Annotated in this window: 51 protein-coding genes (2 of these 51 running past the window's edge); 23 read left to right on the forward strand and 28 right to left on the reverse strand. The window is 59.7% G+C overall.

Annotated features, from left to right (window positions below; all coding sequences use genetic code 11):
* The 4 genes from AC24GY_RS23155 to AC24GY_RS23170 all read left to right on the forward strand — a co-directional run.
* Positions 1-347: the 3' portion of a pyruvate carboxylase gene (locus tag AC24GY_RS23155; RefSeq protein WP_487687717.1), read on the forward strand. 3,169 nt of this gene lie to the left of the window's left edge; 347 of the gene's 3,516 nt are visible here — the last part of the coding sequence; the start codon falls outside the window, past its left edge; it ends in the stop codon at positions 345-347.
* A 34-nt stretch (positions 348-381) separates the two neighbouring features.
* Positions 382-3,138: an ATP-binding protein gene (locus AC24GY_RS23160; protein ID WP_487687719.1), complete on the forward strand. Its 2,757-nt coding sequence runs from the start codon at positions 382-384 to the stop codon at positions 3,136-3,138.
* Positions 3,139-3,289: 151 nt separating this feature from the next.
* Positions 3,290-3,895: a fatty acid desaturase CarF family protein gene (locus AC24GY_RS23165; RefSeq protein ID WP_487687721.1), complete on the forward strand. Its 606-nt coding sequence runs from the start codon at positions 3,290-3,292 to the stop codon at positions 3,893-3,895.
* A gap of 44 nt (positions 3,896-3,939) precedes the next feature.
* The gene (locus AC24GY_RS23170) at positions 3,940-4,989 is read left to right on the forward strand and encodes a DUF5685 family protein (RefSeq protein WP_487687723.1); all 1,050 of its coding nucleotides are present in this window, start codon (positions 3,940-3,942) and stop codon (positions 4,987-4,989) included.
* 6 nt (positions 4,990-4,995) lie between these two features.
* Here AC24GY_RS23170 and AC24GY_RS23175 read toward each other — a convergent pair whose 3' ends face one another.
* Positions 4,996-5,466: a transcription elongation factor GreAB gene (locus AC24GY_RS23175; RefSeq protein WP_487687726.1), complete on the reverse strand. Its 471-nt coding sequence runs from the start codon at positions 5,464-5,466 to the stop codon at positions 4,996-4,998.
* 92 nt (positions 5,467-5,558) lie between these two features.
* Between AC24GY_RS23175 and AC24GY_RS23180 the strand changes: the two genes are divergently transcribed.
* The gene (locus AC24GY_RS23180) at positions 5,559-6,179 is read left to right on the forward strand and encodes a prepilin-type N-terminal cleavage/methylation domain-containing protein (RefSeq protein ID WP_487687728.1); all 621 of its coding nucleotides are present in this window, start codon (positions 5,559-5,561) and stop codon (positions 6,177-6,179) included.
* A gap of 401 nt (positions 6,180-6,580) precedes the next feature.
* Here the strand turns inward: AC24GY_RS23180 and AC24GY_RS23185 are convergent, their stop codons facing one another.
* The 5 genes from AC24GY_RS23185 to AC24GY_RS23205 are packed head-to-tail and all read right to left on the reverse strand — an operon-like array spanning position 6,581 to position 12,631.
* Positions 6,581-7,441, reverse strand: coding sequence for a hypothetical protein (locus AC24GY_RS23185; RefSeq protein ID WP_487687730.1), 861 nt, complete (start codon positions 7,439-7,441; stop codon positions 6,581-6,583).
* A 10-nt stretch (positions 7,442-7,451) separates the two neighbouring features.
* Positions 7,452-7,985 carry a hypothetical protein gene (locus AC24GY_RS23190; protein ID WP_487687732.1) on the reverse strand — a complete coding sequence of 178 codons (534 nt, stop codon included), beginning with the start codon at positions 7,983-7,985 and terminating at the stop codon, positions 7,452-7,454.
* A gap of 16 nt (positions 7,986-8,001) precedes the next feature.
* On the reverse strand, positions 8,002-8,955 hold the full coding sequence (locus AC24GY_RS23195; RefSeq protein ID WP_487687734.1) for a substrate-binding domain-containing protein: 954 nt from the start codon (positions 8,953-8,955) through the stop codon (positions 8,002-8,004).
* A 30-nt stretch (positions 8,956-8,985) separates the two neighbouring features.
* Positions 8,986-11,232, reverse strand: coding sequence for an exo-beta-N-acetylmuramidase NamZ domain-containing protein (locus tag AC24GY_RS23200; RefSeq protein ID WP_487687737.1), 2,247 nt, complete (start codon positions 11,230-11,232; stop codon positions 8,986-8,988).
* A gap of 37 nt (positions 11,233-11,269) precedes the next feature.
* Entirely contained in the window at positions 11,270-12,631 is a 1,362-nt protein-coding gene (locus AC24GY_RS23205) for a sulfatase (protein ID WP_487687739.1), read from the reverse strand.
* Positions 12,632-12,714: 83 nt separating this feature from the next.
* Here AC24GY_RS23205 and AC24GY_RS23210 point away from each other — a divergent pair, with 83 nt between their 5' ends.
* Together AC24GY_RS23210 and AC24GY_RS23215 are read left to right on the forward strand one after the other, a co-directional pair.
* Positions 12,715-13,629: a leucine-rich repeat domain-containing protein gene (locus AC24GY_RS23210; RefSeq protein WP_487687742.1), complete on the forward strand. Its 915-nt coding sequence runs from the start codon at positions 12,715-12,717 to the stop codon at positions 13,627-13,629.
* Between the two features lie 54 nt (positions 13,630-13,683).
* Complete coding sequence (locus tag AC24GY_RS23215) at positions 13,684-14,289, forward strand: cyclic nucleotide-binding domain-containing protein (RefSeq protein WP_487687744.1); 606 nt, start codon at positions 13,684-13,686, stop codon at positions 14,287-14,289.
* A 9-nt stretch (positions 14,290-14,298) separates the two neighbouring features.
* On the opposite strand, the gene rlmN is transcribed toward AC24GY_RS23215, so the two are convergent.
* On the reverse strand, positions 14,299-15,426 hold the full coding sequence (gene rlmN / locus AC24GY_RS23220) for a dual-specificity RNA methyltransferase RlmN (RefSeq protein WP_487687747.1): 1,128 nt from the start codon (positions 15,424-15,426) through the stop codon (positions 14,299-14,301).
* Positions 15,427-15,489: 63 nt separating this feature from the next.
* Between rlmN and AC24GY_RS23225 the strand changes: the two genes are divergently transcribed.
* On the forward strand, positions 15,490-15,891 hold the full coding sequence (locus AC24GY_RS23225) for a hypothetical protein (protein WP_487687750.1): 402 nt from the start codon (positions 15,490-15,492) through the stop codon (positions 15,889-15,891).
* On the opposite strand, the gene AC24GY_RS23230 is transcribed toward AC24GY_RS23225, so the two are convergent.
* Positions 15,888-16,748 carry a helix-turn-helix transcriptional regulator gene (locus AC24GY_RS23230; protein WP_487687752.1) on the reverse strand — a complete coding sequence of 287 codons (861 nt, stop codon included), beginning with the start codon at positions 16,746-16,748 and terminating at the stop codon, positions 15,888-15,890. The genes AC24GY_RS23225 and AC24GY_RS23230 overlap by 4 nt on opposite strands.
* Positions 16,749-16,909: 161 nt before the next feature.
* Between AC24GY_RS23230 and AC24GY_RS23235 the strand changes: the two genes are divergently transcribed.
* The 3 genes from AC24GY_RS23235 to AC24GY_RS23245 are packed head-to-tail and all read left to right on the forward strand — an operon-like array spanning position 16,910 to position 20,654.
* On the forward strand, positions 16,910-17,200 hold the full coding sequence (locus AC24GY_RS23235) for an FmdB family zinc ribbon protein (RefSeq protein WP_422318841.1): 291 nt from the start codon (positions 16,910-16,912) through the stop codon (positions 17,198-17,200).
* Positions 17,201-17,244: 44 nt separating this feature from the next.
* On the forward strand, positions 17,245-17,817 hold the full coding sequence (locus AC24GY_RS23240; RefSeq protein WP_487687755.1) for a hypothetical protein: 573 nt from the start codon (positions 17,245-17,247) through the stop codon (positions 17,815-17,817).
* Positions 17,814-20,654: a hypothetical protein gene (locus AC24GY_RS23245; protein WP_487687757.1), complete on the forward strand. Its 2,841-nt coding sequence runs from the start codon at positions 17,814-17,816 to the stop codon at positions 20,652-20,654. Before AC24GY_RS23240 ends, AC24GY_RS23245 begins: the two co-directional genes overlap by 4 nt.
* 1 nt (position 20,655) lies before the next feature.
* On the opposite strand, the gene AC24GY_RS23250 is transcribed toward AC24GY_RS23245, so the two are convergent.
* From AC24GY_RS23250 to recD2, 12 genes are all read right to left on the reverse strand, one after another.
* The gene (locus AC24GY_RS23250; protein ID WP_461527618.1) at positions 20,656-21,219 is read right to left on the reverse strand and encodes a YqgE/AlgH family protein; all 564 of its coding nucleotides are present in this window, start codon (positions 21,217-21,219) and stop codon (positions 20,656-20,658) included.
* Between the two features lie 109 nt (positions 21,220-21,328).
* The gene (locus AC24GY_RS23255) at positions 21,329-22,690 is read right to left on the reverse strand and encodes a Gfo/Idh/MocA family protein (protein ID WP_487687759.1); all 1,362 of its coding nucleotides are present in this window, start codon (positions 22,688-22,690) and stop codon (positions 21,329-21,331) included.
* 151 nt (positions 22,691-22,841) lie between these two features.
* A complete protein-coding gene (locus AC24GY_RS23260; RefSeq protein ID WP_487687762.1) occupies positions 22,842-25,556 on the reverse strand; it encodes a VWA domain-containing protein in 2,715 nt (904 codons plus the stop codon).
* A gap of 130 nt (positions 25,557-25,686) precedes the next feature.
* Entirely contained in the window at positions 25,687-27,456 is a 1,770-nt protein-coding gene (locus AC24GY_RS23265) for a BatA domain-containing protein (RefSeq protein WP_487687764.1), read from the reverse strand.
* The gene (locus AC24GY_RS23270) at positions 27,453-28,166 is read right to left on the reverse strand and encodes a DUF58 domain-containing protein (protein ID WP_487687932.1); all 714 of its coding nucleotides are present in this window, start codon (positions 28,164-28,166) and stop codon (positions 27,453-27,455) included. The genes AC24GY_RS23265 and AC24GY_RS23270 overlap by 4 nt, the downstream gene beginning before the upstream one ends.
* Positions 28,167-28,323: 157 nt before the next feature.
* A complete protein-coding gene (locus tag AC24GY_RS23275) occupies positions 28,324-29,802 on the reverse strand; it encodes a hypothetical protein (protein WP_487687766.1) in 1,479 nt (492 codons plus the stop codon).
* Position 29,803: 1 nt separating this feature from the next.
* The gene (locus tag AC24GY_RS23280) at positions 29,804-31,249 is read right to left on the reverse strand and encodes a hypothetical protein (protein WP_487687768.1); all 1,446 of its coding nucleotides are present in this window, start codon (positions 31,247-31,249) and stop codon (positions 29,804-29,806) included.
* 61 nt (positions 31,250-31,310) lie between these two features.
* On the reverse strand, positions 31,311-32,363 hold the full coding sequence (locus tag AC24GY_RS23285) for an ABC transporter ATP-binding protein (protein ID WP_487687770.1): 1,053 nt from the start codon (positions 32,361-32,363) through the stop codon (positions 31,311-31,313).
* 20 nt (positions 32,364-32,383) lie between these two features.
* Entirely contained in the window at positions 32,384-34,177 is a 1,794-nt protein-coding gene (locus AC24GY_RS23290) for a hypothetical protein (RefSeq protein WP_487687772.1), read from the reverse strand.
* Positions 34,174-35,190, reverse strand: a complete 1,017-nt coding sequence (locus tag AC24GY_RS23295; protein ID WP_487687775.1) for an AAA family ATPase — start codon at positions 35,188-35,190, stop codon at positions 34,174-34,176. The genes AC24GY_RS23290 and AC24GY_RS23295 overlap by 4 nt, the downstream gene beginning before the upstream one ends.
* A 102-nt stretch (positions 35,191-35,292) precedes the next feature.
* On the reverse strand, positions 35,293-36,645 hold the full coding sequence (locus AC24GY_RS23300; RefSeq protein ID WP_487687777.1) for a hypothetical protein: 1,353 nt from the start codon (positions 36,643-36,645) through the stop codon (positions 35,293-35,295).
* Positions 36,646-36,663: 18 nt separating this feature from the next.
* Positions 36,664-38,841 carry an SF1B family DNA helicase RecD2 gene (gene recD2 / locus AC24GY_RS23305; protein WP_487687780.1) on the reverse strand — a complete coding sequence of 726 codons (2,178 nt, stop codon included), beginning with the start codon at positions 38,839-38,841 and terminating at the stop codon, positions 36,664-36,666.
* A 49-nt stretch (positions 38,842-38,890) separates the two neighbouring features.
* Between recD2 and AC24GY_RS23310 the strand changes: the two genes are divergently transcribed.
* Together AC24GY_RS23310 and AC24GY_RS23315 are read left to right on the forward strand one after the other, a co-directional pair.
* Positions 38,891-39,412, forward strand: coding sequence for a hypothetical protein (locus AC24GY_RS23310; protein ID WP_487687783.1), 522 nt, complete (start codon positions 38,891-38,893; stop codon positions 39,410-39,412).
* A 169-nt stretch (positions 39,413-39,581) separates the two neighbouring features.
* A complete protein-coding gene (locus AC24GY_RS23315; RefSeq protein WP_487687786.1) occupies positions 39,582-40,175 on the forward strand; it encodes an N-acetyltransferase family protein in 594 nt (197 codons plus the stop codon).
* A 9-nt stretch (positions 40,176-40,184) separates the two neighbouring features.
* Here the strand turns inward: AC24GY_RS23315 and AC24GY_RS23320 are convergent, their stop codons facing one another.
* A complete protein-coding gene (locus AC24GY_RS23320) occupies positions 40,185-40,925 on the reverse strand; it encodes an AraC family transcriptional regulator (RefSeq protein ID WP_487687789.1) in 741 nt (246 codons plus the stop codon).
* Positions 40,926-41,017: 92 nt separating this feature from the next.
* Between AC24GY_RS23320 and AC24GY_RS23325 the strand changes: the two genes are divergently transcribed.
* Genes AC24GY_RS23325 through AC24GY_RS23340 form a run of 4 tightly spaced genes read left to right on the forward strand, consistent with a single transcriptional unit; the run spans position 41,018 to position 46,670 of the window.
* Positions 41,018-43,588, forward strand: a complete 2,571-nt coding sequence (locus AC24GY_RS23325) for a DUF7133 domain-containing protein (protein ID WP_487687791.1) — start codon at positions 41,018-41,020, stop codon at positions 43,586-43,588.
* Positions 43,589-43,648: 60 nt separating this feature from the next.
* A complete protein-coding gene (locus AC24GY_RS23330; protein ID WP_487687793.1) occupies positions 43,649-44,608 on the forward strand; it encodes an HlyD family secretion protein in 960 nt (319 codons plus the stop codon).
* A 2-nt stretch (positions 44,609-44,610) separates the two neighbouring features.
* Entirely contained in the window at positions 44,611-45,537 is a 927-nt protein-coding gene (locus AC24GY_RS23335; RefSeq protein ID WP_422320171.1) for an ABC transporter ATP-binding protein, read from the forward strand.
* Positions 45,534-46,670 (forward strand): ABC transporter permease, encoded by a 1,137-nt coding sequence (locus tag AC24GY_RS23340; protein WP_487687796.1) that lies wholly within the window; start codon positions 45,534-45,536, stop codon positions 46,668-46,670. Before AC24GY_RS23335 ends, AC24GY_RS23340 begins: the two co-directional genes overlap by 4 nt.
* 406 nt (positions 46,671-47,076) lie before the next feature.
* Here AC24GY_RS23340 and AC24GY_RS23345 read toward each other — a convergent pair whose 3' ends face one another.
* The 4 genes from AC24GY_RS23345 to lpdA form a co-directional block, all read right to left on the reverse strand.
* Complete coding sequence (locus AC24GY_RS23345) at positions 47,077-48,048, reverse strand: amidohydrolase family protein (RefSeq protein WP_487687799.1); 972 nt, start codon at positions 48,046-48,048, stop codon at positions 47,077-47,079.
* 101 nt (positions 48,049-48,149) lie between these two features.
* A complete protein-coding gene (locus tag AC24GY_RS23350) occupies positions 48,150-48,536 on the reverse strand; it encodes a hypothetical protein (protein ID WP_487687802.1) in 387 nt (128 codons plus the stop codon).
* 13 nt (positions 48,537-48,549) lie between these two features.
* Positions 48,550-49,356: an endonuclease/exonuclease/phosphatase family protein gene (locus AC24GY_RS23355; RefSeq protein ID WP_487687805.1), complete on the reverse strand. Its 807-nt coding sequence runs from the start codon at positions 49,354-49,356 to the stop codon at positions 48,550-48,552.
* Positions 49,357-49,384: 28 nt separating this feature from the next.
* Positions 49,385-50,761, reverse strand: a complete 1,377-nt coding sequence (gene lpdA / locus AC24GY_RS23360) for a dihydrolipoyl dehydrogenase (protein ID WP_487687809.1) — start codon at positions 50,759-50,761, stop codon at positions 49,385-49,387.
* A 95-nt stretch (positions 50,762-50,856) separates the two neighbouring features.
* Here lpdA and AC24GY_RS23365 point away from each other — a divergent pair, with 95 nt between their 5' ends.
* From AC24GY_RS23365 to AC24GY_RS23375, 3 genes are all read left to right on the forward strand, one after another.
* Positions 50,857-51,663, forward strand: a complete 807-nt coding sequence (locus AC24GY_RS23365; RefSeq protein ID WP_487687811.1) for a putative polyvalent protein kinase domain-containing protein — start codon at positions 50,857-50,859, stop codon at positions 51,661-51,663.
* A gap of 72 nt (positions 51,664-51,735) precedes the next feature.
* Positions 51,736-52,725: a S1C family serine protease gene (locus AC24GY_RS23370; protein ID WP_487687814.1), complete on the forward strand. Its 990-nt coding sequence runs from the start codon at positions 51,736-51,738 to the stop codon at positions 52,723-52,725.
* 4 nt (positions 52,726-52,729) lie between these two features.
* Positions 52,730-53,833 carry a PDZ domain-containing protein gene (locus tag AC24GY_RS23375; RefSeq protein ID WP_487687817.1) on the forward strand — a complete coding sequence of 368 codons (1,104 nt, stop codon included), beginning with the start codon at positions 52,730-52,732 and terminating at the stop codon, positions 53,831-53,833.
* 6 nt (positions 53,834-53,839) lie between these two features.
* Here AC24GY_RS23375 and AC24GY_RS23380 read toward each other — a convergent pair whose 3' ends face one another.
* Genes AC24GY_RS23380 through AC24GY_RS23390 form a run of 3 tightly spaced genes read right to left on the reverse strand, consistent with a single transcriptional unit; the run spans position 53,840 to position 54,457 of the window.
* Entirely contained in the window at positions 53,840-53,989 is a 150-nt protein-coding gene (locus AC24GY_RS23380) for a type II toxin-antitoxin system VapC family toxin (protein WP_422320179.1), read from the reverse strand.
* A complete protein-coding gene (locus AC24GY_RS23385; RefSeq protein ID WP_422320180.1) occupies positions 53,986-54,261 on the reverse strand; it encodes a hypothetical protein in 276 nt (91 codons plus the stop codon). The genes AC24GY_RS23380 and AC24GY_RS23385 overlap by 4 nt, the downstream gene beginning before the upstream one ends.
* Positions 54,248-54,457, reverse strand: coding sequence for a hypothetical protein (locus tag AC24GY_RS23390; protein ID WP_422320181.1), 210 nt, complete (start codon positions 54,455-54,457; stop codon positions 54,248-54,250). Before AC24GY_RS23390 ends, AC24GY_RS23385 begins: the two co-directional genes overlap by 14 nt.
* A gap of 181 nt (positions 54,458-54,638) precedes the next feature.
* Here AC24GY_RS23390 and AC24GY_RS23395 point away from each other — a divergent pair, with 181 nt between their 5' ends.
* The 3 genes in view from AC24GY_RS23395 to AC24GY_RS23405 are tightly spaced (at most 49 nt apart) and all read left to right on the forward strand, a layout consistent with a single transcriptional unit that may run on beyond the window.
* The gene (locus AC24GY_RS23395) at positions 54,639-55,928 is read left to right on the forward strand and encodes an aminopeptidase P N-terminal domain-containing protein (protein WP_487687820.1); all 1,290 of its coding nucleotides are present in this window, start codon (positions 54,639-54,641) and stop codon (positions 55,926-55,928) included.
* 1 nt (position 55,929) lies between these two features.
* Positions 55,930-56,655: a 16S rRNA (uracil(1498)-N(3))-methyltransferase gene (locus AC24GY_RS23400; RefSeq protein ID WP_487687822.1), complete on the forward strand. Its 726-nt coding sequence runs from the start codon at positions 55,930-55,932 to the stop codon at positions 56,653-56,655.
* A 49-nt stretch (positions 56,656-56,704) separates the two neighbouring features.
* On the forward strand, positions 56,705-56,808 hold the beginning of the coding sequence (locus AC24GY_RS23405) for a DUF5329 family protein (RefSeq protein WP_487687825.1). Its footprint extends 247 nt past the window's final position; only the first 104 of its 351 coding nucleotides appear in the window; its start codon is at positions 56,705-56,707; the stop codon falls past the right edge of the window.

Here is a 56,808-nt window from a genome sequence, read left to right on the forward strand (position 1 = left end):
TGACCGAGGCGGATGCTGCTGGTCAGCAGACGGCGATCTTTGAGCTGAACGGCTACCCGCGCCATACGACGGTGACCAACAAGTCCCTGGCGAAGAATGCTGTGACCAAGACCAAGGCGGATCCTGCGGACCCGACTCAGGTGGGTGCGCCGATGCCGGGGATGGTGGCGAGCATTGCGGTGAGCGTGGGGCAGAAGGTGAAGGAAGGGGAGACCCTTCTGACGCTGGAGGCGATGAAGATGTTTGCGGCGGTTTCGTCACCGATTGCGGGGACGGTGAAGGAGATCTGCGTGAAGATCAGTGAGAGTGTGGAGAGCAAGGATTTGATGGTGAGGCTGGTGAAGTAACGTTTAATAAACCTCAAGAAAAGTACTCAGACCTATGGGAGAACCTGAATCAAACCATCTTTTGAGGCAACGGGCGACGATGGTTATATTTGCCATTGAACAAGGCCTAGGCACACTCATCAAAACCAAGCATGCAGCCGCCCCTGATGCTGACACTAATCCGACTATCTCTGAGATCTTGTCTCGGGGCAGTTCTCCCGCACCTATAAGCCGTAAACAAAGAGTATCGAAGGCAGTTGCGGATAGTTACTTGGATGAGCTATTGAGAATAGCAGTTGGTTTGGCAACTGGGACAGATGCTGAAGCCCCTTTAATTAAACTGAGAGACTTGATTCATTCATTAAGCCTTTTGGAAGTTCGTAACGCAGTGGCTCATCCGAATCGAGAATTTGTTGAAAACTTTTGGTATAGATGTGCTGTTATCGCGACTTCTGCTCCTGTTGCTCAGCTAGGCTTGGTCGATGTCACTCAGGCTTTCCAAGCCGCTTTAGCCGACAAGATTGCATTGCCTCCTGATGAATGGTTTGAGGTGGATTCCACTATTATTCCAACGAATCTTCCAAGCCAATCCGACCATGATATTACAGGCCTTATCGGACGCAATAAAGAGAAGAGCGACCTCCTAAAGATCATACGGAATCGCAGATTCCCTTTTGTTATTCTCACAGGCCCGGGTGGTTTAGGTAAAACCGCGCTAGCCGTTCAATCGCTGCGTGAATATGTTCACGACTATTCTGTAGAGCCAGTTCATGAAGCTGTGGTGTTTTGTTCTCTGAAGCAGGAGAAACTTACCGCTGGCGGCATCGAATTGTTGACCGCCTCTCAATCCATTGCCGAACTACTGGACGAGCTTTTTGAGGAAATGATCGATCTTTTCCCTGAAGTTACGGCAAACAATTTTGAAGAAATTTGTGGAGCATTGGGAGATAAGTCTATTCTGCTTTTCATAGATAATTTGGAAACTCTCCTCCGTGATTCTCCTGATGCATTCTTATCATTTGCAGACGATTTGCCGCGTGACTGGACACTATTGGCCACTTCGCGAGTGACCGTTGATGCATCAAAAGCAATTCCGCTACCAACCTTGTCCAAGGGAGACGCAACAGGACTTGCGTTTCGTTATGCGGACTCAAAAGCAGTCGATCTTGATTCTTCAGGGGCCGAAGCGATTGCTAATGCGAGCCAATGTAACCCGTTAGCACTTCGCCTTGCGATTGATCAAATTTCGAATGGTTCTAGTGTCGCGACTGCAACGCGGCAAGCCCAGAAAGACGTGGTGCAGTTTTCATTTCAAAACCTCATCGAAACACTTCCTTCGCATTCACGGGAAGTTTTAGAATGCTTGTTTGTGAAAAGCCCTCTTACTCGTGGAGAAATTGTGACCACTCTAGGCCTATCGCCTGAAGAAGCGGTGGAATCCGCTAGAAGGCTGGCCCGCACCAGCCTTGTCACCCGTGTCGTCAAGCACGATGACGAATTATTCGAGCTTAGCCCATCAATCAGAGATTTGCTTCGAGATGTGCCGCTCGATTTATCTGCACGACGTAGAATATCTCGCAAACTCGAGGAACAACGTAAAACGCTCCAGCAACATCGAGCGATTCTACAGGGCCAAGGGGTTGGCGAATACTCCGAAGCTTATTTGCCTGCTGACATGCCAACAGCGTTGGGGTCTGCCTTGACAAAAGCAATTAGATTTCTTCGATCACGCGAAACGAGTTACCAACAAGCGAATGCATTGATTAAAGAATTGATGCAGTTTTTGTATGGCAATGCTTCAAATTGGCGTCTTTTCACGCTTTTGGGACGTTTAAGTTCGAAGATTCAAGATGATTTTTCTACAGAAGATTATCTCAAGAAGGCTTGTTCTAGTGATGCGAACGCATTGCCCCCTCGTTTATATCTCGCAGAATTTTACGTTCAGTCTCATAAAGCAGGCGAAGCATTGGCACTGACCACTCAGCTTATCAAAGATGGATGGGGTAATCCAAAAAGGACCGATGAGGTCATGGCCTCCAGAACTTGGCAAATTCATTTCCGAGCTGCGCTTGACGATTCCAAATATGAATTAGTTAACGGTGAGGAAGTCTCGAAGTTGTCTAATGAACGCTTGATGTGTTGCTATCGCCTTTGCAAAGCCGAAGCCGTGATACGTCAAGTTTCTGGATTGCATAGTTCGGACCCTATGAAAGTGACCGCTGGCCTTTCTGATAGCACACAGAAGCTAACTTTAGTCTCGTCAGCGGGTCATTATAAGAGAGCTTTATCGAAAACAGTCAGCTTGCTTTGCCGTGAGTTGAAGCATTTTCACAGCATTGTAGGCATTAGCGGTTCAGAAGCTGCTCTTAAAAAAGCAGAAACGGGGCTGCATGCAATGATCGACGATGATAGTTTGGATGAAGAGTGTTATGATAATATTAACTCATTAGCTACAGCCGTCTCCCCGCCGGGTAAGGGAAATGTTAATAGTTTATTTAGAGATGCGTTCTGGCTGAAATGGCTTGGTCTTTCTGGCTTTGACCCAGCTTTCTCAAAAGCCTTGGAATCGAAGGGGTACCTTCTTGCCAATATTAGCTATATCCCAAATGCGGGATTCGACGGAATCGCCGCTTACTGCTTCGCAGAAGATAGCCATCGCAACAGCTATTTCCTCCACCGCGATAACCTTGAACATAACGACCTCATTGGATGGTCAAAACTTCGCATTGGTAAACCGGTGGCGCTCGCAGATGCTTTGCCACAGACTGGCCGAGGCAAAGCCCCGGCACCTCAACGCATAATTCTGCTCTAAGCTTGCGGTGAATAAATTATAACCACGCGTGCAAGTTTATTTGCATGCGTTCCGAGTCATTGCAGTAGTCGGAGCCATTGATCTCCTCAATCGAAGCTTCAAGAGTATCAATGTCCTGAGGTGTGCTTTTGTGGGCAAGTGATGAGGGGTCATGAATGACCTTATCTCACTCACTCTTCAGGCGGCAGGCGTGGTGCTTGCTGCGGATTTTGCCGCCGGTTTTGTCCATTGGATGGAGGATGCTTACATCCGCGAAGATACGCCGTGGCTGGGCCAGTGGATCGGGCGGCCTAACATTGTGCATCATCATCTGCCGAGACGGATGACGCGGAACACGTGGTGGGAGAGCAACAAGGAGCTGGTGGTGGCGATGGGGGTGCTGATCATCGCGGCGGCATGGCTGGGCTGCCTGACATGGCATGTGTGGCTCTTTGCTGTGGTGGGTGGGAATGCGAACGAGGTGCACAAGTGGTCGCATCGGACCCGGAAGGAAAACGGGCGCTTCATCTCGCGGCTGCAGGATCTCCGAATTTTGCAGACGCCGCAGCACCATACAGCGCACCACACGAATCCGAAGGAGGTGCATTACTGCCCGGTGACGAATGCGCTGAACCCGGTGCTGGATGCGCTGCATTTCTGGGTGGGGCTGGAGTGGCTGCTGGAGCACACGGTGGGGCTGAAGCGGCAGCCGGACAGCTCGGTGCCCGGGCAGGGCATTCCGCCGGAGTGGATCGCGGAGATGCGGCGTGCGGGGTAAGAGAAAATCACTCGTCGCCGGGGGTGTTTGCGCCATCTTCGGCGATGTTCGGCCATCTCCCGGGTCCCACGATGTGCTGCCAGAAGGCGGCGTCTTTGTATCGAGCGCACTTCTGCGGTCTCGGCACGAGTTTGCACCGACACTATGGCGCGTGGGCGCGCTGGCTGGTGAACAGGGACAGCGCTTTTCTGACGCTGCTGGGCTCCGCCCTGGCGGAAGCGCCGCCGGAGCTGTGCAAGACTACCTGCTGCAATGCATTCGCAACGCCGCGTGATCTGGTGGCGGACAGCCCGGTGCTGCAATATGCCGCCGCTGTGACGATTTGCGGCCTGAGCGCGAAGCTGGACGACGAAGCGCAGGATGAGCGGGGGTGGCGACGCCATGCGGCGCGTGCGGGATCGAGTGCGCTCGACAGGCCCATCGGCGATGCGCTGGGCCTGCTGCATGCGATGCGCTTTCCGGTGCAAGATGTTCGCGGCTGGATGGCCGGACAAAGAGACATCGAGCATCCCTCAGCGAGCCTCGAGGCATGCGCCGGGCCGACGTGTTCGGCGTATGGTGAGATCGTGGGGCACCTGGCGCAGGTGTCTGGTGCACCGGGTGCCAAACCGCTGCTGCATCAACTCGGTGAGAGTCTGGGCTTTCTCATCTACGCGCAGGATGCGTGGGAGGATTGGGCGCGTGACAAGAAGCGTGGCCAGTTCAACCCGCTGCATGCGTTTCCTGATCTCGCGGGGCGGCGTGCCGCGTTGCTGCCTGCGCTTGAGCAAGCACTGGCCAGCCTGCGGCGTGCGTTTGATGCCCTGCCGCTGCGGCGACATCGCGATCTGCTGCGGTCGGTGCTGATCGCAGGTGCGGAAGCGCGAGTGGCGCAGGTGGCGGGAGGAAAAGAGAAAGGCACGAAGCATGTGCAGTCACCCATTGAAGGCACCGAGCGCAAACGGTCCTGCTGGGACAAATACGATGGGTGCAATTGCGAATGCTGTGACGTGGTGCGCTGCTGCCGCCCTGGATGGACCAGAGGCGGGAGTTCCATGGTCGACTGCAATCCCTGCGACGGCGACGGATGTGGATGCTGCGGCTGTGACTGCTAGACGTGATCAGGCCACTGCGATCACCTTGGCGGAAAGACCGGGGCGCAGTGCGATGGTGTCCCCTGCCCGCTTGGCGATGAGTTTTTGACCCAAGGCGGATGCGGGGGTGATGACGACGACTTCCTGGCCTGCATGCACAATCTCCGTCCCGCCTGCGAAGGGGCCGAGGAAGTAGTGTGTTTTTTCGCCGGGGGTCTCCAAGGTCACGAGGGCTCCGAGGGTGACGGCGGCACCTGCCTCCAAGGTGTTTCCAGACAAGGCGCCAAAGGCCCTCACGGCCTCCTGCAACTCTGCCACGCGCTGGGCCTGACCACGGGCGACGTAGGAGGCTTCCAGGGTGCGGGTGTCGTACTTGTTTTCTGCCTTGCTGTCCGGGTCCGTGGCGGCGGCAAAGGCTCCCTGCGCGGCGCGGGTGAGGGCGGCGAGTTCGGCATTGAGCACGGAGAGGATTTGATCGAGGACGGCTGGTTTGTTCACGGGGAGGCAAGCCGTGCGCTGTTTCCAGAGGGGGATCAAGGGTGAAAAAAGCAGGATTGACCTGCCACTGGCATTTCAGGTAAAATCTGAATATGAAAACGCACCGGCAATTTGCTACGAGAGCGTTCACCCTGATCGAACTGCTCATTACGATCACCATCATCGCGATCCTCGCGAGCATGACAGCTGCGGGAATCAGCCATGCCATCGACCAAGGCAATCGCCTGAAAGTTCGAACGGTGCTGATGGATCTCAAGAATGGCATCTACAACTACCAGACCGACTACAACCGCTGGCCCATCGACTCCAGTGTCACCGGAGCGAATGGTGAGGACGCACCCGAACTGCTGACCGATGGCACTAATTCGCTGGTGGATACTCTCATGGGCATCCCTCCTGCATCGGGCGGCGCGGTGGATCTGAATCCGAAGCGCACGCCGTTTGCGTCATTTCCCCCTGCGAACAATGGCCGCCACGGTCTGGTAGGAGCCGCACGGCCCTTCAAGCTCGCTGACATGTATGGCCAGCCTTATCATATCCTGCTGGATACGAACGGTGACAATCAGGTGAAGAATCCCGATGTCACCAATACCGACCCCAAGATTTCGACGGGTCAGGCGGCGCATCTGGTCACCAAGGTGGCTGTTTATAGCAGCGGCAAGGATCAGGTCCCACGCACGAGTGATGACGTCACGTCCTGGCGGCCCAAATGAGACGGCCAAGAGGGTGTTTGAATACCTGCTTTGACGTGCCGTTGTCACGTTTGGGCGTCTTGGCGTTTTGTGTCACCGCTACGCGGTTCCACGAGATTTGGAGGGGTGGGTGATGCGTTTCCGTGGGTTGGCACCCACGGCTACTGTTGTGCCAGCCCTCCGGGCTTTCGGAGTGTGGAGCCCGGGGCGTGACGTTTATGCTATAGCGTTTTAATCACTTTTATAGCCCTCTTAACTCATGCCATCGTGGGGCACAAAGGGAGTCCCCTCACCCCAGCCCTCTCCCCCGAAGAAAAGGATTTGATGTCGTCGTGTGCCAGGGGCGGGGAGAGGGAGATTGCTTTGGCTGCCCTGGGTTTATCGGACACTAAATTATTAAAATGCTCTAAGCTGCGCGTGCGCTACTTCCCTGCCGCCTTGAAGACTTCGGGGTGATCCAGAACCATCTTTTTCACGCGTGCTGCCTGAACTGCGGGGCAGTCTGGCGGCAGCCATGAGGATTGTTCGAGAACCTCGCGCCCGCCGATGCTGCCGAGAATGACGTAGGCGCTGAGCAGGGTGCCGAGCAGGTCGGGATGCGTGCCGTCCTCGGCATAGAGCGAGAGGGCGGGATAGAGATCATGCACGCGCCACCAGAAATCTCCCACCGGGCTGACGATGATCTGTGCACCCGGAATTTTTTCCTGGGCCGCCTTCACGGCGTTCGCATTGGCGACGTGGATGCGGGCCAGGGCCTGCTCAGGATCTTTGCCGGTGGCAAGTGCATCGGCGGATTTTTCCTTCCAGAGCTTTTCGTGCCGGGCCCACACCTGAAAGACGACGACCAGCACTTTGGGGTTCAATTCGTGGGCGGATTTGACGAGCTTGGCGAGGCCGTTTTCCATGAGCATTTTGGCATCTGCATCCACGGCTGCTGCGGCGGAGACGACGCTGTGCTCCTGCACGACGACGACATCCCAGGGCTTGCCATCGTCAGCGCCTTTTTTCAGCAATTCCATGCCCTCCGCATTGGTGGTGTGGCGCTCAAGGGTGTAGTTGCCCTGCAGATTGCTGCCGATGTGCGGCGCCAGCATCTGGGAGGAGAGCATCAGCTCGCCCACCATGCCGGGCAGGAGATTGAACGCGGTGTAACTGTTGCCGAGAAAGAGGATGCGAACGTGCGGCAGCTCGTCGGCAGCTTTCGCCGGCCAGCAGCAGCAAGCGGCGAGAGCTGCCAGCAGCAGTGCGCGTCGGGACCAAGGAATGGATGAGCCTGCCTTCATGGGTGTTTGCTCATGGCTTGCAGAGCTTGTCCGCGAGCAGCTCGGCTTTTTCGTTTCCTTCCTTCGCGGGCACATGGCCGACGACGGTTGATTTGTCCTTGTCGAGCTTGATGATGACGAGCGTTTCCAGGCGTGTCTGCTTTTCGTCATCGGCGCTGGACATCATGCGATAGATGATGGCGTAAGGGACAAAGGAGCCGCCTTTGCGGAAGCCGCGCCACTGCACGACGTTGTTCGCCTTGGCCGGGAACTGGCCGGGGCAGGCGGTGAGGGTATCGTTCATGAGGTCGGTCTTGCTGCCGTCGTAGATCAGATTGATCCAGCTGCGCAGATCGCCGCCTTCATGGATGACCTGATAGCCGCCAAGACCGGGGCAGAGATGCCTAAAGTGATCGATCTCGGGATCTTTTTCGCGCGACGAGTCTTCGAGGATTTTGACCTTCTTGGGATCGGTGGTGGTGAATTCAGACTCGGGTTTTGGATCCGCGGCAGAGACGATGGAGGTGGCAAGCGCCAGCAGGGCGAGGGCGGTGAGCGGGTTCATGAGATTGAGCATGGGACTATTTCAGCGAAGCATCTGCCACGCCATCGGCTTTGCGATAAAGACTTGTCGGAATCAGCATCTGAGGAGGAAGTTCTTCGCCTTTGGAGTAGCGCATGAAGGCGCGCACGACTTCGGCGCCCATCTTGTCCGGGAACTGAATGGGGTCGGCGTAGATCTTGCCTTCTTTGATTGCCTGCTTGCCTTCGGGCTGGCCATCAAAGCCGATGATGACGACTTTGTCGGTGCGGCCCGCCTTCTCAATGGCTCCGCGTGCGCCGAGTGCGCCGGGGTCGTTGATGGCAAAGATGCCGACGAGGTCTGGCTGCGCCTGCAGCATGTCTTCGGTGGCTTTGTAACCTTTGTCATTGGCGCCGTGGCAGTCGAGCTCGCTCACGATCTCGATTTTTCTCGCCGCCGTGGCGTTGTGAGCGGCCAGCACTTCCTTGAAGCCTTTGACGCGCAGGATGCAGGACTCGACCTGCTTCATGTCGAGCACGCCGATCTTTCCCCCCTGCCCTTGCAGCGCCTCGATCATGGCCTCTGCCGCCATTTTGCCGCCGCCGAAGTTGTCGGTGGCCACCTGGGTGGCGATCTTCACGCCGGGCTCGTTGCAGGGCACATCCACGGTGAAGACGGGAATGGCGGCGGCGTTGGCTTCCTGGATCACGGTTACAATCGCCTTGGAGTCCGTGGGGCTCAGCACGATGGCGGCGACATCTTTCACGATGAAGTCTTTGATCTGGTTGCTCTGGCGCGCCACGTCGCCATCTGCGCTGACCACGAGCGTGTCGTAGCCGTTCTTCCTGGCATCGGCGATGATGCTGTCGCCGATCACTTTGAAGAAAGGATTTTGCAAGGAGAGCAGGGACACCGCGATGGTGCCTTTGGATTCCGCATGTTGATCCGAAGTCTTGCCGCAGGCGGCAAGCAGGAGGGTGGAGGCCAGAAGGATTTGGCGGAGTTTCATCATGAGCATGCTAACACGAGCTCGTCTTCTCCATCAATAGCGGAGAAAGGCCCGCCGCCTTGCTTCAAATGCCTGTGTCTCCGCGGACCAGTCTGCCACGACCTTCTTCCATGCATCGCCACCACGCAGGGCCTTCACGCTGGCGGCACGATTGAGGAGGGTGTCCACCAGTGCGAGCTTGAACTCTTTTGGATACAGCCGTTGCAAGGTGCTGGCGATGGCGATGCCTACATCGACTGAATTCAAGGCGGAGCGATCTGTGATCGATACGCGCACGCCGCCACAGGCTTCGCCTTTGAAGATGCTGGCTGTGGGCGTGAAGCGAATGGGGGTGAACTGCACGCCTGCCAGGCCGAGCTTGTTCAGCTCATAGGACAGCCGCAGGTCATCCACATAGGGTGCGCCGAGGACTTCGAAGGGGGTGTCGGTGCCGCGCCCGACAGTGATGCTGAACTCGAGGAGGCCGATGCCTGGATAGAGCAAGGCGGCATTCAATGAGCGCATGTTGGGTGAGGGATTGATCCAGGGGAGGCCGGTGTGATCGAAGCGCATGTGGCGCTGCCAGCCTTCGACTGGGATCACTTTTAAATCACAGCCGATGCTGCGCTCGGCGTTCATCATGGCCGCGAGTTCGCCGGCGGTCATGCCGTGGCGGAGCGGGATGGCATGCGTGGCGGTGGGTTTTTCGGCATCAATGACGGCGGGGCCTTCGACCTGGAGGCCGCCGATGGGATTGACGCGATCGAGCACGTAGAAAGTCTTCTTTGCCTTGGCAGCAGCTTCCATGCACAGACGCATGGTGCCGATGTAGGTGTAGAAGCGGCAGCCGATGTCCTGGATGTCGAAGACCAGGGCGTCCAGGTCTGCGAGTTGTTCCTGCGTGGGGGCGCGCTGCTCGCCGAACAAGCTGAGCACTGGGAGGCCGGATTTCTTGTCGGTGGAGTTGCTGATTTTTTCCTGATCGAGTTCACCGCGAATGCCGTGTTCGGGGCTGAAGAGTTTTTTCAGCTTCACGCCGGGGGCATGGGCCAGAAGATCGATGGTGCTGTGGCGCTGGGAATCGATGCCGGTTTGATTGGTGATGAGGCCGATGCGGAGGCCGTGCAAGTCGGCGAACTTGCGCCGGGCGAGTACGTCGATGCCGTTCAACACGGTGGGTACTTCGGTTTCGGCGCGTGGCCATGGGGGGGCGCTGGTGGGTATGAGTTTAACGTAGCTTGCTGCTGCGGTGCCGATCTCTTCGTACAAATCACGCACGCTGCCTTTGCCATTGGAGTGGAGGCGTGAGCTCATGAAGATGACGAAGGTCTTTGATGCGGGCTCGATCCACAGGCTGGTGCCGGTGAATCCGGTGTGGCCAAAGGAACCGATGGGAAACACTTTGCCACGGGGCCTGCTGAAGGTGGAATCGATGTCCCAGCCGAGGCCGCGGCGTTCGAAGACTGTGGCGATGGTCTGCGGTGCCGTCATGAGTTTGACGGTCTCCGGTTTCAGTATGCCGGCGCCGCCCGCGAGAATCATGCGCGCATACTTTGCCAAATCGCCGGCGGTGGTGAAGAGGCCTGCATGGCCGGTGACGCCGCCCATCTTGCGCGAAGTGGGGTCATGCACCACGCCGCGAAGCATGACGCCGGTTTCATCTTTCTCGGTGGGTGCGATGCGTGGCCGCCAATCTTCCGGCGGCAGGAAGCGCGTGGAGTCCATGTGCAAAGGCGCGAACACGTGCTTTGCGGCGAACTCATTCAAGCCCATGCCGCTGACGCGCCGAACGATCTCGCCGAGCAGGATAAAATTGATGTCGGAGTAGCGGAAGAAGCGATCGGGCGGGCCTTCAAGCTCTGATGCGATGGCAAGTGTGATGCCGGTCGTATAACCCGTCCATTCGGGCTCCTTGGGAAGGCCGGCCTTCAAGCCGGAGGTGTGGGTGAGAAGATGGCGCACGGTGATGCCGCTGCGAAATTCTGGGAGGTAGCGCCGCGCCTCGGCCTCCAGATCGATCTTTCCCTGCTCGATGAGGATCAGCACGCTGGGCAGCGTGGCCACCACCTTGGTCAGGGATGCGGCGTCAAAGACGGTGTCCTCGGTCATGGGCTCCTTCGCGGGGACAAGCGCGCGCTGGCCTTCGACCCTTGTCATCTTTTTGTCTCCGCTCTCGAACCAGAGAACGGCCCCTGGCGGATTGCCTTTGGCCACGGCTTTGCTGACCACGGCACGCAGTGAGTCGAACTCATCCGCGTGCGCGAAGGAGCAGAGAAGAAGAAAAGTGAGCGAGCGCAGCATGAAGAAATTCATCCTGCCAGAAACGCCACGGGGCTGCCTATTTCTTTTTCTTCTTCACCGCAGGTTTGCCTGCCTTCGGGCTTTCGAAGATGGGGGCGATGGTGCCTTTCTCCCATTCGGCGATGGCGGAGACGAGCTCTTTCACCACCTCGGGCTTTTCAGCGGCGAGATTTTTGGATTCGCTGATGTCGGTGGCGAGATCGTAGAGTTCGGGCTCTGCTTTGCCGAGGCGCACGAGTTTCATACTGCCGCGACGTATGGCGTTGTTGCCGCCGGGACCGCCGGTGCGCCAGAAGAGGGTGTCATGTGGGGCGCTGGTTTTTTCACCGCTGAGGAAGGGCAGCAGATTGACGCCATCCAGATCCTTCGGGGTCAACTCAGCCGAGTCTGCGGCGGCGAGTGAGGTGGGCAGGAAATCGAGGGAGATGACGGGCTGGTCGTATTTGCCCGGCTTGATTTTGGCGGGCCAGCTCACGAGGAAGGGGACGCGCATGCCGCCTTCGTAGACCATGCCCTTTGCGCCGCGCAGCGGGGAGTTATTGGTGAAGTTGCTGCCGCTCTTTGCCTGCAGATTGGGGCCGCCGTTGTCGCTGACGAAGTAGATCAGTGTGTTCTCGCGCTGCTTGGTGGCGTCAAGCTTGTCCAACACGCTGCCCACGGCTTCGTCCATGGCACACACCATGGCGGCGTAGGTCTGGCGGCTTTTGTCTGTGATCTGGGAAAACTTGTCCAGCCACTTCTGCGGAGCCTGGAGTGGTGTGTGGGGGGCGTTGAAAGCCAGGTAGAGCATCCATGGTTTGGCTTCAGCGGCGTGACGTTCGACAAATGATGCGGCTTCATCGCCGAATTGCTCGGTGAGGTACTTGGTCTGGGCTTCATCCTTGCCGTTGCGGTTCAGCGGGATGTTGTATTCCGCGCCGCCGCCGGTGCCCGGGAAGTACATGTGCCCGCCGCCGAGAGCGCCGAAGTATTCGTCAAAGCCGCGCTTGTTGGGGTGAAACTGCGGATGCGCGCCGAGATGCCATTTGCCTACGGCACCTGTGGTGTAGCCTGCTTTTTGCATGAGCTGCGGATAGGTTGTTTCTGTCAGCGGCAGGCCCGCCACGGTGTCCTGCGGCAGCCAGGCGGGATTGTTTTCATGCCCGAAGCGCTGCTGGTAGCGGCCCGTCATGATGCCCGCCCGGGTGGGACTGCAAAACGGATGCGACACGTAGCCGTTGGTGCAGACGAGACTTTGTGCGGCCAGCTTGTCGAGGTTTGGGGTGGGGATCTCCTTGGAGCCTTGGAAGCCGACGTCATTGTAGCCAAGATCGTCTGCGACGATGAGGAGCACGTTCGGTTTGGCGGCGAAGGCGGATGCGGTGAGCAGCATGGAGGCGAGGACAAGGAGCGGTCGCATAGTGAGGCGCGGTAAACGAGGGTTTGCGGTCCTTGTTTCACTTCCGGCTTGCATCGCACCAGGAAATCCGGCATGCCCATGGCATGAAGCCCAGCCTGCTCCTCCTTCCTCTCCTTTTGACCCAGTGTGGTGATGAGCCCAAGAAACCTGCGTCTGCGGCGAAGCCCGTGGCGGAAAAGCCTGCGGCAGCTCCTGCTGCCCCGGCTCCGGCCAAGGATGCGCCGAAGAAGGTGTATTGGACGCAGGAGATGATGCACACGGAGATCAAGTTTCACAATCCGGGGTATGCGGGGAACGGGCAGTTTAACATCGAAGGCGGGAACGTGGTGGCGCTGAGCCTGCGGGGGGCGAAGATTGAGAACGTGAAGTTTCTCGAACACATCGAACCGCTGGCGCTGGACCTGAGCGAGACGCCGATCACCGATTTGAGGCCGATGCAGGGCAAGAAGCTGGTGGAGCTTTATCTTGAAGACACGAAGGTGCGGGACCTCTCGCCGATCCGTGGCATGCCGCTGGAAAAACTCTATCTGAGCCGCACGCCGGTGGAAAATCTGGCGGCGCTGGAAAACATGCCGCTGGTGGAGCTGAATGCAGTGGGCTGCCCGATTGGTGACATCTCGGGCATAGACAAATGTCCTATCCAGATGCTGTGGCTGACGGACTGCCCGGTGGCGGACATCAGCGCGCTGAAAACGGTGCCGCTGGTGAGCGTGACGCTGCACCGCACCAAGGTGAAGGATCTCTCTCCGCTGAGCGGCACGGGCTTGCAGAGGCTGCACATTGCTGAGACGCCGGTGACGGATTTGACGCCGCTGAAGGGCATGAAGCTCACGCGTCTTGTTTTTACTCCGGCGAACATCACGGCGGGTATTGAGGTGGCGAAATCGTTGCCGTTGCAGGAGATCGGGACGCGATTTGATGACGGCGGGAAGGACCTGATGCCGCCGGCCAGTTTCTGGCCCGCGTATGATGCGGCGGTGAAGAGTGGCGGAAAATGACCAAAATTTATCTTTCCCCCCCGCCTTCCTCCTGACAGAATCCGGGCGAATTCCATGAAAGAGTTTGCTTACATCCATGACGAGAAAAACAGCCCGTCGCCTTTGCGCGCGGTGCCTGCTCTCGCCAGTTTTAGCGATGACCAGCTTGATGATGTGTTGAATTCCAGCAGCTTGCTGCAATGCGAGCCGGGCGATCACATCATCAAGGAGGGAAGCATCGACTCCCGCATCTACGTCCTGCTCAGCGGTGAGCTTGAGGTGCGGGTCGGCACCAAGAAAGTGGCTGCCATCACCCGTATTGGGGAAGTTTTCGGCGAGCTGGCGCTCGTGAACCATGACAAGCGTCTCGCGTCCGTCATCGCGTCCACGAAGGCGGTGTGCCTCGCGGTGGATCAGAAATTCCTGCAGGACATCCATCCGCGCGAGGAAGACCCGGATTTCCATGCGGCGCTTTATGAATTCGTCGCGCGTCTTGTTGTGCGCAAGCTGGAGGCCACTTCGCGCCGTCTGGCAGAGGTCGAGAAGGAACTGCGCGAGCTGAAGGAAGCCAAGGCTGGCGCGAAGCCAGCTGCGGCCAAACCGGCGACTGCGCCGAAGCTTAAGCGACCGGTGAAACGTGCGCCTGCCAAGGTGGTGAGGAAACCGGCGCGGGTGAGGTAGTCCGTCGGATCAGTCCGCTCCGCCGCCAATCGTGATGCGTTTGGCGGGGATCGGGGATTCGATGATGCCGAGTTCGGTTTCCTGTTTCAGCCGGAGCTGACCGCAGGCGGCGGCGATGTCGTGGCCCTTTTCACGGCGGAGGGTGGCGGTGACGCCAGCATTCGTGAGCACTGCGAGGAAGGCATCCTGGCTGGCTTCGCTGGGGCGCACCCAGTCCAGGCCATCGACGGTGTTGTAGGGGATCAGATTGACCTTGGCATTGGCGCTGCGGGCACGTTTGGCCAGGGCGTGGGCCTGCTGGAGGCTGTCGTTCACGTCGGCGATGAGGATGAACTCGAAGGTGAGGAACTGCTTCCGCTTCTGGTTCCAGTAGTCGAGCGCTTCAAAGAGCTCGCCGAGATTGTGCTTGCGGTTCACGGGCATGATTTTCTCACGCACTTCATCGGTGGCGCCGTGGAGCGAGATGGCGAGGCGGATCTGCAGGGGGAAATCGGCGAGTTTTTTGATCTGGGGGGCGAGGCCGCTGGTGCTGACGGTCATGTGGCGTGCGCCGATGCCGATGCCCCATTCGGCGTTCAAGATCTCGATGGCCTTGGTGACGTTCGAGTAATTGGCGAGGGGCTCTCCCATGCCCATGAAGACGAGATTGTCCACGCGTTCTCCGGCATAGGCTTCCACCTGCACGATCTGCTCGACGATTTCCGCAGCGGTCAGATTGCGGGCGAAACCGGCGAGGCCGCTGGCGCAGAATTTGCAGTCGTAGGCACAGCCGACCTGGCTGGAGACGCAGAGGGTGCGGCGATCCGAACTGCCGCCGTAGAGGGCGGGATTGGCCGGGATGAGCACGGTTTCGACGTAGCGGCCGTCGTGGAGCTTGAGGAGGAATTTGCGCGTGGTGTCGCTGGAGCCGGCAACTTTGGCGATGGTCATCGTGCGCGTGACGAAGCGGGTGGCGAGGGCTTCGCGGGTGGCTTTGGGGAGATTGGTCATCTCCTCGAAGGTGGCGGCGCGTTTGGCGAAGACCCACTCGACGAGCTGTTTGGCACGGAAAGCGGGCTGGCCCAGCTCTGCGAACACGGCAGCGATCTCCTCCGGCTTCATGCCGAGGAGTCCCTGGGGTGCGGGGGGGGTGATCATACGTGCAACAGTGGCGATGAAATGAGCATTTGAAATTCGAGATTTGGGTTTGATGCTGCTGCCATGGGAATTCCCGGCCTCATCATGCTGCTCGTCATGGTCGTCCTTGTCGGCGCGGGCATCGGCATTGGTTTGTTTGCCTGCGCGATTGCAGCGGGGCTGGCGGTGCTGGGGGTGGTGTCCAGTTCGGTGGCGCTGGGTTTCTTTACGAAGCGGCCTGCCACGGCGGTGCGGGCGCTGCTGCTGCAATGCGGGATTCTGGCGGGCATTCCCGCCGGAGCTGTCACTGCCTGGGTGGGGCGGTCAGTGCTGGAGCACGTGGACGAGAGCTGGATGATCGCCGTGTATGGCGGGATCGGCGGGGCGTTTGCAGGCGCGATGCTGGCGCTGCTGCTGGACTTTATTTTCCGCCGCACGCATGCGTGGGTGGAGCAGCGGATGAAGCCGAAGACTCTGGTGGGTTAGGGCTGCTTTTCCTGCTCGCGGAACTGCGTGGGGGTGAGCTTGGTCATTTTCTTGAAGTCCTTGGAGAAGAAGAACTGATCGTGGTAGCCGACCTGGCGGGCGATTTCTTTGACGGGATCGTCGGATTCAATGAGGCGGCGCTTGGCCTGATTGATGCGCTCACGCCGGAGCCAGTCGATGGGGCTGGTGCCGATGGCCGATTTGAACTGGCGGCTGAAGTGGCTTTCGCTCATGCCGCTGAGCTGGGCGAGCTCGATCACGCGCATGGGCAGATGGAAGTAGAGGCGCATGCGCTCCAGCGCCTTGGAGACGGCGGAGGGGAGCTCGGGCTGCACGAGGCCCGGCTCCGAGAGGCGCACGTGGAATGCGAGGCCGATGATGGAGGCGACGGCGGCGCTGGCGAGTGCGGCATCGCTGGGGCGGGTGCCGCTCATGTACTGGAAGGCGCGCTCAAACTCCTGCTTCACTGCCTGCTCATTGATGCCTTCGAGAACGGGCTGCGAGCGCACTTGGAGGAGTTCGGCGATGCGGTCCAGGGATCTGCCTTCGATGCGCATCCAGTAGAGCTCCCACGGATCTTTTTTTGCGGCACCGTAGATGTGCGGGTGATGGCAGTTCACCCATAGCAGCGCACCGGGTCCGACGGCATGCCGTTTGCCTGCGATCTGAACCCAGCCGCAGCCTCTGAGGCAGAGGATCAGCTCATGACCGGGGTAGGTTTCACGCTCGATGCGGTGCTCGAAACCCGCCTTCAAATGGCCCGCACGCACCACGGAATAAAACAAATCACGCTGCCAGTCAGCGGGTGTGGCGTAAAGATTCGTCATGAAGACGGTTTCCTGGAACAGCGCAGCCATGGCCGGATAATACATTCAGCAGCACGCGGGTGTCGAGCATTGAATTGCGTCCGGAACCCCACGGAGGGGGAAAATCCTTTTGCAGCAGAGGGTGCAAAGCGGCATACTTAATCCCCCGCTGCGCACTTAATTACCCCCGCGCACGCACTTACCCACACACCATGCCCACTTACGATTACGAATGCCAGACGTGCGGCCACAAGTTTGAGGCCAAACAGTCGATGAAGGATCCGCATCTCACGGACTGCCCGAAAGAGGGCTGCCCAGGTCCGGTGAAGCGCCTGATTGGACTGGGCTCAGGTTTCATCTTCAAAGGCAACGGCTTTTACATCACGGACTACCGCAGTGATTCGTACAAAGCGGCGGCGAAGAAGGATTCTGAAAGCGCCTCAGCCTCCACGAGTTCGACACCGGCTCCGGCTGCCACTCCGCCGGCACCTGCCAAGACCTAGGGCGCCTAGACCCAAGCCTGCATTTACCCCCCACCCCTGCCGCCGTGATTCGCCACCTGTTTCAGACTTTGCGGCTGCTTGGGATCAGCCTGCTGGCCGGAGCCACCTGGGTGGCTTACCGACCGGCCGATCTGCCCAATGTCGCCGCGCCAAGCAATGCCAAGACGGATGACCTGCTGGACAGCCTGCGCCAGACGACGATCAAACGTGCAGCGGTGGTGGAGATCAGCGAGGCTGAAATCAACCGGCATCTGGCCACGACGCTGTCAGGGAAAATCCCGAGCATGCTTGGCAGCTGGGTCAGTTTTGAAGGCGCACGAATTGATCTGGAACCTGACAGAGCCCGCTTGTTCGTCATCTGGAAGCTCAAGGGCTACACCCACACGGCGAGTGTTGATCTGGCCATCAGTCGTGACGATAAAAACTTTCGCGTGGATGTGCTGCGTGGTGCTTACGGCCATCTGCAAATGCCACGTGGCATGATGCGGCCGCTCTACCCGTCCCTCGAGGCGCTGGCTGAGGCGCTGGACCCGGAAATTCGAGCCTTGTTTCAAATGACTCAGATCACCATCGCCAAGGACAAGCTCGTGCTCGATCCCCGTTTCCCTCCCGCATGAACCGCCGTTTTTCAACCGCCCTTGCGAGCGTGCTCTCGTATGCCTGCGCCACACTGCTTGCGGTGGGGCAGACCGCCGCGCCGCCAGTCCCAGCGCTCACGAAGGAGCAAAAGGAAGCTGCGGCTGCCATTGAGGCACCGAAGACTGCTGTGCCCCCGGCCCCGCCTCAGCCAGGCCAGTTGCAGAATGGAGTTCCTGCCAAACCTGCGGCGGAGACACCCGCAGCTCCGGCGGCATCTGATAATTCCGCCAGCAAAATGCAGGTGCTGGAAGCCGTCACCCAGCAGCCTGCGGTCAAAGAAGTGCCGCGCGTGGGAACTCCTGCGGACAAGCTCCCGGTCACCAGTTCCACCAGCACGAGCCGGCAGTTCATCGTGCATGGGAAAGTGTTTGAGACTCGCAGCGCGATGTCCACGCGCTGTGAGGAAGTTTCCCAGGAAGTGCGCAAGGTGCTCAATGACAAGGAGCCGTGGGTGCTGCCGATCGTCGTGCTGCTGAACACGGGTGAGGAGGCGGCGAAATCAAAAGGACCGCCCATCAGCACCACCATTTCCGAGCTTAGCTTCGGCGGCTTTCACCTGCAGGTGACGATCAATGAAGGGCCTGGTCTCAAAGCGGAGGATCTGCGCAAGGAGCTGGTGCGTGCGCTGCTGGCCGAGCGCATCCTGCGCAATCATCAGAAGATCGAGACGCCGAAAGAACGGCTGCTGCTGCCTGACTGGATCATGACCGGCGTGCTGCACGCGCTGGACTTCCGTGCCAGCCCAACGCCCAGCGCGATGTTTGCGACGCTGTTCCGCAGCGGCAAGATCTATGGCATCGAGGAGATCATCGAAGCCTCTCCGGTGGAGATGGACAACCTGTCCCGCACGATTTACGAGACCTCCTGCTGTGCCCTGGTGCTGGCGCTCGTGGATCAGCCCAGCGGACCCCAGAGCCTGAACAAGTTTCTCAATTCCCTGGCGAGCGACCCGCGCTCCGAACGTGAACTGCTCAGTGCCGCCTTTCCAAACTTTGCCGCCTCGGCCTCAAGTCTGAACAAGTGGTGGTCATTGCAGCTTGCCGCGCTGGCTAATCCCGGTGTCGGCGAACCCCTCACTGCGTCTGAGAGTCTCAAGGCCATCGAGGAAGCGATCACCATTCACTACGAAGCACTTCCCTCCGCCGTCCCGAAGAATGTGAAGCTGCACCCGTTTGTCATCCCGGCACCGTTGGCAGTCATCCCATCTAGCGAATCCCATCCGGAACCCCACACGGCTGCGGCGCCGGCCAAGCCCAAGACCAAAGAAGCCACCGCCGAAGCCAAGGACGAGCCGGGTGAAGAAGATCCCAAAGCGAAACGCAGTCTCCTCCGGCGCATGCTTTTCCTGGGAGATGCCAAAGAAAAAGAAGGCGAAGCCAAGGATGGTGACAAACCGGCCAAGACCTCCGAGGACAAAGAACAGCCGACTGAGGAAGAAAAGAAACCTGGGTTCATGGGCCGCCTCTTTGGTGCGGGCAGTGACGATAAGAAGACGCAGGATGAGCCAAGCGTGAAGGAGACCACAGCCAAGGTGGCTGCCAAGCCGGCTGAAACTCCTGCCTCAGACGAAAAAGAGAAGAAGGCGGAAGAGGAAAAGAAGCCCGGATTCATGGGGCGTCTCTTCGGTGCGGGCAGTGACGAGAAAAAGGTGCAGGATGAGCCGAGCGTCAAAGAGAGCACAGCCAAGGTCGCTGCGAAGCCGGCTGAATCTCCTGCTGCTGTCGAAAAGGAGACGAAGGCAGAAGAGGAGAAGAAGCCTGGCTTCATGGGGCGTCTCTTCGGTGCAGGCGGTGGCGAAAAGAAGCCTGAGGACAAACCCGCGCCTGCAGAGAAAAAGACGGCCGAAAAAGAGAAGGCTGCAGCCATCGAAAAACCGAAGACACCTGTCAAAAAAGAACCGGAAGCCAAGGAAGAGCCCAAAGAGGAGAAGAAGCCCACCAAGCTCAATCCCATGAACTGGTTTCGTGGCGGCAAGAAAACTGAGGAGAAGAAAGAGGAGACACCCGCCAAGGAGAAGGAGGCATTTCTCACACCGCCTGACACTTTCGATGTCGCACGACTGATCTCGCCCCTGATGGCGGATGCGTGGCAGATGCTCGCACCTGCCGCTGCGCGTCCGACTGCGGAGCCGCTGTTTGATTTCCGCAAACGCAAGCCCAAGGCCGAAGAAGCCCCCAAAGAGGAAGCGCCTGCCCCGAAAACGGAGGATGACAGACCGCCCGTCAAGAAAAGCAGCAAGCCGCGCACGACCAATCCCAATTCTAAACCGGCCTCCAAATCATCTGCCAATCCTGCGGACAAACCGCAGACCAGCAATCCAAACGCCAGACCCCTGCCGCCCGAACAGATGAAAGTCGTGGCCGCAGCCACTGCAGCCAACGCTGACGCCTCGACCACCCTGGTGCCGGTGAGTTTGCCGCTGGAAGAGTACCAGCACATTCTGAAGCACCCGGACCGCGCCAAGATACTGGCCTACAACACCGCCTCACTGCGTGCCTTGGAGCTGCGTGTCAGCATCCTGTTCCGTCCTGTGATCCGAGGCTATCTGGTGGCAGTGCATGACATTGAAGCCGGGAGAACCAAGGACATGGACAAGCGCCTGGCCGCGCTGCATGAATTTGCGCTCGTCGCGTATCAGAAGTCCATCGCTGTGCGCGACTACCTTGACTGGTTTGAAGCCAGTGAAAGCGGTCGTTTGTCAGGCAAGTTTGACGACTTCCTGAATCTGCCCGACACCATCAAGAAAGAACTCCCGCCGCGCACCGATCCGATCTCGAAGTATCTGGATGCGATCGACAAGGAGTTTACGAAGTAGGTCAATTCAGACTCACATCTTCAGGCATGCCGGCCATGACTTGGTAGACCGGACCCATGTCCTTGAGGATGGCGGACCACATCTGGGTCGGTTTTTCGACGGTGAGCACCAGCGGACGTGCGGTGGTGGTGATCCAGGAACGGACTTCGAGCTCGCTTTCGAGCTGGCCGCCGCTCCAGCCGGAGTAGCCGACGAAGCCGCGCACGTCATGGCCGAGGCTGAGCGCATGCAGGGCGTCAGTCACTGACAGGTGTGTCTGGCAGCGCAGGGTGCGGCGGCGCTTGTTCCAGTGCAGCGCGGCAAAGGCGAGCTTGTCGGTGGAAACCGGGCCGCCCATGAAGACGGGAACCTCACCGAGCGGGCCTAGATCCTGATCTGGCAGGAGATCAGCGACGCATTGCTCCAGCGGCCGGTTCAGGATGTAGCCAAAGGCCCCGTCCTTCGCGTTGTGCGCCGCCATGAAGACCACGGAGCGGGCAAAGTTGGAGTCGCGCATGGCCGGTGAGGCGAGCAGGAGGCTTCCGCTGAGGGAAGACGATGATTCGTTGGTGTGTTCCGAATTCATATCGATGTCTGACGCAATAACTACGCCAGTCACTCAATTGCCATCAAAAAAAACGCGCGCTGAATTTTAAGTTCAGCGCGCGTCTGTTGAGATCAGAGCATCCGGATGCTTACGCAGCGGCTACTTCGAAACCCTTGCGGTAGGTTTTCGTGAGCAGCTTGTCAGCCTCGGGGGCGTTGGTGAATTTCAGATTGGCGGCGTCCCATTCCAGCACCTTGTTTGCCTCCTCCATGCGGCCCGTGATGGGGTCGATCTTCGGAATGGCGAGGCGTGTGGCCACGTTGCCAAGCTGAACGGTTTCCGCGAGCGGGCCGGCGTAGTGGAAACCATCGCTGGTCTTTTTGCTGGCGAGGCAGGCATCCACCCAGGTGTGCCAGTGGCTGCGGCCTTCCTCCTTGGGATATTTGAAGCCGGTGAACTTGTCGAGCGGGTAGAGGCGCGGGCCGGCCACGTGGGCGAGCACCATGGTGCCGCCTTCGCCGATGAAGATGGAACCGCTGGCGGGAAGATCCACGTCTCCGGGCATCTGCGCGAGCTTGTGGCTGGGTTTCAGACCGCCATCCATCCAGGTGAGCTTCATCGTCTTGCCAGCGGTGTATTCGGTGCCGGGGAAGACGTAGTTGATGGTCTCGTGCGTGGGCCAGATCTGGTTGTTGATGCCGCTGTTTTTGGCGTGGACACTGATGGGCGCTGTGAGATCGAGCGCGGTGAAGACGGGGTCCATGATGTGGCAGCCGAAGTCGCCGAGGCCGCCGCCGCCGAAGTCCTGCCAGTCGCGCCAGATGAAGGGATGGTAGGCGGGTGCGTAGTCACGCATCGGAGCCGCGCCGATCCAGAGGTCCCAGTTCAAATTGGCCGGTGCCTGAGCGGGGGGCGGCGGCTGGAACATGCGGGTGCGCTCATTGCCCGTGACGCCGACCCATGAGTAGACTTCTTTGATTTTGCCGATTGCGCCTTCCTTGATGAGGCGTGTGCCCATGCGGTACTCAATGGAGGAGTGGATCTGATTGCCCATCTGGGTGGTGAGATTCTTCTTCTCTGCCCACAGCTTCATCTGACGTGCCTCCCAGACGGTGTGAGCGAGGGGCTTCTGGCAATAGATATGCTTGCCCTTCTGCATGGCAGCCACGGCCACAGGGGCATGCATGTGATCGGGGATGCCCACGGTGACGGCATCGAAGCCATCGCCCAGGGTGCTGAACATTTCGCGATAGTCGGAGAAATGCTTCACGCCGGGGAACTCGGCGTCCGCCTTGTCGAAGCGATTGGCATCCACATCGCAGAAGCCGACGAATTTTACGGCGGCATGAGAGCCCACATTGTGAAGATCGCTGTAACCCATGCCATTGACGCCGACGCAGGCGACCTGGAGCTTGCTGTTGAGGTTCTGCCCACGGACGAAGGCCGGAAAGGCGACAGCGGCTGAGGCGAGCGTGGAGTTTTTGAGGAAGGAGCGGCGAGAGGTGGGCATGATCTTCGATGGATTGGAGTCACTCCAACGTACGCTGCCACGCCTGATTCTTTGTCTCCAAAGACAAAGAACGGCAGTTTAGTATCATGAGCCGTTGGAAAAGAATCTGGATCAGAGCACTCAAGCTTTCATCCGACCCTTCTCCGCCACCTCAGCGTTTCTTCGCACGCTGAAAACGGCTCTGGCGCTCGGCATCAGTGATGGGTTCGGGTTTTGTTTCCGACGCCACTGAAGTGGTTTGGGGCGCTTCAGGCTGCGGCGTTTGCTGCAGGCGCTGCTGATGCTGCACGGTCTCGCGGGTGGGTTTGACGACTTTGGGCCGCTGCCGGGCCTCGGCACGGGCCCATTGGGGCAGCTTCCAACCGGTGCGTGTGACGAAGGCTTCGAACAGCAGGAGGAGCAGCGTGGTGATGAGCAGATATAGACCGAGATCGGTGAAGCGGGGAATGGTGGGGCTGCGCCAGGCCTGGCTCATTTCCAGCAGCTCACGACCGCCGCTGGTTTGGGACACGCGGCGCAGTTCCTCCACGCGTGACTCATCGAAGGCCCACTCGGTGCTGGTGCCGACAATGGCGGGACCGAAGCTGATGGCCTGACCACCTACCTGAACGGCGCCGCGCACCATTTCACCTTCGGGGAGTTCGGTGCTGGTCTGGAAATGGCCGGGGGCGACACGCTCCCAAGCGAGCTCATGCGAGCCTTCGGCGCGCAGGCCATGTGCGAGCACGACACGCGGCGCTTTGGTGCGCAGTTTGGGCTCCCATTCCTCGTCGTAGAGCAGATCCAAAGTGAGGGTATTGCCATCAATGCGGTGCCGCACGCCGATGCCGGGCGGCACGGTTTCGCCCATGAGCCAGCGCACCTGCGTTTGCAGAAAATCGCCGTATTTGGGCCAGTCGCGCACACGCTGGGAGTGCTCGCCGCCGAGGGGAAAGCTGACGGCGGCCGTGCGGCCGGTGCCACGCGGACCGAAGGCGACGAGCGGTGCGGCGTATTCATCCTGCGTGATGAGCGCCTGGCTGGCCCATTCACGCAGGTAGCTGAGGTTGAAGCCATCCACCTCCTTGGGCCAATCGAACGTCTGGCTGCTGATCTCAAACCAGCCGCCTGCCGCCTTGGTGCCGACGGGTTCCATGATGAAGGCGCTGCGTGCCACGGCGACGGTTTCCTGGCTGAAGATGCTCGGCAGCTCCTCCGCTTTGTCGGTGTAAAAGATGCGGCCTTTGCCGCGCTTGGCGATGTCATCGAGCAGCCAGGCGTCCACATCCTTGCGGGTGCCGAGGGCGATGACACTGACGGTGCCGCCGTTCTTGGTGATGTCATCGATCAAGATCTGGTAATCGTCCGGCTGCTCGGAGTCGGCGGCGTCTGAGAAGAGAATGATGTGGCGCTGGCCGACGGGCGCGGATTTGAGCTGATCCCATGCGGCTTTGAGGCCGTTGTAAACATAGATGCCCCCGCCGGTGCTTTCGATGCGGCGCACGGCGCTCTCCATTTTTTCGCGGTTGGGACCCACCTGCTGGAGCGGCACCATTTCATGGGCCTCGCTGTCCACGGCATAGACGGCGAGCAGATCCTGCGGACCGAGGAAGCGGATGGCATTCGCTGCGCCTTCGTCGGCGAGCTGCATTTTGGTGAAGCCGTTCTGCACGGTCATGCCCATGGAGCCGCTGCGGTCCATGACGATGGCCATGGCCACCATGAGCTTGCGGTGCTCCTGCTTCATTTCGAGGGATACCGGCAGCAGTGGATCGAGTGGAGATTCAAAGTAGCCGCCGGCTGCAAAGCTCTGCTTGCCGCCGGCCATGAGGACACTGCCGCCCTGCTCGCGCACATAAAAATCCATGGCCGGGAGAAACTCGGAGGGCAGTTCGAATGCAGGGACGTTGTTGAAGATGACGCACTTCACTCCAGCCAGCTGGCCGGGACGCAGTGAGCGCAACTCTGTGACGGTCTCGACGGTGAAGCCCTGCCGCTGCAGGGTGGCTGCGACAGGATCGGCGGTGTACTTGGTGAGCAGCAGAACGCGAGGACCGCCGGCGATCTCGATCATGGCCTCATGGCGATTGTTGCCCGAATGCGCGTCTTTGCCGGGCTGGATGATGGCCTCGTAATGCGCCACACCGGCAGCGGGCAGGCGGTCGGTGAAACGAATCATGCCGCTGCCGAGCTTCACAGCCACTTCGCTCGTTTTGAGTTCACGCCCGTTGCGCAGCAGTGTGAGGGGGACCTTGCCATCGGTGGTGCCACGCAGTTCGATTTCGATCAGAAAGGGTTCGCCCAACTGCGCGCGCGCAGGGAGCTTCATGCCAGAGACGCGGTAGTCGGTGGTCTCGATTTCACGGGCGAGACGGTAGTCCAGCTCCACGCCCTGCTGCGTGAGTTTGGAGGCGAGGCCTGTGAGGGGCTCGGTGGAATAACCGTCGGTGATGGCGAGGATGCGCGCCGGCCTACCGCGGCCTTCACGTTGGGCAAAAGCGAGCGCCTGAGTCACGGCCTGAGCGGTGCGGGTTTGTGTTTGATTGCGTGCGTACATCTCCGCGCCTTCAGCGCCGCGCTTCATCACCTCCGCCGCATAGTTGAGGTAAAAGATGCGGTCTTCGCGGCCCCGGCTTTTTTCGAGCAGCTTCTCCCATTCCTGCATGCCCTTGGCCATCGGCTGCTCGGCTGAGGTGGAGGAGTCCAGCAGGACCCAGAGATCCACGCCGTCTGCGAGACGTCTCCATTGCGGCTGTGCCAAGGTCAGCGTGATCAAAGCGACGAGCAGCAGCCGCACCGGCCGCATGAGCATGAGGCGTGGCAGGAGCCAGCCTGCGAGCAGCAGCACGGGCAGAAGCGCGAACCATTCTGGGTGGCGGAACATCATAATGTCGGGGCCTCATTTTGAATGGCCGCAAAAAACTCAAAATGGCACAAAAAAGAGGGACAGGAGAGATTTCCGTACATGGTCCCATTTTGCGGCTTCTGCGTTTTTTTGCGGCCAATGAACGGGTGTTTCATGGCCGTGCCACCTCCTGAGCTTCGCGTCTGGAATTCGTGAACCACCAACTGCCCAACAGCAGGAGCAGCAGGATGAGGAGCCACAACCGCCAGTTGGGATCGGCCTCGTGCAGGGTTTCGATCTGCACGGCTTTGATCTTGTCGAGTTCGTTGAACGGCTTTGCCTGGGTGAGGTCGGCTTCGCGTGTATCTGCAAAGTGTGCGGCCGCAGTGAGGAGCAGCGTTTCACCCTGACGCACGGTGAAGTGGCCGGGTCGTGCGGGGGCGCGCAGGAGACGGGCCTGTGCGAGGGGGATTTCCTGTTCTCCGAGTTTCAATGGCCCGGCTTCGGCATCCTGACGATGCGCGACGACGAGGTGCTGACGCACATCGAAATTGGCGGCTTCGGGAGCGAGTTTGTCCGTGCGCAATTCTTCGAGAAAGCGATGCAGCAGCACGGCGAAGGCGGGGAGTTTACGGGCGTTGGAGGTTTCCAGGTCAAACAGGCAGATCAGCTGGCGTCCGCCTGCGGGCATCATGCGCAGGACGATGAGCGGGCGCTCGCCCTGCCAGAGGAGGACGCGATCCTGCGACTGCCGAGGCATGGTTTTCGATTCGCGCACCAGCAGGCCCTGCCAGTTCAGTCCTTCCACGAGCGCATGGGGTTCGGCGACGATGCTGCCTTTGAGGTAGGGAGCGGTTTCGTCTGCCGGTGCTTGAAAAAAGCAGCCATGCCGCTGCTCAGGCAGTGCGAAGCTTGGTGTCATCACGGCGGCGACGAGATCTGACTCACCGGGCACAGCGACCATGCGCAGGTGTGCGTAGCGGCTGAACAACTCAGCGAGCAGCGGCACTTTGCCTTCAAGCGGACAGAGTGAGAGCACCTTGGGCTGCGGACGCACGAGGGGGAGGTCGTTGTCGAGTGAGAGCGCGTCGTCGCTGAGGTGCAGCGCGATCTGCTGGATCTCACCTGTGGGGAAAGGACCCGAGAGCGTCTGGGTTTCTCCGGGGCCGAGCTTGACGGGTTTCCATGGAGATTCCGCAGCACCGGCCTGCGCACGCCACTGCCGCTCCTGCGCGGTGCGGCTGTAATTTTTCACCAGCGCATGCCACACCCACTGGCCGTCTTTTTCTTCCACGGTGACGCCGGCCCAGCCGACGTTGTCGGTTTCCTGCCCGACGGATACCACTTGCGCGCCAAAGAGCGGTGGCACTGGCAGAGGGTGATCGGTGACGAGCACCACGACGCCCTGCTGCCCGACGAGTCCGCGCGCGACGCGCAAGGCGGGTGTGAAATCATGCACGCCGAGCAGGGGCTCCCAATGATCCAGCGCCTGCCGCAGTTCACCGGCCAGTGTGCCGTGATAAAGGCTAGGTGCTTCGGCATCCGAAGAAAGCAGCGTGAGCTCCGCGCGTGCGAGCGGCCCTTCGAGCAGGCCGAGAACATCATCCACTGCTTTGACAGCGGGCTCGCGAAATGCCTGCATGCTTGCAGAGGAGTCCATCACGATGACGATGCGCTGCACGGCATCGTGTTTGAGCCAGCGGGGCTGAACCAGCAGCCAGGTGAGCAGCAGCACCATGAGCAATTGCAGCCAGAACGGGATGGAGGTGCGCAGGCGCTCAAAGCGGCTGCCGGTGCGGCTCTCGCGCTTCATCTGCTGCAGCAGGAAGAGCGTGGTGGCTGGAACACGACGGTTGCGCCGCTGGAGGAAATGAATGGCGATGACGGTCGGAATGCCGAGCAGCGCCCACAGGCCCCAGGTGTTGGCGAGCGTGAGATTCATGCGGTTTCCACAGCTCCACTGGAAAGGCCTTCGAGTTGCAACGCCTTTTGAAAATCAGCCTCTGCTGACACACGAGCCAGCGCGATGCCGTGTTTCTGGGCGGCGGCTTTCCAAAGTTCAAAATGGCGGCGGTAGGCTGATTCGTAGCGTTGCAGCAGCGCGGCTTCGACCCGGTGCTCATGCGGCAGGCCGGTCTCGGGGTCGATGAATTCGTAGTTCCCATCCCAGCCGGGATCGGCCTCCTCCTGCGCCTGCGGGGCGAAGACGATGCCGCGACCGCTGCGCGTGCTGAGGCAGGCGAGCATGGCTTCCGGTTCGGTGGCAAAGAGCAGGTCGCTGATGAAGACGCGCATGGCCCCGGCACGCAGGGGGAGACGATTGAGCGCGGGAGTTTCCTGCGTGGGGATCAAGGCGCTGACACGTGCGTGCCACTGGCCGCTGAGAATGACCTCGGGCTCCAGCAATTGGTGCTGTGATCCGGCGACGGCGTAGCAGCGCAGGGTGGCGCCGGACTGCAGTGCGGACTCGACGGTGTAGGCAAACAATTCCAGCGCGCGCTGCTCCTTGGCGGCAAAGGCAAACATGGAGGCCGAGACATCGAGGATCACATCGACAAGCGGGCGCACCTCCTCGCGATAGAGCTTCATCGAGTAGGTGCCGGTGCGGGCGTAGGCCTGCCAGTTGATCTGGCGTGGATCGTCACCGGGCAGGTAGAGGCGATGGTCCTGGAAGTCGAGGCTGCCGCCGGTGCCGCTGCCGAGAAACTCACCCGCATGGCCACGCCAGCGCTGCTGACGGAAGGGCAGCTTCAGCACGCGCGCCCAGCCACGTGCGCGGACGTGCAGCGTGCGCAATGCGCCGGCATCTTCAAGCAGCGTCATGAGTGCGAGGGGTTTCCTGAGCGGCTTGCTCAAGCGCTTCGGATTCGAGCGTGGTGTAGGTTTTGAAATTTGAGGCAGCACGCACTATGGCGACGAGGAGCCAAATTGCGCTGAACATACAGCCAAGGACCATGAGTCCTTCACGGTTGCTGTAGCCCACGCACTCGACTCCAAACAACGTGGTGATGGGGGTGAAAATGCCGATGACGCCCAGCTCACGTGCATTCATAGTGAAGCAAAAAAGCGACAGCAGGATCCCGCAGATCACTGAGCAAAACTGCACCACCCACCAGTTTACAAAGGTGTTCGTGCGGTTGATGCGCAGGATCACCGGCACGAAGACAGCCAGGAGCAGGCAGACCATGTAAACGCCCGGGCCGTCGTCCCAATCCCAGGAAGAATGCCTGAGAGTGATGCCAGCCATGATGCTCAACGCCATCAGACACATAACGGCGGAGAAGATCACGCCGGAAGCCCAGCCAGGGTACAGGAGTCTGCCTGCCAGCCTGCCAAAACGCCCGCGCCGTGCCAGCACGGTCACAGCCGTGGGGTAGCGCGGCATTTCCTCCGTCAGCACATCCATGCAAACGATGAGCGTCAGGACCATGAGTGGAATGTAGGCCCAAAAAGCCACATCGGGATCGGTGTTGAGGAAACACAGCAGCAGGCCCGTCACCATCAACGCGCCATGCACGGCCAGTGCGACGAGGCGTTTCAACGTGCTGTGATTCTCTGAGGGCGGAGCGATGCGTGAGGAGCCGAGCGCCAGAAAGTAATACACGGCATACACCACCAGAGCCAGAATGCCGCCAATGAGGCTGCACTGCTCCCATAGAGCGAGCGCAAAGAATTCGCGCACCATCGAGTCTGCCTGTGATGCCGAGACGAGGAATGCGGTGAAGAACCCCAGTGGGACCGCCCCCGCACCCACGCAGAGCGCCAGAAAGATGCGCAGCAACAAGGGCCCCTGAGAAGAAAAAGACAGCAACGCCGCCGTGATAACACCGGAGCCAAGTGCCAGAACCACCAGCGCCACGACCTCCTGCAGGATTTCCACGCCGCCAAAGAAGTAGCGTGCGACCATGTATGGAAGAATGGAGCCTGCGACCAGAAGCGTCTGGCTGTAGAGCGCAACCCATTTGCCATAGAGGATGCGGAATGACGCGATGGAGGTCAGCGTCAGCATGTCCAGTGTGCCATCCGCAGCTTCGGTATGCAGGGCGGCAAATCCACGCAGCGGCATGACCGCCAGCAGCATGAAACCTGCGATGCCCCAGAAGATGCCGTTCACCGCCTCGACTGGCGCACCAAACGTCACTGTGATGAGAAGCAGGATGATGAAGGTGTGAAACAAGATCAGCGCCGAGGTAAAGAACCGCGTGCGCAGGCCCTGGCGCAGCTCCTTGACGACGATGGGGCTGAAGCGATCGCTGAAATCACGCAGCATGGGCAGAGTGGCGTTCATGTCAGACTTCGGTGCCTCCTTTAACAGCGTGAACCATGCGCCAGCCTTCCTGCCGGGCACCGCGTGCATGCCGCCAGGCAAACACTGCGGCAATCAGCAGCAGTGCGGGCCAGATGGAGGCGGAGAGCATGCCTAGCTGGAGAAGGACCGCCTTGTCGCCCGCCTGTGCGGTCTTGTAACCCGATGCCAAAAACTGCGGGAGTGCGCAGGTGAACCAAGCTGTGGCGCTCCTCATGCTCAACGACGCCAGCAGCGGAATGCCCAGGATCGCGATCATCAAATTTACAAACAGCCAGAAGATGATGAATGGCGGCAGAAGATCACGCGATTTGCGTGTGGAAAACACCTGGACCAAGACCGCTATCATCCACGTGCCGGCGGCACTCACGACGACCAGCTTCGCCTCTTCCACACTGCGAGTCCACCCGACGTACACCGCCACCAAAACCACCAGCAGCGCCGAGTAGACCAGACCCGTAACCCAACCCGGCGCCAGCAGCCACAGGGCGACACGGCCCGGCCAGCCGCGCTGATAAAAGGCGGCATACACGGAGGGCACTTCGTTCACGCGCTCGGTCAAGGCGTCGATCATGAGCAAGGTGAGCACGCCCGCAGCGATCATTCCCATGTCGGCTCCCGACCCGGTCAGCCAGCCCAGCAGCAGCAAGGACAGGATCATGACGAGATGTACGGACCGTTTGACCACGCTCAGGAACGAAGCGGTCGGGGCGATGCGCGTTGCCGCCAGACTGAGGAAGAAAAAAATGGCCCATGCCGCCAATGCCACCACCACCAGCAGGGAACTGGCCCCACCCGACTTGGTGAAGAAAGTGAACACCCTACCGGAAGACATGCCGCCGCCCATGCGTGACATGATTATCAAAGAAAACGCGCCACAGCCGCCGATCATCAGTGGGAGGAAAACAACGAGAGCCCGCAGCCAGAACTGGCGCTGGGTGGAGAGCGCCACGATCACCGCCGCAATCACGACGCCAGCCAGCCATTTGTAAAACAGCGCCGCGATCTCGCCAAAGAGATCCAACCCGCCAAACACAAAACGTGCGACCACATATGGGAGGATGCTGAGCATGAGCAGAAGCGACTGAGAGGCGATGGCGGCCCATTTGCCGAAGATGATGCGACCGGCTGAGAGACGTGTGAGCGCCAGCATGTCCAGCGTGCCGGACTTGATCTCATCTGCCACGGCGGAGAAGCCGCGCAAAGGCATGATGATGCAGAGCACGAGTGTGACGATGCCATCGAACCATCCGCTCACCACGCTGGCATTTTCCGCCCCACCGCTCATGAGCGTGAGCAGCACCAGCATGATATGCAGCGTGAGCATCACACCGCCGAACAGACGAGTGCGCAGCCCCTGCCGCAGCTCCTTGACCACCATGGGTGAGAGGCGGTCGGGAAAATCCGTGATGGCAAATGAAGCGTTCATGCTTGGGATGGCGGCAAAGAAGCGCCAAAAGCTGCAAAAATGAGGAGCCGGTGATGATGCATTATTTTGCGTCCTCCGTGTTTTTTTGCGGCAACCCTCCGGACGGCGGAGATTTGAACGTGTTCTTGTCTATCTGCCCGAGCATGTCGATGAAGGCGTCTTCGAGACGGCGCTCTTCTCGGTGGTAGTCGAGCACGGGGAGGCCGTCCTGGATCATGCGGCGCAGCACTCCTGCCAGGGTGGCATCGTCCGTGGACTGAATGCGCAGACGCGCGCCGCGCTTGGTCTCTTCTTCGACCTTGATCAACGGGGCGGTGAGCGCCCATTCGATGAGCTTGGCGGGTTCGCCGGCGATCTGCACATTCACCAGTGTCTCGCCGGCGGTCTCGGTGCCACGCACCATGCTTTCGGCGTCTCCATGGTGAACGATGCGGCCTTTGTCGATGAAGAGCAGACTGTCGCACATCTCGCCAAGTTCGCTGAGGATGTGGGAGCTGATGAGGATGGTCTTGCCCTCCTGCGCGAGAATGCGGATGAGGTTTTTCAGTTCGACGCGCGCTTTGGGATCGAGACCCGCCGCGGGTTCATCGAGGATGAGGATCTGAGGGTCGTGCAAAAGCGCGCGGCCCAGACACAGACGCTGGGTCTGGCCTTTCGACATCTTGTTGCTCATGCGATCCGCCAGCGGCGTGAGATCGGTGAAGTCCATCACCTCCTGGATGCGGCGGAGACGATCCGCGCCTTTGAAGCCGAGGGCGCGTGCATAGAAGTCGAGGTATTCGAGCACGGTCATGTGCTCATAGGTGCCGAAGCTGTCCGGCATCCAGCCCAGCAGACGGCGAACCTTGGCCGGATGATGCACGACATTGTGCCCGCCGATGCAAACCCGGCCGCTGCCGGGAGAATCGAGCGTGGCCATGATGCGCATGGTGGTGGTCTTGCCCGCACCATTGGCACCGACGAAGCCGACCACCCGACCGTGATCAATGCTGAAGGACACGCCGTCCACCGCCTTCAGGGTGCCAAAGGTACGATGCAGATCCTCCACCACGACCGCAGGCTGGCTGCGGTCCATCTCGTGGGCGGGGGCGGAGTTTGAAACAGGCGATGACATGAAGATCGAAGAGGCGGAGTTCAGGGCTGCGTGACCGGGCCGAAGACAACAATGCAATCGTCCTCCCAGCGGATGGAGGGCAGGGTGTCGAGTGTGAAATCCGGTGCCTTCCGGGCCTTCGCGACGAAGAAGGAGCGACGGTTCGTGGTGGTGGTGTTGAGCGAAATGCGCAGCGAGTCCACGGCAGGATTGACGGCGGCCTCACACCACAACCGTTGAGAGCTGTCATCTGCTTTGACCAGGGTGGCGCTCTGGCCGGTGCTCAGCGGTTTTTCGAGCCGCCAATGCGCGCCCGCTGGATCTGTGTAAAACAGTTCCTCCACCGTGAAGCCGAGCGCTGAGATCAGTGTCGGTGCGGCGTCAGGTGCCGCACCGGGCTTGAGTTCCAAGCGTGCGCGAGTGGAAACGGCGGCACGCAGCACCTGCCCCTGCTCTGCGCGGCTTTGGAAGAAATTTCCGCGACGTTCACGTCCGTCCTGCGTCAGGTCGGTGGGCTGCACGTTGTTGGTGTTTTTCAGCTTTGCCCAGGGTGTGTCTGGCATGGTGAGGGGCTCGATGAGCACGGGCTGCTTCATCTCAAAAGCCGCGCCGAGAAGCACGCCCGTGCGGGAGACCTGCTCCTGCGTCACGTAAGCTGCCGCTTCATCCGGCTCCAAATCAATGGCAACAAAACGCCTGCCACTGCCGCCGATGCCGTCCTGGAGAAGGATGAGCGCCACCATGACAAGGCTGGCGCCGATGGAAAGCAGCGGCGTGGTGACGAAGAGCTTGTGCCGTCTGCCCGCAGGAGCCAGCACGAAGAGATTCACCGGACCCACCAGCAGGCCGAAGACGACGAGGAACACGATGACCTGCCATGAGGCAAAACTGCGTGTGCCCAGCAGAGACAACAGCGGCCATGAGCCCGACGTGGCATGGTCAGACCTGAGACTTTCCATACGCGCTTTCTCACCCCAGTAGCGGTTGATGGTTTCTCTTGCGGGCAGAGTCTTGCCATCCCAGCCAAAGACCGCGATTTTTCCCAGCGAGACCGACTTTGAACCTGCATCCGTCACCTCGGGCAGCCCCAGCGATGAAGCCGAGACGCCCGGCGAGAGATAAACATGCAGAGTACCGCCCACCCGCACCCACTCCAGCAGCGCGCGCTTCACGCCTGGCTTCAGCTTCTGGCAGTCGATGCTGCTGAGGAGAATGATGTCAAAACCGCTGTAGCCCAACCAGGAGTCCGGGAGATCCGACACGTCAAAGCGGCTGCCAAAAGTCGCGGGGCCGCCGTAGTAGCCGCCGCCGCTGGAGCGAAGTCTCGACTCCATCTCTTTGTTCAGCTGGGTGATGCTGAACTCGGCCAGCGTCTCGCTCAGGGCGAGGGCCGTGCGACCGGTGACGCGGCTCTCATGCTCGTATTTTGACCCCACATCAAAACCCGTGCCTGAGAAATCCACGCGCAGCAGATGGCTGGAAACGCTCACGCTTCTGTCCCCGTAGTCCACGGCCAGCGGCACCATGAACAATGCCGACTGGGTGGAACGCGCGGGGACATCGAGCGCAAAGCTGCTGCGGTGCGCGTTTTGCCGGTAGTGCTGGGTCTGCGAATGAAAATCAAAGCCCCAGCTCGCATTCCGACCGGTGCCGTTCGTGGCCACGATGCGCATGGGCGCATATCCCGAGGGAGGCAGCGGATCAAACACGCTGCGAACCTGTACTCGAGTGCCGGAGAGCGGATCGAGCTCCTCATTGGCGATGTTTTTTTGCGCATGCGCCGCCGTGGCCCCCAGCAGCAGCACGCCCAGAAGCAGGCGGTGAAAAGACTTCATGCGGCCTCCTTCAGGGTGCGTGGTGTGGCGAGGTTTTGCACGGGCACTTCAGCGAGGATGGCACGGACCACTCCGGCACTCGTTTTGCCATCCATACGGGCGGTGTAGTCCAGCAGCACACGGTGATTGAGCACAGGAAGCGCCAACGCCTGAACGTCCTCAAAGCTTGCATTCGGCCGGCCATGCATCAGTGCGCGCGCCTTGGACGCGGCCGCCAAACTCAACGCCGCGCGCGGGCTGGCACCGAAGCGCACGCCCAACGCTGCGTGCGACTGCCCCGGGTGTGTGGCATCGACAATGCGCGCGATGTAGTCCGCGACGATGTCGGGCAGGAAGATCCGCCGTGCAGTGGCCTGGATCAGCGCGAACGCCTCGCGCGTGACCACGGAAGCCACCTGCGGCTCCACGCCGAGTTCGCGCTGGGTGACGATCTTTGCGAGCGTCTCCGCTGAATTGCGCAGCACCTCCAGCTTGAACAAAAAGCGGTCCACCTGCGCCTCGGGCAGCGGATAGGTGCCTTCCAGTTCGATGGGGTTCTGTGTGGCGAGCACAAAGAAAGGATCCGGCAGCGTGTGCGTCTGCCCGAGCACGGTCACGCGGCGCTCCTGCATGGCTTCGAGCAGTGCGGATTGCGTCTTGGGAGAGGCGCGATTGATTTCATCCGCCAGCAGCAGGTTGGTAAACACGGGGCCGGGTTGAAACACGAACTCGCGCTTGCCATCCACCTCCTGCAGCACGGGATTTCCCGTGATGTCGCCGGGAAGCAGGTCGGGCGTGAACTGTACGCGGCGGGTGGTGAGATTGAGGGCTTTGGAGAGGCCTTTCACCAGTTCGGTTTTCCCCAAGCCCGGCAAGCCTTCGAGCAGCACATGGCCGCGTGCGATGACGCCGCAGAGCACCAGCTCGATGAGTTCACTTTGCCCAAAAAGCACCTCGTTCAGGGTTCGTCGCAGGGCATCGACGGGTAGGGATGCCGACTGAATTTCTGAGTCTGAAGCGTAGGCGTCGTTCATTCATCCGACTAAAACAAGAACCAAGGCATGAAGTCGAGTTGAAAAGGGAACTTCACACACATTTCACAAATGCGCGCCGAGTGCAGATGCGGAAGCAAACGCTCAGCGGAAAACGCGCTTCAGCACGGCCTTCTCCTCAGGTGTCAACGACTCACGCCAGACCTGCTCGCCGCCCTGTCCGACGTTTTGCACCGCACCGGCAGCCTGAGGCCCTTTGGAGGTCTGGTCCACTTCATGTTTGCCATTCTGCAATGCCAGCATGTTGCCCACCTGGGCACGTGACATGTCGGTGTTCGACACCGCTTCGTTCTTGTTTGTGCCGAAATCGTTTTCTTCATCGGAGAGTGTCAGCGGTGCCGTGCCCGGGCCACGCGAGACGCCGCCATTGCCGGGGCCCTCACCCTCTCCCCCCATGCCCTGACCTTGTTTTTTCAGCAGTCCCAAGGCCTCAGCCAGTTCGTCGTCCTCGCCTTCGCCATCACCCAGAAAGCCGGGGTTTTTGCACATGCCGTTGCAGGCGCCCGCCTTCTTTTTCATCGACTCACCCAGTTGTTTCATCTGCTCCTTGGAAAGGCTCTTCAGATTTTTGGGATCGAGGCCCGCAATCGACTTCAGCAGCTCAGGATCAAGCTCCAAGGAGCTCGACTTCATATCCGCCAGTGCCTGATCGAAGTCTTTGAGCAGCTGCTCCTTGGCCTCCACCGAAAGCTGGTCGGCATAATTTTTCAGCGCATTGAGGCTGCGTTCTGCGGTGGCGAGATTTTGAGCCAGTTGTTTGATGTCGCGCTGCAGCTGCTCTTTGAGTGTGTCTCCCGCATTGAGGCTCTCATGGCTGAACCACTTTTCCGGCGGCTGATCCCGCAGCTCCGCGATTTTCGCGAGCTGCTCGTCTTTTTCCTCCTCGGTGACGATCTTGTCTTCCTGGAGCTTTTCCAGCCAGTCTTCCATCTGTGCCCAGGCCTGGGGCTCCACCGTCGGTCCTTTGGCTTCAGCGTCCTGGGCAACGGGCAGGAAGATCGCGAGGGCGAGACTGCCGGCGAATGCTGCGATGGGCCCACCCACGGTTTGCCAGCGCCAGCGCCAGCCGTCGTCCGCAGATGGAACCAGTGCGGGCCACACACCGCGGCCTGCGGCGGCGGTGGTCAGGGCATTGTGCAGCTGGAGTTCTGACTCAAGCCGCACCAAGGCCTGGGATGTGGAAACAAACTGCCGCCGCGCGAGCAGCCAGGCTGTGATCATCAAAGCCACAAAGCCAGAGGTCACCCATGGCCAGACGTGGCTCCATCCCAGCTCCATGCCACGCGAGCGGAGCACAAAAATCACGACAAAGCCGAGCACTCCCGCCATCACCAGAAGAGGCATGGCCCGAGCAAGCCACCAGCCGGCATTCACTTTGCGACGCGTGCGGCGCGCCTGTCTCAACCAGGCCGTGGAAAGCTGAGCTTGATCCGTCATGCCGGGATTCATATCCGATCAACCGCCGGATGACGAGCACAATAATTGGCGCAGGCCGGTCCAGCGTTTGCGGCTTTCCTGCTTGCTCACGGCGAGTGACAGAGCCCGTTCATCGCCAACGAGTACGCAGAGTTTTTTGGCGCGTGTGATGGCGGTGTAGATGAGGCTGCGCTCCAGCAGAACGTAGTGCTGCGTGCTGACGGGGATGATGACGCAGGGAAACTCGCTGCCCTGGCTTTTGTGAATGCTGAGCGCATAGGCGAGCTGGAGTTCATCAAGCTCTCCGGGTTCGTATGCGACGAGGCGGTCGGCATCGTAGCGGACGTGAACTTTGACGGGATCGGCATCGATGGTGACGATGTGGCCGATGTCGCCGTTGAAGACTTCCTTGTCGTAGTTGTTGTGCGTCTGGATGACTTTGTCGCCGACGCGGAAGGTGACGCCGAAGCGCTCGATTTCGAACTTGAGCTCGTTGGGGGGATTGAGTGCGAGCTGCAGGGATTGATTGAGCGAGATGGTGCCGAGGAGGTTGCGATTCATCGGCGTGAGCACCTGGATGTCGCGGATGGGATCGAGGCCGTATTTGGTGGCGAGGCGTGTGTGAGCGAGTTCGACGAGGGTGTGCTTGATCTCCTCCGGCTCGGACTCCTGGAGGAAAAAGAAATCGCTGCTGCGTGAGGGTTTCAGATCGGGCACCTGGCCGCGATTGATCGCGTGTGCGCTGGTGATGATGCGGCTGCTGGCGGCCTGGCGGAAGATCTCGGTGAGCTTCACGCAGGGCACTTTGTCGCTGGCGATCAGATCATGCAGCACCATGCCGGGACCGACGGAGGGGAGCTGATCTGCATCTCCGACGATGAGCAAATGCGCGCCGTCGGGCAGCGCGGAGAGGAACTGCGCCATGAGGGGTGCATCGATCATCGAGGCTTCATCGACGACGAACAAATGGCCGGCGAGCGGCTTGCCGCGATGACGACCCCACTGGCCTTCGCCCTGGTATTCGAGCAGGCGGTGAAGCGTCTTGGCCTCAAGGCCCGTGCTTTCGGTGAGGCGCTTGGCAGCACGGCCGGTGGGCGCGGCGAGCACGAGTTTGATCTGCTTGCTTTGCAGAATGAGGAGGATGCTGCGCAGGATGGTGGTCTTGCCCACACCGGGGCCGCCGGTGATGATGAGCAGACGATGCCGCAGGGCCTCGCGCACGGCGCGCTGCTGGCTTTCGGCGAGTTCTTTGCCGGTCTTCTTCATCACCCAGGCCAGGGCGGCGTCTTCATCAATACTGGGATAGGCTGCGGGCAGGGCGGCGAGTGACTTCACATTCGCCGCGATGCTTTGCTCTGCGGCGCGCAGGTAGGGCAGGTATAAAAAGGTGTCGTGTCGTTCGAGTTGATCGCTGGCGATGAGCGCGTCGATCTGCGGTGCGATCAAGGCCTCCACACCGAGCAGGTCGATGGCTTTTTTGATCACCTCGGTTTCTGGGACGCAGCAGTGGCCGCTTCCGGCGGCGGTTTCGAGCACGTGTAGAATGCCCGCTTTGATCCGCTCCGGCGCATCTTCGGCCACGCCGAGCTGATAGGCGATGTCATCCGCTGTTTTGAAACCAATGCCGCGAATGTCCTGCGCCAGACGGTAGGGGTTCTCCTTCAGCACCGCCTGCGATTCTTCGCCGTAAGTTTTATAGATGCGCAGGGCACGCGATGAACTGATGCCGTGCTGGTGCAGGAAGAGCATGATGCCGTGGATCGACTTTTGTTTGATCCATGATTCGCGGATTTCCACGCGACGCTTCTTGCCCACGCCTTCCACGTCTTCGAGTTTCTTGGATTCGTTCTCGATGATGTCGAAGACCTTGGGCCCGAACTTCTCGACCATGCGCTTGGCATACTTCGGCCCGATCCCTTCGATCAAGCCGCTGCCGAGGTACCGCTCGATGCCAGCGAGTGAATCGGGGCGTCGGAGCTTGAGCGCGTCTGCTTTGAACTGCGGACCGAAGTCGCGGTTCGGCTCCCACACCCCACGGGCTTCGAACTCCTCTCCGGCGACGACGCGCGGTGCTTTGCCGATCAGGCTCACGACATCGCGCCGGCCTTCGGGGACGATTTTGAGGATGCAGTAGCCATTGTCCTCGTTGTGAAACACCACGCGGTCCACAAGTCCGCGCAGGACTTCGGATTTGGGGGTGTTTCGCGGGGCTGGCATGGGTGCAGGCTAGCACTGCGGAAATCTGATTGCCAGTATCACCGCCAACATGCTACTTCACGTCATGTTTAGAACAGCGATTCCCTTTGGCTATCTGTTCATTGCGCTCTTCCTGGGTGGACTCTTGCTCGTGGGTGTGACGTGTTTTGTCCTTGGCTGGCGTACTCGACGGCGCTCCCTGCAAATGATGGGTGCAGTCTTATCACTCACAGTGATCGGCTTGATCACTGCGGATGTGGTCATGAATTCTCTCGTAGAATGGAATCCCCTCGTGCGTGAGGACAAGGCTGTGCTCGGAACCTGGCTGCGAGAGCGAAACTTTTGGATGGATTTTTCCGAGACCATCATCCTCCGGGCGGATCACAGTTTCGAATATCATTCTGATACCGAAGGCTTTGCTGGAAAATGGGAGAGGTATGACTGGAATTTGCATCTCGCAGCCAAGGGAATCGACTCCACGATGCGCTTTATCGAATATTCTGGAGAACTCAGGCTCCTATCCCATCCGCCGGAAGATCCCGACTCATGGAATGGCGACCCGGGTTTGAAACGAGCGCAACCTCACCCGTAATGCTGCGTGCGGAGTTCCTTCGGCGTGATGCCGATGCGTTTGCGGAACTGCTGGGTGGAGGCGCTTTGATCGCAAAAGCACACAAATCGGATTGCCAGATGTCCGCTTTGTCGTGGTTGAACTGATGCCCATTTGGCCACTATTTGGGTGCAAATCAAACCTCCCTGTTTTGCTGGACCACTATCGACTGCAACTTCGTGACCAACTTCCGGTGATCCTGCGCCCGCTGCTGCCGGATGATCGGGAACGGATCATTGAGGCCTTCAGGAGGCTCTCGCCTGAGTCTACATACTTCAGGTTCTGGACGAGATTTCGCGGGGCCAACCCGACTTTCATCGACCGGCTCTGCGCGGAAGACCATGGGCAGCATGCGAGCTGGATCATTGTCGTCGAAAACAACGATGATGTTCCCGGCGTGGGAGGCGGCTCATTCTGGCGCATGGGAGAGCAGGCAGACACGGCGGAAGTCTCCTTCACAGTGGCGGATGAGTTTCAGGGGCAAGGTGCTGGAACGATCCTGCTGGCTGCAATCTGGGAGCATGCGTACTCGATTGGCATCCGGAAGTTTGTGGCGCAGGTGCTGGATGAAAATCATGTGATGCTCACGTGGTGGAGCAGTCTTGGCGCGGCCCATGTCAGGCAGCCTCATGGCGGATGGGAGTTGACGCTCATGCTTGATGAGGCCCTGCTGCCGGACACCTCTGCGGCCAACAGTTTGCGCCAAAGGCTGGCTTTTCTTCGCGCGGCATCCTCTGATGGCTGATTGCGTGCATCACCCGTGGTGCCGGGTACGGAATTCTTTGGGCGTCATGCCGGTGCGTTTGCGGAACTGCTGGGTGAAGGCGCTTTGATCGCAGAAGCCGTGGTCGAGGGCGATCTGGATGATGGGCGTGGATGTTTTGGCCAGGGCTTCGGCGGCGGATTGAACGCGTGCTCGCAGCAGCAGCTCATAAGGGCTGAGGCCGAGGGCGGCGCGGAGCTTGCGGTGAAGGTGGCGCTCTGAGACTCCGGCGGCACGGGCGAGTTCCGCCGCGGTGACGACCTCATGGCAATGCGCGCGTGCGTATTGAATGGCGGCGGTCACTTCGCGCACATCGTGCTGGCGCATGCGGTCTTCATCCCGCCGGGTGATGCCCATGACGCCGATGACCTTGCCGCGTCTGTCGAGCACGGGGAGCTTGGTGCAGAGGAACCAGCTCAGGTTGTGCTGCTCGTCATACCAGACTTCGAGGCGGTTGATGAGCGGCTTGCCACTGCGGATGACTTTCTGGTCGTCCTCGCGGTAGGCTTTGGCGACCTCGGGCGGGAAGAATTTCTCGTCCATCGCGCCGACGAGTTCGCGCTCGTTCTTGATGCCGAAGCGTTCATAGGTGGCGCTGTTTGCCGCGATGTGCCGTCCCGAGTCGTCCTTCATGAAGAAGAACACGCCCGGCATGTGCTCGAAGATGGCGCGCACGCCCTGCGGATCGGCGATCTGAGCGAAAAAATCGGCTTGGAGACGTGGCAGCGACATGGCCGGATTTTAACAAAATTTGGCAGTCTGTCACCAAACGAACTGGGGTTGTCGTAAGTATGTACATGGCGATATTTCAACCTCTGTCCGTCATGCACCTCCGTCTCCTTTCCTTACTCGCCTTCGCCAGCGCTGCGGCATTCGCTCAAACGAAGCCGACTTACACCTTCCCCGTCAAGGCGCTGACCGCCGAGGAGGAGCTGAAAACGATTGAGTTGCCGAATGGCTATTCCCTGGAGCTGGTGCTGAGTGATCCGATCATCAAGGAGCCGACGGCGATCGCCTTCGATGGCAACGGCAAGATGTACATCGTCGAAATGCGCACGTACATGCAGGACATCGACGGCACAGACGAGCTGACGCCGAAGAGCCGCATTTCGCTGCATGAATCGACGAAGGGCGATGGGGTGTATGACAAGCACAGTGTCTATATGGACAACATCCTTCTTCCACGCATGGTGCTGCCGCTGGATGACCGCGTGCTGGTGGGCATCACGGACACGAATGACATCACGCTGCATCGCGATGCGAATGGCGACGGCGTGGCGGATGAGCAGTCGCCCTGGTATGTGGGCGGACCGCGCGGCGGCAACATGGAGCATCAGCCCAGCGGTTTGGTGTGGGGTCTGGACAACTGGATTTACACGACCTACAACGGCTACCGCCTGCGCTGGAATGGCAAGGATGCGCCGCTGAAAGAAAACACCGCTCCCAATGGCGGGCAGTGGGGTCTGACGCAGGATGATTACGGCAAGATGTGGTGGAGCAATGCCGGTGGCGAAAAGGGCCTGTGGAACTACCAGGCGCCGATCCTCTACGCGGCGATCAATGTGCCGCAGCAGAAGAGCGAGAAGTTTGATACGGTGTGGCCGATTGTGGCACTCGGTGATTTCCAAGGCGGCCCGGGCCGATTTCACTCGCCGGAAGACCTTCGTTTGAATCACTTCACGGGCTGCGCCGGACAGACGATCTATCGCGGTGACCGGTTGCCGAAGGAGCTGTATGGCAATGTGTTTCTGCCGGAGCCTGTGGGTCGTTTGATCCGCCGTTCCATCGTCGAAGTGAAGGATGGCATCACCACGGTGACCAATCCCTATGAGGCGGAGATGAGCGAGTTCATCCGCAGCAGTGATCCGAATTTTCGCCCGTTGAACATGACCACGGGGCCGGATGGTTGTCTGTATATTGTGGATGCGTATCGTGGCATCATCCAGGAAGGCAACTGGGTGAAGCCGGGAAGCTTTCTGCGCGGGGCCATCGAGCCTACGGGCATGCAGCATGTGACCGGTCATGGCCGTGTGTGGCGTCTGGTGCACAAGGATTTCAAACCCGGCCCGCAGCCGAAGATGATCGGCGAGACTTCCGCACAACTGGTGGCGCACCTCACGCATCCGAACGGTTTCTGGCGTGACACTGCGCAGCGCATGCTGGTGGTGAAGAATGACAAATCCGTGGTGCCTGCACTCATTGAGATGGCGGCGAAGAATGACAACCACCTTGCCCGGCTTCACGCGCTGTGGACGCTCGAAGGACTCGATGCCATCACGCCGGACATCATCCACACCGCGATGAAGGATGCGCATCCGCAGCTTCGCGCCAATGCCATCCGCGTGGCGGAATCGCTGCTGAAGAAAGGCGACACCGCCCTGATCGCCGACATCAAAGCCATGCGTGCTGACAAAGATCCGACCGTGGTGTTGCAGACGCTTTACACCAGCCGTCACTTCAACTGGCCCAACTGGAAACTCGAAGCGCAGACCATGCTCATGACATCTCCCAGCATCGGTGTGAGGGAAATCGGCGCGCAGCTGCTGGTGGAGGCACCGAAGATCAGCGGCAGCTTCAGCAAGGATGAGAAGAAGCAGTTGGAGCGTGGGCAGGAGATCTTCCGCTCTTTGTGCTTCGCCTGCCATGGCTTCGACGGCAACGGGATGCCGATCGCCGGGCGTGAGGGTGCGACGCTGGCACCGCCGCTCGCTGGTTCCAAGACGGCAGTGCAGGGAGATGCCATCGTGCGTGTGATGATGAACGGCCTTGGCGGCCCCATCAATGGCAAGACTTATGAGGCGCAGATGGTGCCCATGGCCACGAACAACGACCAGTGGATCGCCGACGTGACGAGCTACATCCGCAAGGCCTTTGGCAACAATGGCAAGCTCGTCACCAAGCAGGAAGTGGCCAAGCTGCGCAAAGACCTCTCCAAGCGCATTACTCCGTGGAGCATTGAAGAGCTGCAGGCGCTCTATCCGCAGCCGCTGAAAAATCGTGCGGCCTGGAAGCTCACCGCCAGCCATGGCGCAAAGGATGTTAACAAAGCCGTTGATGGCGACATCGCCACCCGCTGGGACACACATGGCTCTCAAACGCCTGACATGTGGTTTCAAATTGATCTTCCTGAAGCCACCGACATCTCCGGCCTCGTACTCGACACCGGAAAATCTCACAACGACTACCCGCGCCAGTACAAGATCGAGCTGTCACTCAACGGCACGGAATGGGAGAACCCCGTTCTTCAGGGCAAGGGTGATGCTGGGGCCATCGAATACCTCTTCCCAAAACCGACCAAGGCCAAGTCCATTCGGATCTCGCAGACCGGGGAACAGAAAGGGACTTATTGGTCCATTCATGAGCTGGAAGTGCTGGGCGTGGTAAAGAAGCCTTAAAGTCTCCTCATCTTGCAACGGGGCTGGAACGGGATAACTGCTGTCCCGTTCCCACTACACATGAAGCAGTTGTTCCATTTCTTCGGCACCATGGTGTTGGTCTTCGGGTTGCTTGGTTGCAAGCGCCCGCCGTCGAATCTGCTGCAAGGCTATGTGGAGGGCGAGTTTGTGTATGTTTCCTCGCCGCTGGGTGGCAAGCTGACAAAGCTGAATGTGCAGCGTGGCGCGCAGGTGAAGGAGGGCGACGTGCTGTTTGCGCTGGAAGACGTGGCTGAAACGGCGGCACGGGATGAGGCGAGCCACCGGCTGCAGCAGGCGAAGAACACGCTGGAGGATGCGAAGAAAGGCAAGCGGCCGACGGAGATTGCGTCGCTGGAGGCGCAGCTGAAGCAGGCGCGCGAGGCTTCGGCCCTGGCGGAGATTGAATTCGCACGACAGCTTGAGCTGACGAAATCCGGCGCTGTGGCGGTGGACAGCACGGATCAAGCCCGCAGCGCGAATGTGCAGAATCACCAGCGGGTGGAGCAGCTGGAGGCGGATCTGAAAACCGCCGCTCTGGGCATGCGCAGTGATGCGGTGGCGGCACTGGAGGCCGAGGTGAAAGCGCGCGAGGCGGCGCTGGCCAAGGCGGCATGGGATCTTTCGCAGAAGCAGCAAAGTGCGCCACAGGCGGGAGTGGTGAATGACACGCTCTACCGTACAGGTGAAATGGTGGCGGCGGGCAGGCCGGTGGTTTCCCTGCTGCCGCCGACGAATATCAAGGTGCGCACGTTTGTGCCGGAAACGCGGCTGACGACCTTGAAAGTGGGTGATGCGGTGAAGGTCCGCCTTGATGGAGTGGCCGAGGCGCTGAATGCGAAGGTGAGCTTCATCGCGCCGCAGGCGGAATACACGCCGCCGGTGATCTACAGCCAGGAGAACCGGAGCAAGCTGGTGTTCAGGATTGAACTGCGATTCGAGGATGCGGTGGCGGCGAAGCTGCACCCGGGGCAGCCAGTTGATGTGGAATTCGCGCCCTGAAGATGAGCGAAGAACTGGCCATCGACGTGAAAGGCATGACGAAGCGATTCGGCACGCGCACGGTTGTGAACAAGATCGACCTGCAGGTGCGCAAGGGGGAGATCTATGGCTTCCTGGGGCCCAATGGCAGTGGCAAGACCACCTTCATCCGCATGCTGTGCGGTCTGCTAAAGGCGGACGAAGGCAGCGGGACGTGCCTGGGATTTGATGTCATCAAGCAGAGCGAGGAGATCAAAAAGCAGGTGGGGTACATGACGCAGCGCTTCAGCTTTTACGAAGACCTGAGCATTCGAGAGAATCTGGATTTCGTGGCGCGCATGTATGGCATCAAGGACCGGCAGAGGGCGGTGAGTGCCTCCATCGAACGGCTCGGATTGGCGGGGCGTGAGCGGCAGCTGGCGGGCCAGTTGTCTGGCGGATGGAAGCAGCGGCTGGCACTGGCGGCTTGTTTGATTCATGAGCCGAAGCTGCTGCTGCTCGATGAGCCGACGGCAGGTGTGGACCCGAAGGCGCGGCGCGATTTCTGGGAGCAGATCCATCAGCTTGCCGCTGAAGGGCTGACGTTTCTCATCACCACGCACTACATGGACGAGGCGGAGCGTTGTCATCGGCTGGCGTATATTGCGTATGGCAATCTGCTCACGCATGGCACGGTGCAGGAGGTGGTGGAGAGCGCGCATCTCACGACCTGGTCAGTGAAGGGCGGCGATTTGGTGAAACTCGCGGGGGAGCTGCGGGGGAAACCGGGGGTGCATCAGGCGGTGGCGTTTGGCACCTCGCTGCATGTCAGCGGTGGTGATGCGGCGGCGCTGGAGCAAGCCATTGCGCCGTTCCGCAATGATCATGAATGGACGCTGATCCGCTCCGGCCTTGAGGACGTGTTCATTCATTTGATGGATCAATCGAAGGACAACTTCGCTGCCGCATGAACCGCTACTTTTCCATCACGCGCTTTCTGGCGATCATCATCAAGGAGTTCATCCAGATGCGGCGGGACCGCGTGACCTTTGGCATGATGGTCGGCATTCCGCTGCTGCAACTCCTGCTGTTTGGCTTTGCCATCAACTCGGACCCGAAGCACCTGCCCGCCGCCGTGCTCATGAATGACAGCGGGCCGCAGGCACGCACGCTGCTCAGCGCCATCCGCAACAGCGGCTACTATGAGTTTGTGCGGCAGGTGAAAAGTGAGGCCGAAGCACGCGAGGTGCTGGAGCATGGGGAGGTGCGGTTTGTCATCACCATCCCGCAGGATTTTTCACGGGACCTGCTGCGCGGGGACAAGCCGACGCTGCTGATCGAAGCGGATGCCACGGACCCTGCGGCGACGAGCAATGCCATCAACATCATGCGCCCGCTGCTGACCACGGCGCTCATGAATGACTTCAAGGGCCCTCTCGCTTATCTGGCGCAAAGCGAGGCTCCCATCGACCTGCGCATTCACGCGCTGTACAATCCGGAGGCGGTCACGCAGTATAACATTGTCCCCGGTCTCATGGGCGTGGTGCTCACGATGACGATTGTCATGATCACCGCGCTGGCCATCACGCGTGAGCGCGAGCGTGGCACGATGGAAAATCTGCTCTCGATGCCGACGCGGCCATTTGAAGTGCTGCTGGGGAAGATCATCCCTTACATGTTCGTCGGCTACATTCAGGTGGTGCTCATTTTGATCGCGGCGCATTTCCTCTTTCATGTGCCGATGGTGGGGAATCTTGGCCTGCTCTTTGTTGCCGCGTTTGTCTTCATCGCCGCGAATCTCGCGGTGGGGATCACGTTCTCCACGCTGGCCACCAACCAGCTGCAGGCGGTGCAGGGTTCGTTCTTTTTCTTCCTGCCCTCACTGCTGCTTTCCGGCTTCATGTTTCCCTTTCGCGGCATGCCGCAGTGGGCGCAGAACATCGGCGAGGTGCTGCCGCTCACGCACTTTCTGCGCATCATTCGCGGGGTGCTGCTGAAGGGGAACAACTTTGCCGACATCTCGCTGCAGCTCTGGCAGATCGGGCTGTTTGCGATTGTGGCGTTGTTTATTGGGGTGTTTCGCTACCGGCAGACACTGGATTGATGTCATTAAATTGATTGCATCAACGGACCCACCCGGTGTTCACGCGAAATCCGCCCGTCTCTGCGGCGGAATGGCGTGGCAGACGCTGCTGGTGAGCGCGGTGTGCATAGAAGGCGCTGGGTTTGCTTCCCCGTCGTGAACGTCCATACCCAGGGTCGCCTCGCCTAGGCTCGGCTGACCCTGGGCTATATTCCGCAGCCCCGTTGGGGCTGGTGTAAGGCGGAGTGATGGGGAGAAACAACGTCAGCGAGACAAGGAATTTCGGGAGCGTCAAGAATGCACCGAGACACCCATGCTGCACAACTCACGCTGCCAAGCCGCCGACCATGGGAGTATTCGCAGGCCAGAGTGTTTGCCGCGCGCTAATGGACGGACGGGCTGCCGCCACATCCGTCCTACGCAGGATTCACAGCTTGTAAAACTTGATGGCATTGCCGGACCACAGCTTGCGCTGATCTTCAAAGGGGCGTGAGGCCACGATCTGGTCCAGGGCCTCGACCCAGCCGCGCACGCGGCTGCCGAGAAGGCATACGGGCCAGTCGCCACCGAAGAAGACGCGGTCGGGGCCGAAGGCATCGAGGCAGTGGTTGACCACGGGGGCGAGGTCTTCGGCGCGCCATTCGCCGGGCGGGACGAAGGCGACGATGCCGCTGATCTTGCACATCACTCCGGGCTGCGCGGCGACGGCATCGATGCCGCGTTTCCAGCCGTCGGCGGTGCAGCTGCGTTTCAGGCCGGGGCCGAGCTTGGAATTGAAGGCCTTGGGGTCGCCGTTGCCGCAGTGGTCGAGGACGAAGTGGGTCTCCGGGCACTGCTGAATGAGCTTCACGGCATCGTGCAGCTCCGTGGGGCGCATGGTGAGCTCGAAGTTGAGGCCGCGCCTGCCGAGCGTCTGCACGCCGCGTACGAAATCGGGGCGCAGGCAGTAGCCCGCAGGAGTGGAGGGCCCGTGCAGCACCTGGCGCAGGCCTTTGATGATGCCGTTGCCCGCGTAGCGCTGCACGTAGCTTTCGAAATCTGCTGAGGCGGGACGCCCGCCGATCGTGGCGGCAATGGTCGGGGTGTTGCGGGCACGGATTTGCGCCACGATGGCATCGGCTTCTTTGATGTGATCTTTCGGAGCTACGTCCACTTCCATGTAGATGGCCTTCACCTTCAGCCCGTGCATCGCCTCCAGGTACTCGGGAGTGAGGAAATCATGCTGCAGCACTTCAGGAGCTGTTTTGACCCAGGGTGGGTTCACGAAATCACCGCCCCAGAGATGCTGATGCGTGTCGATGATCAGCTTGTCCGCCCGTTGGGTCGTCGTGGTGCAGGATGATGCGGCAAGGGAAGCAGCAGATGCAGAGGCGGTGTGGAGGAACTGGCGGCGGTTCATGGTGGAGGATTAGAAGCATCTGATACGTGATGCAAGGCACCTCCTTGTCAGAACACAGGCTCCGACCACTTCATGATGATTCCTTGGTTCACCCTGAAGCCTTACAACGCACCTGACTGTGCCAGAAGGCTGTTGATCACCTCTTTTGTTGAAGGTTTTTTCAGTATCAGACCGAGCAGATTTTCAAATGCCACCATGTTTTTAACCGAAGGTTTTTTGCCTTCAAAATGCACAGATAGCGGAAACATTTTTGCACCATGCAGCACGGAAAGCAGCAGATGAGAGTAGTCATCCAGGAGGGGAGCCTGGATGTAAAAGTTGTGCACCATGTCGCCTTGCGAATTAGTTCTGGTTGTCACAATACCCACAAGCCGCCCACCGGTTTCTTTCTCCAAAATGCGCCCCTGCTCTCGTAGAACGGTTAGCGGCGTTTTTGTCTTAGCGACGGCGGGAATCGAACCCCAGAGGTTTTTGGTGGCTGCAGACATGGCAAAATCGAGGTTAAATTTCGAATGCGATTGGCAGATGATCCGAATATTTCTTGAAATTAGGTCGTCCTTTTTGATCAAGCAATTGGGTGGGCCCAATTTGAGTGATTACTGAAAGCCGAGCATTATTAAAGTGCCCCAAAATGGCAGGTCTCACAAGCACTTGATCCCAAGCATGCCAAAAGTGGCATTCTGGACTGGCTTTGCGATAAAAGTAGCTGCCGGGCGGGCCTGGCGAATCATCCCCAAGTCTGCTCCACATCGGATTGTAAAAGAAGTAATGTTCTTGTTTTTGGATGAGTCTGGACTCCTCCATAGCCAGACGGCGATCCATAACGGCGTGAAAACAATGACTCGCGATCATGCCTGGGTGATACGGGTCCATATTGAAATCGCCCACCACAAGTGTCTGCCGGTGCCTTCGTTGACTTTCCTGATCTCGGATGAGATCAGCAGAGTCCTGAGCAAGAATCATCAAGTCTCTCTCTGACTGATGCATCGGGCTCGACAAGTGAACGGAGGCAATCAACAATTCGTCGCCGTTTGAACGCTGCAAAGCATGAACCAGGCAGTGGGAATGCTCAGTTACCGTGGCAAGCTTCCCTACCGTCACACGAGAAAACAACGCCAGCGATGCGTGTCTTTTCAGGACAGGCTTTACATATGCCGCACGCTTGTTCGGATCCGCCTTGTTCAGCGCATCTTCAATATGAGCTATGCGACTTCCATGTTCACAGATGATCACTATATCCGCGTTCTGTTCGATGGCCGCTTGAGCAACAATGGCTTCAAGCGGCCTGCCCCGAATGTTCCAGAACAAGATTCGTGTCACAAGGTTTCACCCCTCCTCACACATGGATCGGATGCCCCTTGGCCACTTCCGTGGCCTCCTTGACCATCTCAGACAGGGTCGGATGGGCGTGGATGGTGGCTTCGATTTCGTCCCAGGTGGCTTCGAGGTTCATGGCGAGGCCGATTTCGGCGATCATCTCGGTGCTTTCGCTGCCGATGATGTGCGCGCCGATGATTTCACCGTGGGGTTCGCCGTAGAGGATCTTGACGAAGCCTTCGGGCTCGGCGGCGGCGAGGGCCTTGCCGCTGGCGACGTAGGGGAACTTGCCGACCTTGAACTTGAGGCCCTTTTCCTTGGCCGCGCGCTCGGTGAGGCCGATGCTGGCCACCTGCGGATGGCAGTAGGTGCAGCCGGGGAAGACGCCGACTTTCTTGGGCTTGTGCTTGGTGAAAAGACCTTCGACGCACTGCACAGCCTCATAGCTGGCCACATGGGCGAGCCAGGGTGGCCCGATGATGTCGCCGGCACCGTAGATGCCTTTGACGGAGGTCTGATAGCGTTCGTCAGTCTGGAGCCAGCCGCGGTCGGAGAGCTTGAGCTCGATGCCGCCGGGCAGCACGGGGGCCACGCCGATGGCGACGAGGCAGACGTCTGCCTCAAGAGTTTCGTTGGCAGCGCCTTCGACGGTGATCTTCACGCCTTTGCCGTCTTCGGATGTGCCGGTGACCTTGGTGTTGGTGAGGATGCGGATGCCGGACTTGGTGAGGCTCTTTTCCAGGGTCTTGCTGACTTCGGTGTCCTCGACGGGAAGGATGTCGGGCAGCATTTCAACGACGGTCACCTTGGTGCCGTAGGCGTTGAAGAAGTAGGCGAACTCAATGCCGATGGCGCCGGCGCCGATGACGATGATGCTCTTCGGCTGCTTGTCGAGGGTCATGGCCTCCTTGCTGCCGATGACGGTCTTGCCGTTGAAGGGGAAGCCGGGCATTGGGCGGGTTTTCGCGCCGGTGGCGATGAGGATGTTGGCCGCCTCGTGGGTGGCCTTGGTGCCGTCGGCGGCGGTCACTTCGACCTTGCCGGCGGCGGGGATGCTGGCGGTGCCTTTGAGGTAGTCGACCTTGTTCTTCTTGAAGAGGAACTCGATGCCCTTGTTGAGCTTGTCGCTGACGCCACGGCTGCGGCCGATGACCTTGGACCAGTCGTACTCGACGCTGCCGATCTTGAGGCCGAACTCCTCGGCGCGGTGGGTGATGGTGTGGTACAGCTCGGCGTTCTTCAGCAGGGCCTTGGTGGGAATGCAGCCCCAGTTCAGGCAGGTGCCCCCGGCGCGGTCGTTTTCGACGCAGGCCACTTTTTTGCCGAGTTGCGCTGCGCGGATGGCTCCGACGTAGCCCGCAGGCCCGCCGCCGATGACGATGAGGTCGTAGTTCATGTTTTTTTGAGAGAGAAAGTGAGGGAGGAGAGAAGCGCAGCCGGAAGGGATGTTCAACCGGTGAATCAGTGTTCCCTGGATGGGAGATTTTCCAGATGACGCTCCTGGGACTCGTGCTAGTTTACGAGCATGAAACCCAAGGCGGTCATCATCACGGACCCAAAAAAGTTACGGGCGATCTGCTCCAATCAGCCGCGCGTCTCGCGGGAGCAGGCCATTCGCTCCATTTTGGCTGCCAATCGGGCAAGCTCATCCCCGCCGCCCGCGAGAGTGAGCTGAGCCGTCTTTGGGAAGAACTTGAGGTCGGCGTTCCAGGCTATCCGCCTTCCTTTATCGGCGGAGAGCACACGGTTTTTATTCCTGATCAGTCAGAAACCGTCATCAAACATACCCTGCCCGGCTTTTATGGCCGGATTATGGACGAGACGAAGCTGCTCGATCCACGCACTTTTCAGAACAAAACCCGGCTTATGATGCGGGCAGCGCTGCCTTCCGAATATCTGCGTCGCTGGGCTGTCATGGATGACGTTTTCGGGATGACCACCCATTACCTTGGCAAAGTCACCGGCTCTGACCGTGAGCCGCAGATGGCGGTGGAGCAGCCGTTCATCCCGGAGGATGAGAATCTGCCGGCCACGCTGGAGGACGCGGAGGCGTTTTTCGCCGCCCATGGGTTTGAGCGGGTGGACGACGCCCACATCATCAATCCCGAGGTGCATGGGGTGACGTGGTATCGCCAGCGGGATGGCATTCTCATCACCGATGCCCATGCACGGAATTTCCGCCGTGACCTCAATGGCGTGCTCATTCCGGTGGATCTGGTCATCGCTCTGGTGCCGCCCGGTTCATCGGCGCTGCTGCCTGCAGCGGCAAAGTTATGGGAACCGGCCGAAGAAGACTGAGACTTGCCTTGAACAGAGTCCCAAATCTGGCAACTTTCCAGCAGTTGGGCCGTTGGTTTGATTGGTTCAAAAATGCGCACTTCATTCCATATTCTGCTAATCACATTCCTGCTGTCCTGGCAGGCAAGTGCGGCAGAGCAGCGGCAGAGCAATGACAAGCCGCCGAAAACGGACATCTCTGAGCTCCTGAAGATCCAGAGTGACGTGCAAAAGCTGCTGCCACGGGTGCGGCAGGCGCTGGTGGCCATCCAAAGCGGGGACGGCACGGCCAGCGGGGTCGTCATTTCCGCTGACGGGCTGATGCTGACGGCCGCCCACGTTCCCAACGGCCCGGGGAAGGACATGAAGGTCATTTTGGAAGACGGCACCGTCACGACGGCCAAGTCTCTGGGGCTGGACAAAACGACCGACGCCGCGCTGGCCCAGCTGAAAGACCGGGGCAAACCCTGGCCCTTTGTGAATCTGAGCCGTGAAGTGGCCAAGGCGCAGCCTGGTGAGTGGTGCTTTGCACTGGGGCATCCCGGGGGCTTTGACAAGGCACGCGGCCCCGTGCTGCGCGTGGGCAGGATCATCAAACAAACCGCCAACAGCCTGCACAGCGACTGCGTGCTGATGGGCGGCGACTCCGGCGGCCCGCTTTTTAACTTCAATGGCGAGGTCATCGGCATTCACAGCCAGATCTGGGAGGGGCGGGACCAAAACGTCCACGTGTCCATGGCACCCTTTCTCCGGTCCTGGGAGGCGATGCAGAAATCCCAGGTCATCAAAACCTGGGGCACGGGCGCGGGCGGCTACCTCGGCGTGGCCACCGTGATGAACGACCGACTGGATCTGGAAGTGGCGGATGTGATCGACGCCTCACCCGCGCTGAAGGCCGGAATTCGCGCCGGAGACGTCATCCTGAGCGTTAATGGTGAAGCCATGACCGACCAGCAGCAGTTCAGCGCCACCGTGCGCGCCCGGGCCGCCGGCGACACCCTCAAGCTCAGACTGCGCACCCACGACAAGGAACGCGATGTTTCCGTCCAACTGGCACAAAAGCCGCAGGAAGAAGGGCAGTAAGCAAATGACGAAGGACGAATTCAGAAGGACGAAGGACAGCTCCACCGCATTCCGTGCGTGGGCTCCTTTGTCATTTGGACTTCGTCATTCAGCTTTTCTTGTACTCCTCATCCCCCTTCTCATCCGTGCGGACCCGCCGCGCCTGCCTCTGCCGCAGGAGGACCGCACCAATGGGAAGCACACACTCGCGGCTGTGGAGAGGCTCAAGCCGCTCACCGTCGCTTGTGCCGCGCGCATCGAAAGCCCGCTGGGACGCACCATCTGCACCGCCACCATTGTGGGCGAGGACGGCTATGTATTGATCAAGGCCAGCGAGGTGCCCGAACTGCACAAGACGCGCATCAAATTCAGCGACGGGCGCACTGCGGACCTGCGCGAGGTGCACCGTGAAACGCGGCTGGACCTGGTGCTGGCCCAGGCGGTGGGCATCACCGGACTGCGTGCGGTTTCGTTTGGTGGCGCACACTCACTCGGCCTCGGCCAGTGGCTGTGCAGCGTGGCGGATGCAGGCAAGGAAACGCGCATCGGCATTGTGAGCGCCAAATTCCGCCGCATTCCGGGCGAGGGAGCCGCCATGGGCATCCGCATGGATGTCAAAGCGTCCAAAGATGGCAAAGGGGTGCGCATCGTCGGCATCGCCAGCGAAAGCCCGGCCGAGGCCGCCGGTTTGCAGGAGGACGATATCCTCATCACCATCGCAGGTGAAAAGGTGGCGGCGCTGGATCGTGTTTATGACATCGTGAAAAAGCGCCAGCCCGGGGAGATCATCGACATCCGCTACCTGCGCAAAGACAAGGAGGAGAGCTGCCGCGTCCGCCTGGCCAGCCGCTCCAAGGTGCTGAACAACTGGGAGGGTGAGGACTTCGCCAATGGCGGCATTTCCCTGCGCAGCGACAACTTCCCCGAAGTCCTCCAGCACGACATCCCCCTTCTCCCTGCCGACATGGGCGGCCCTGTGGCCACGCTCGAAGGCAAGGTCGTCGGCATCAACATCGCGCGTGTGGACCGGGTCACGACCTTTGCCCTGCCGGTGGAAGCCTTCTGGACCGAAGCCCAGCTCTGGATCAAGGCGGACCGCCATCCGCCGAAAGCGGTGCTGGCGCAATAAAGGGGCTTAATCCGCCCAGTTCTCAAAGCGCAGCCCCGGCACTTGCGCAAAGTCCACGGTGTTCCGCGTCAGCAGCAAGGCATCATGCGCCAAGGTGATGCAGGCGATTTTTAAATCATGCGTCCCAATGCGCACGCCATCACGGCGAAGCTTCAAAAATAAATGGATGACTCCACATCCCAGGCCAGCACCGTCCATTTGGCAAACACTTCGACACTCGTATGCATGCGCCTATAAACTTCGATCTGCCCGTGCGGATTGATGGATCTGCGGTTCAACTCTGCCAACCATCCGCGCATGGATTCCTCAATGGTCACCACTGTCAGAGACGCGTCGTCACCGGAAGCATCGACTCGCGCGCGCAAACGTTCACCTGATTCGGAGGCGCTCAGAAACTGCCGGAGCATGTTGCCATCAAGCACCAGCATGGGTCTTTGGCGCGGTCTGTTCCTTCTCCCAAGTCTGCGTTTTCGCCCATGCCTCACCTGCATCCATCGCTGACTCAAAAATTGGATCTTTGGCGAAGGCTCCAAAGGTACTCATCCATTCGCGCTTCGGGTGAATGGTTAAACCTTCGGCATTTTCTCCAGAGGCGCTGGCAGTTTGTGTCGATGTCACGGACATGCCTTGAGGGTATGCGCATATTTCCAAAAGTTCAAGACCCGCCTTTCTTCGCGTCCGTTCAGAGGCTCAAGCTTCCAGCGAGCGTACTGAAGTCCTGATGGGGCACGTTCACGGCCTCGACTTTCGGAGAAAGTCGGCCACAATCGCCTCCTGCTGCAAGCGGGACGCTTGCTCTACACCTATGCGCTACCAACCTCTGCCCGCCGAATTGTTTGTTTCCAATCGTCAGCATCTCTATGCCAAGCTGCCGCCGCAGTCGGTGGTCATCGTTCATGCCAATGACGTGCTGCCGACGAATGCGGACGGTTCGCTCGGCTTTGTGCAGAACAGCGATCTGTTTTACCTGAGCGGCGTGGATCAGGAGGAGACGATTTTGGTGCTGTATCCCGATGCGGCGGATCCGAAGCAGCGGGAGATGCTGTTTGTGCGCGAGACGAACGAGCACATCGCGGTGTGGGAGGGTGAAAAACTCAGCAAGGAGCAGGCGAAGGAGCGCAGCGGCATCTCACGCGTGCACTGGCTGGAGGACTTTGAAGTGCAGTTCCGCTCCGTCATGTGCCAGGCGGACCATGTCTTCCTCAACTCGAACGAGCACCCCCGTGCCACCATCCCCACGGAAACGCGGGAGATGCGCTTCACGCAGCGCTGCCAGCGTGAGTATCCGCTGCATGACTACCGCCGACTGGCGCAGCTCATGCACGAGCTGCGCGTGATCAAGAGCCCGCATGAAATCACGGCGCTGAACGAAGCGATTCGCATCACGGGCGATGGCTTTGACCGCCTGCTGAAGTTCGTGAAGCCGGGAGTGCAGGAGTTCGAGATCGAGGCCGAGCTGTCACATGAGTTCATCCGCCAGCGTGCGCGCGGCTTTGCCTACACGCCCATCATCGCCAGCGGTGCCAATGCCTGCGTGCTGCATTACATCACCAACCACTGCCAGTGTCAGGACGGTGAGATGCTGCTGCTCGATGTGGCGGCGAACTACGGCAACTACAACGCGGACCTCACGCGCACGATTCCTGTGAACGGCAAGTTCACGCCGCGCCAGCGCCAGGTGTATGACGCCGTGCTGCGTGTCTTCAAAAAGTGCTGCCAGATGCTGCGCCCCGGCGTCATCATCCGCGAGTATCAGGAGGAGGTGGGCAAGCTGATGGAAAAGGAGCTGCTCGGCCTCGGATTGATCACGGAGGAGGACATCGCGAAGCAGGACCCCGACAAGCCGGCGTATAAAAAATACTTCCCGCACGGCACCTCGCATCCGCTGGGCATCGATGTGCATGACGTGGGCCACATGTGGAAGCCCGTGCAGCCCGGCATGGTCTTCACCGTGGAGCCCGGCATCTACATCCGGGAGGAAAAACTCGGCGTCCGCCTGGAGAACAACATCTTCATTGGCGAACACGAAAACATGGATCTCATGGCGCATATTCCTATCGAGGCGGATGAGATTGAAGCGCTGATGAAACGCTGACATGTCGCTGCCGCGCTTCCATCTTTCCGCCACTGACTGGACCACGCCGCATCTCACGCTGACCGGTGATGAGGCGCAGCATTGTGGCCGCGTGATGCGCAAGCAGCCGGGCGACACCATCGAGATCTTTGATGGTGCGGGACGCGTGGCCGTTTGCGAGATCACGCACGTGACCAAATCGACCGTGCAGGCCAGAATCACCGCTGAAACGCGCGTGGAGCCGTTTCAGACATCGATTCATCTGCTGCCTGCGCTGATCAAAGCGGAGCCCTTTGAGTGGCTGCTGGAAAAGGCGGTCGAACTCGGTGCCGCGAGCATCCAGCCCATCATCACGGAACGGACCGTGATCCATCTCGATGCGGCACAGACGGAGAAGAAGCTGGCCAAATGGAGGCGGCACATGATTGAAAGCGCGAAGCAATGCCACACGCCGTTTGTGCCGGAGCTTCACGCGCCCATCACCCTCGCCGCAGGTGTGAAGTTTCAAGCCGGACTCAAGCTTATCCCAGCACTGAGCGAGCACTCCCGCACGCTCAAACAAGCGCTGACTGGGGACAAACCGAACAGTGTGGCCATCTTGATCGGCCCCGAGGGTGATTTTACGGCGGAAGAAGAAACGCAGGCTTTTGCGGCAGGGTTTGTACCAGTGACGCTGGGGCCGCTGGTCCTGCGTGCCGAGACTGCCAGCATCGCCACGCTGGCGATCCTGGGGCATGAGCTGCGCTGAATCTGGACATCCTTTTGTCTGAGCAGGTGCGTTTAAAAAGAATACCACCATGACATCGAAACTCATCCTCCAGCTTTTTTGCCTTCTCTGTTTCTTTGTCACCCTGCCCGCAGCAGAGCCGGCGGAGAAGGCGAAGATCGAGACGCTGATCAC

This window comes from Prosthecobacter sp. Pr1 (genome assembly GCF_057652315.1).

Excerpts from the sequence above, each read along its gene's own strand:
- AC24GY_RS23200 (WP_487687737.1), bottom strand. The coding sequence starts at position 11,232 with ATGCTGCGCTCGCTCACTTTTCTTCTTCTCTGCTCCTTCGCGCACGCG.
- AC24GY_RS23385 (WP_422320180.1), bottom strand. The coding sequence starts at position 54,261 with ATGCTGGTGCTTGATGGCAACATGCTCCGGCAGTTTCTGAGCGCCTCC.
- AC24GY_RS23160 (WP_487687719.1), top strand. The coding sequence starts at position 382 with ATGGGAGAACCTGAATCAAACCATCTTTTGAGGCAACGGGCGACGATG.
- AC24GY_RS23190 (WP_487687732.1), bottom strand. The coding sequence starts at position 7,985 with ATGAACCCGCTCACCGCCCTCGCCCTGCTGGCGCTTGCCACCTCCATC.
- AC24GY_RS23215 (WP_487687744.1), top strand. The coding sequence starts at position 13,684 with ATGAAAGAGTTTGCTTACATCCATGACGAGAAAAACAGCCCGTCGCCT.
- AC24GY_RS23260 (WP_487687762.1), bottom strand. The coding sequence starts at position 25,556 with ATGATGTTCCGCCACCCAGAATGGTTCGCGCTTCTGCCCGTGCTGCTG.
- AC24GY_RS23265 (WP_487687764.1), bottom strand. The coding sequence starts at position 27,456 with ATGAATCTCACGCTCGCCAACACCTGGGGCCTGTGGGCGCTGCTCGGC.
- AC24GY_RS23340 (WP_487687796.1), top strand. The coding sequence starts at position 45,534 with ATGAACCGCTACTTTTCCATCACGCGCTTTCTGGCGATCATCATCAAG.
- AC24GY_RS23300 (WP_487687777.1), bottom strand. The coding sequence starts at position 36,645 with ATGACGGATCAAGCTCAGCTTTCCACGGCCTGGTTGAGACAGGCGCGC.
- rlmN (WP_487687747.1), bottom strand. The coding sequence starts at position 15,426 with ATGATCACCCCCCCCGCACCCCAGGGACTCCTCGGCATGAAGCCGGAG.
- AC24GY_RS23280 (WP_487687768.1), bottom strand. The coding sequence starts at position 31,249 with ATGAACGCTTCATTTGCCATCACGGATTTTCCCGACCGCCTCTCACCC.
- AC24GY_RS23225 (WP_487687750.1), top strand. The coding sequence starts at position 15,490 with ATGGGAATTCCCGGCCTCATCATGCTGCTCGTCATGGTCGTCCTTGTC.
- AC24GY_RS23165 (WP_487687721.1), top strand. The coding sequence starts at position 3,290 with ATGAATGACCTTATCTCACTCACTCTTCAGGCGGCAGGCGTGGTGCTT.
- recD2 (WP_487687780.1), bottom strand. The coding sequence starts at position 38,841 with ATGCCAGCCCCGCGAAACACCCCCAAATCCGAAGTCCTGCGCGGACTT.
- AC24GY_RS23290 (WP_487687772.1), bottom strand. The coding sequence starts at position 34,177 with ATGAAGTCTTTTCACCGCCTGCTTCTGGGCGTGCTGCTGCTGGGGGCC.
- AC24GY_RS23370 (WP_487687814.1), top strand. The coding sequence starts at position 51,736 with ATGCGCACTTCATTCCATATTCTGCTAATCACATTCCTGCTGTCCTGG.
- AC24GY_RS23330 (WP_487687793.1), top strand. The coding sequence starts at position 43,649 with ATGAAGCAGTTGTTCCATTTCTTCGGCACCATGGTGTTGGTCTTCGGG.
- AC24GY_RS23320 (WP_487687789.1), bottom strand. The coding sequence starts at position 40,925 with ATGTCGCTGCCACGTCTCCAAGCCGATTTTTTCGCTCAGATCGCCGAT.
- AC24GY_RS23275 (WP_487687766.1), bottom strand. The coding sequence starts at position 29,802 with ATGAACGCCACTCTGCCCATGCTGCGTGATTTCAGCGATCGCTTCAGC.
- AC24GY_RS23375 (WP_487687817.1), top strand. The coding sequence starts at position 52,730 with ATGACGAAGGACGAATTCAGAAGGACGAAGGACAGCTCCACCGCATTC.
- AC24GY_RS23230 (WP_487687752.1), bottom strand. The coding sequence starts at position 16,748 with ATGGCTGCGCTGTTCCAGGAAACCGTCTTCATGACGAATCTTTACGCC.
- AC24GY_RS23255 (WP_487687759.1), bottom strand. The coding sequence starts at position 22,690 with ATGCCCACCTCTCGCCGCTCCTTCCTCAAAAACTCCACGCTCGCCTCA.
- AC24GY_RS23310 (WP_487687783.1), top strand. The coding sequence starts at position 38,891 with ATGCTACTTCACGTCATGTTTAGAACAGCGATTCCCTTTGGCTATCTG.
- AC24GY_RS23400 (WP_487687822.1), top strand. The coding sequence starts at position 55,930 with ATGTCGCTGCCGCGCTTCCATCTTTCCGCCACTGACTGGACCACGCCG.
- AC24GY_RS23210 (WP_487687742.1), top strand. The coding sequence starts at position 12,715 with ATGAAGCCCAGCCTGCTCCTCCTTCCTCTCCTTTTGACCCAGTGTGGT.
- AC24GY_RS23245 (WP_487687757.1), top strand. The coding sequence starts at position 17,814 with ATGAACCGCCGTTTTTCAACCGCCCTTGCGAGCGTGCTCTCGTATGCC.
- AC24GY_RS23295 (WP_487687775.1), bottom strand. The coding sequence starts at position 35,190 with ATGAACGACGCCTACGCTTCAGACTCAGAAATTCAGTCGGCATCCCTA.
- AC24GY_RS23205 (WP_487687739.1), bottom strand. The coding sequence starts at position 12,631 with ATGCGACCGCTCCTTGTCCTCGCCTCCATGCTGCTCACCGCATCCGCC.
- AC24GY_RS23185 (WP_487687730.1), bottom strand. The coding sequence starts at position 7,441 with ATGAAGGCAGGCTCATCCATTCCTTGGTCCCGACGCGCACTGCTGCTG.
- AC24GY_RS23285 (WP_487687770.1), bottom strand. The coding sequence starts at position 32,363 with ATGTCATCGCCTGTTTCAAACTCCGCCCCCGCCCACGAGATGGACCGC.
- AC24GY_RS23350 (WP_487687802.1), bottom strand. The coding sequence starts at position 48,536 with ATGTCTGCAGCCACCAAAAACCTCTGGGGTTCGATTCCCGCCGTCGCT.
- AC24GY_RS23250 (WP_461527618.1), bottom strand. The coding sequence starts at position 21,219 with ATGAATTCGGAACACACCAACGAATCATCGTCTTCCCTCAGCGGAAGC.
- AC24GY_RS23170 (WP_487687723.1), top strand. The coding sequence starts at position 3,940 with ATGTTCGGCCATCTCCCGGGTCCCACGATGTGCTGCCAGAAGGCGGCG.
- AC24GY_RS23395 (WP_487687820.1), top strand. The coding sequence starts at position 54,639 with ATGCGCTACCAACCTCTGCCCGCCGAATTGTTTGTTTCCAATCGTCAG.
- AC24GY_RS23335 (WP_422320171.1), top strand. The coding sequence starts at position 44,611 with ATGAGCGAAGAACTGGCCATCGACGTGAAAGGCATGACGAAGCGATTC.
- AC24GY_RS23195 (WP_487687734.1), bottom strand. The coding sequence starts at position 8,955 with ATGATGAAACTCCGCCAAATCCTTCTGGCCTCCACCCTCCTGCTTGCC.
- AC24GY_RS23365 (WP_487687811.1), top strand. The coding sequence starts at position 50,857 with ATGACGCTCCTGGGACTCGTGCTAGTTTACGAGCATGAAACCCAAGGC.
- AC24GY_RS23235 (WP_422318841.1), top strand. The coding sequence starts at position 16,910 with ATGCCCACTTACGATTACGAATGCCAGACGTGCGGCCACAAGTTTGAG.
- AC24GY_RS23180 (WP_487687728.1), top strand. The coding sequence starts at position 5,559 with ATGAAAACGCACCGGCAATTTGCTACGAGAGCGTTCACCCTGATCGAA.
- AC24GY_RS23390 (WP_422320181.1), bottom strand. The coding sequence starts at position 54,457 with ATGTCCGTGACATCGACACAAACTGCCAGCGCCTCTGGAGAAAATGCC.
- AC24GY_RS23345 (WP_487687799.1), bottom strand. The coding sequence starts at position 48,048 with ATGAACCGCCGCCAGTTCCTCCACACCGCCTCTGCATCTGCTGCTTCC.
- lpdA (WP_487687809.1), bottom strand. The coding sequence starts at position 50,761 with ATGAACTACGACCTCATCGTCATCGGCGGCGGGCCTGCGGGCTACGTC.
- AC24GY_RS23325 (WP_487687791.1), top strand. The coding sequence starts at position 41,018 with ATGCACCTCCGTCTCCTTTCCTTACTCGCCTTCGCCAGCGCTGCGGCA.